This window comes from Clostridium sp. AF32-7AC, from assembly GCF_003477925.1.
Classification (GTDB): Bacteria; Bacillota; Clostridia; order Lachnospirales; family Lachnospiraceae; genus Otoolea; species Otoolea fessa.
The window spans coordinates 1-57,671 of sequence record NZ_QUEG01000005.1; the positions used below are offsets into that span (position 1 = coordinate 1).

General features: G+C 49.9%; 45 protein-coding genes. 8 read left to right on the forward strand and 37 right to left on the reverse strand.

Going from position 1 to position 57,671, the window contains the following annotated elements; all coding sequences use genetic code 11:
- Window positions 1-663: 663 nt before the first annotated feature.
- The 7 genes from codY to DWZ45_RS08665 all read right to left on the reverse strand — a co-directional run bounded on the left by codY (window position 664) and on the right by DWZ45_RS08665 (window position 10,977).
- A complete protein-coding gene (gene codY / locus DWZ45_RS08635) occupies window positions 664-1,464 on the reverse strand; it encodes a GTP-sensing pleiotropic transcriptional regulator CodY (RefSeq protein ID WP_117795465.1) in 801 nt (266 codons plus the stop codon).
- Window positions 1,465-1,607: 143 nt separating this feature from the next.
- Window positions 1,608-3,677, reverse strand: a complete 2,070-nt coding sequence (gene topA / locus DWZ45_RS08640; protein WP_106999929.1) for a type I DNA topoisomerase — start codon at window positions 3,675-3,677, stop codon at window positions 1,608-1,610.
- Window positions 3,678-3,686: 9 nt separating this feature from the next.
- Window positions 3,687-4,919, reverse strand: coding sequence for a DNA-processing protein DprA (gene dprA / locus DWZ45_RS08645; RefSeq protein WP_227589739.1), 1,233 nt, complete (start codon window positions 4,917-4,919; stop codon window positions 3,687-3,689).
- A gap of 278 nt (window positions 4,920-5,197) precedes the next feature.
- Window positions 5,198-6,841, reverse strand: coding sequence for a YifB family Mg chelatase-like AAA ATPase (locus DWZ45_RS08650; protein ID WP_118468602.1), 1,644 nt, complete (start codon window positions 6,839-6,841; stop codon window positions 5,198-5,200).
- 427 nt (window positions 6,842-7,268) lie between these two features.
- Window positions 7,269-9,581, reverse strand: a complete 2,313-nt coding sequence (locus DWZ45_RS08655; RefSeq protein WP_118468604.1) for a molybdopterin cofactor-binding domain-containing protein — start codon at window positions 9,579-9,581, stop codon at window positions 7,269-7,271.
- On the reverse strand, window positions 9,578-10,054 hold the full coding sequence (locus tag DWZ45_RS08660) for a (2Fe-2S)-binding protein (RefSeq protein WP_107000403.1): 477 nt from the start codon (window positions 10,052-10,054) through the stop codon (window positions 9,578-9,580). Before DWZ45_RS08660 ends, DWZ45_RS08655 begins: the two co-directional genes overlap by 4 nt.
- Before the next feature lie 59 nt (window positions 10,055-10,113).
- A complete protein-coding gene (locus DWZ45_RS08665) occupies window positions 10,114-10,977 on the reverse strand; it encodes an FAD binding domain-containing protein (RefSeq protein WP_118468606.1) in 864 nt (287 codons plus the stop codon).
- Window positions 10,978-11,125: 148 nt separating this feature from the next.
- Between DWZ45_RS08665 and DWZ45_RS14505 the strand changes: the two genes are divergently transcribed.
- Window positions 11,126-12,250 carry an NTP transferase domain-containing protein gene (locus DWZ45_RS14505; protein ID WP_182426651.1) on the forward strand — a complete coding sequence of 375 codons (1,125 nt, stop codon included), beginning with the start codon at window positions 11,126-11,128 and terminating at the stop codon, window positions 12,248-12,250.
- Between the two features lie 146 nt (window positions 12,251-12,396).
- On the opposite strand, the gene DWZ45_RS08675 is transcribed toward DWZ45_RS14505, so the two are convergent.
- The 4 genes from DWZ45_RS08675 to DWZ45_RS08690 form a co-directional block, all read right to left on the reverse strand.
- Complete coding sequence (locus DWZ45_RS08675; RefSeq protein WP_106999933.1) at window positions 12,397-13,794, reverse strand: nucleobase:cation symporter-2 family protein; 1,398 nt, start codon at window positions 13,792-13,794, stop codon at window positions 12,397-12,399.
- Window positions 13,795-13,938: 144 nt separating this feature from the next.
- A complete protein-coding gene (locus DWZ45_RS08680; RefSeq protein WP_118468608.1) occupies window positions 13,939-14,862 on the reverse strand; it encodes an alpha/beta hydrolase in 924 nt (307 codons plus the stop codon).
- A gap of 287 nt (window positions 14,863-15,149) precedes the next feature.
- Window positions 15,150-18,686 carry a pyruvate:ferredoxin (flavodoxin) oxidoreductase gene (gene nifJ, locus DWZ45_RS08685; protein WP_118468610.1) on the reverse strand — a complete coding sequence of 1,179 codons (3,537 nt, stop codon included), beginning with the start codon at window positions 18,684-18,686 and terminating at the stop codon, window positions 15,150-15,152.
- 346 nt (window positions 18,687-19,032) lie between these two features.
- Window positions 19,033-20,835: a VanW family protein gene (locus DWZ45_RS08690; RefSeq protein WP_181357145.1), complete on the reverse strand. Its 1,803-nt coding sequence runs from the start codon at window positions 20,833-20,835 to the stop codon at window positions 19,033-19,035.
- Window positions 20,836-21,166: 331 nt separating this feature from the next.
- Between DWZ45_RS08690 and DWZ45_RS08695 the strand changes: the two genes are divergently transcribed.
- Window positions 21,167-22,021: a PHP domain-containing protein gene (locus tag DWZ45_RS08695; RefSeq protein WP_117795479.1), complete on the forward strand. Its 855-nt coding sequence runs from the start codon at window positions 21,167-21,169 to the stop codon at window positions 22,019-22,021.
- Between the two features lie 108 nt (window positions 22,022-22,129).
- Here DWZ45_RS08695 and hemC read toward each other — a convergent pair whose 3' ends face one another.
- Window positions 22,130-24,556 carry a hydroxymethylbilane synthase gene (gene hemC, locus DWZ45_RS08700; protein WP_227589740.1) on the reverse strand — a complete coding sequence of 809 codons (2,427 nt, stop codon included), beginning with the start codon at window positions 24,554-24,556 and terminating at the stop codon, window positions 22,130-22,132.
- 25 nt (window positions 24,557-24,581) lie between these two features.
- Window positions 24,582-25,064, reverse strand: coding sequence for a bifunctional precorrin-2 dehydrogenase/sirohydrochlorin ferrochelatase (locus DWZ45_RS08705; RefSeq protein ID WP_117795481.1), 483 nt, complete (start codon window positions 25,062-25,064; stop codon window positions 24,582-24,584).
- A gap of 494 nt (window positions 25,065-25,558) precedes the next feature.
- On the opposite strand from DWZ45_RS08705, the gene DWZ45_RS08710 reads away from it, so the two are divergent.
- The gene (locus DWZ45_RS08710; protein WP_022359554.1) at window positions 25,559-25,816 is read left to right on the forward strand and encodes a hypothetical protein; all 258 of its coding nucleotides are present in this window, start codon (window positions 25,559-25,561) and stop codon (window positions 25,814-25,816) included.
- Between the two features lie 185 nt (window positions 25,817-26,001).
- Window positions 26,002-26,238, forward strand: coding sequence for a hypothetical protein (locus DWZ45_RS08715; RefSeq protein WP_022359553.1), 237 nt, complete (start codon window positions 26,002-26,004; stop codon window positions 26,236-26,238).
- Window positions 26,239-26,440: 202 nt separating this feature from the next.
- Here the strand turns inward: DWZ45_RS08715 and DWZ45_RS08720 are convergent, their stop codons facing one another.
- On the reverse strand, window positions 26,441-27,607 hold the full coding sequence (locus DWZ45_RS08720; protein ID WP_118468612.1) for an alanyl-tRNA editing protein: 1,167 nt from the start codon (window positions 27,605-27,607) through the stop codon (window positions 26,441-26,443).
- A gap of 207 nt (window positions 27,608-27,814) precedes the next feature.
- Between DWZ45_RS08720 and DWZ45_RS08725 the strand changes: the two genes are divergently transcribed.
- Complete coding sequence (locus tag DWZ45_RS08725) at window positions 27,815-28,066, forward strand: hypothetical protein (RefSeq protein ID WP_022359551.1); 252 nt, start codon at window positions 27,815-27,817, stop codon at window positions 28,064-28,066.
- An 82-nt stretch (window positions 28,067-28,148) separates the two neighbouring features.
- Here the strand turns inward: DWZ45_RS08725 and DWZ45_RS08730 are convergent, their stop codons facing one another.
- From DWZ45_RS08730 to DWZ45_RS08785, 12 genes are all read right to left on the reverse strand, one after another.
- Window positions 28,149-28,784 (reverse strand): precorrin-8X methylmutase, encoded by a 636-nt coding sequence (locus DWZ45_RS08730; RefSeq protein ID WP_107000405.1) that lies wholly within the window; start codon window positions 28,782-28,784, stop codon window positions 28,149-28,151.
- A 16-nt stretch (window positions 28,785-28,800) separates the two neighbouring features.
- Window positions 28,801-30,414 (reverse strand): cobyric acid synthase, encoded by a 1,614-nt coding sequence (locus DWZ45_RS08735; RefSeq protein ID WP_106999939.1) that lies wholly within the window; start codon window positions 30,412-30,414, stop codon window positions 28,801-28,803.
- 290 nt (window positions 30,415-30,704) lie between these two features.
- On the reverse strand, window positions 30,705-31,892 hold the full coding sequence (locus DWZ45_RS08740; RefSeq protein WP_118468614.1) for an aminotransferase class I/II-fold pyridoxal phosphate-dependent enzyme: 1,188 nt from the start codon (window positions 31,890-31,892) through the stop codon (window positions 30,705-30,707).
- A gap of 156 nt (window positions 31,893-32,048) precedes the next feature.
- Entirely contained in the window at window positions 32,049-33,065 is a 1,017-nt protein-coding gene (cbiB, locus tag DWZ45_RS08745; RefSeq protein ID WP_227589774.1) for an adenosylcobinamide-phosphate synthase CbiB, read from the reverse strand.
- A 23-nt stretch (window positions 33,066-33,088) separates the two neighbouring features.
- Window positions 33,089-33,547 carry a bifunctional adenosylcobinamide kinase/adenosylcobinamide-phosphate guanylyltransferase gene (locus tag DWZ45_RS08750; protein WP_118468618.1) on the reverse strand — a complete coding sequence of 153 codons (459 nt, stop codon included), beginning with the start codon at window positions 33,545-33,547 and terminating at the stop codon, window positions 33,089-33,091.
- 15 nt (window positions 33,548-33,562) lie between these two features.
- A complete protein-coding gene (locus DWZ45_RS08755) occupies window positions 33,563-34,348 on the reverse strand; it encodes an adenosylcobinamide-GDP ribazoletransferase (protein WP_118468620.1) in 786 nt (261 codons plus the stop codon).
- 61 nt (window positions 34,349-34,409) lie between these two features.
- A complete protein-coding gene (locus DWZ45_RS08760) occupies window positions 34,410-35,027 on the reverse strand; it encodes a bifunctional adenosylcobinamide kinase/adenosylcobinamide-phosphate guanylyltransferase (RefSeq protein WP_118468622.1) in 618 nt (205 codons plus the stop codon).
- Between the two features lie 87 nt (window positions 35,028-35,114).
- On the reverse strand, window positions 35,115-36,257 hold the full coding sequence (gene cobT / locus DWZ45_RS08765) for a nicotinate-nucleotide--dimethylbenzimidazole phosphoribosyltransferase (RefSeq protein ID WP_118468624.1): 1,143 nt from the start codon (window positions 36,255-36,257) through the stop codon (window positions 35,115-35,117).
- Window positions 36,258-36,521: 264 nt separating this feature from the next.
- Entirely contained in the window at window positions 36,522-37,898 is a 1,377-nt protein-coding gene (locus tag DWZ45_RS08770; protein WP_118468626.1) for a TolC family protein, read from the reverse strand.
- A 14-nt stretch (window positions 37,899-37,912) separates the two neighbouring features.
- On the reverse strand, window positions 37,913-39,103 hold the full coding sequence (locus DWZ45_RS08775; protein WP_118468628.1) for a TolC family protein: 1,191 nt from the start codon (window positions 39,101-39,103) through the stop codon (window positions 37,913-37,915).
- Window positions 39,104-39,160: 57 nt separating this feature from the next.
- Window positions 39,161-42,169, reverse strand: a complete 3,009-nt coding sequence (locus DWZ45_RS08780) for an efflux RND transporter permease subunit (RefSeq protein ID WP_118468630.1) — start codon at window positions 42,167-42,169, stop codon at window positions 39,161-39,163.
- A gap of 19 nt (window positions 42,170-42,188) precedes the next feature.
- Window positions 42,189-43,481: an efflux RND transporter periplasmic adaptor subunit gene (locus DWZ45_RS08785; RefSeq protein ID WP_227589772.1), complete on the reverse strand. Its 1,293-nt coding sequence runs from the start codon at window positions 43,479-43,481 to the stop codon at window positions 42,189-42,191.
- A 207-nt stretch (window positions 43,482-43,688) separates the two neighbouring features.
- Between DWZ45_RS08785 and DWZ45_RS08790 the strand changes: the two genes are divergently transcribed.
- On the forward strand, window positions 43,689-44,366 hold the full coding sequence (locus DWZ45_RS08790; protein ID WP_118468631.1) for a response regulator transcription factor: 678 nt from the start codon (window positions 43,689-43,691) through the stop codon (window positions 44,364-44,366).
- Window positions 44,363-45,430: a HAMP domain-containing sensor histidine kinase gene (locus DWZ45_RS08795; protein WP_118468633.1), complete on the forward strand. Its 1,068-nt coding sequence runs from the start codon at window positions 44,363-44,365 to the stop codon at window positions 45,428-45,430. Before DWZ45_RS08790 ends, DWZ45_RS08795 begins: the two co-directional genes overlap by 4 nt.
- 268 nt (window positions 45,431-45,698) lie before the next feature.
- Here the strand turns inward: DWZ45_RS08795 and DWZ45_RS08800 are convergent, their stop codons facing one another.
- The 9 genes from DWZ45_RS08800 to DWZ45_RS08840 form a co-directional block, all read right to left on the reverse strand.
- Window positions 45,699-46,103: a GerW family sporulation protein gene (locus tag DWZ45_RS08800; RefSeq protein ID WP_022360264.1), complete on the reverse strand. Its 405-nt coding sequence runs from the start codon at window positions 46,101-46,103 to the stop codon at window positions 45,699-45,701.
- A 1-nt stretch (window position 46,104) separates the two neighbouring features.
- Window positions 46,105-47,202, reverse strand: coding sequence for a hypothetical protein (locus DWZ45_RS08805; RefSeq protein WP_118468635.1), 1,098 nt, complete (start codon window positions 47,200-47,202; stop codon window positions 46,105-46,107).
- A gap of 122 nt (window positions 47,203-47,324) precedes the next feature.
- Complete coding sequence (locus DWZ45_RS08810) at window positions 47,325-47,663, reverse strand: hypothetical protein (RefSeq protein WP_118468637.1); 339 nt, start codon at window positions 47,661-47,663, stop codon at window positions 47,325-47,327.
- A gap of 103 nt (window positions 47,664-47,766) precedes the next feature.
- Window positions 47,767-49,020: a competence/damage-inducible protein A gene (locus DWZ45_RS08815; protein ID WP_106999954.1), complete on the reverse strand. Its 1,254-nt coding sequence runs from the start codon at window positions 49,018-49,020 to the stop codon at window positions 47,767-47,769.
- Window position 49,021: 1 nt separating this feature from the next.
- The gene (pgsA, locus tag DWZ45_RS08820) at window positions 49,022-49,564 is read right to left on the reverse strand and encodes a CDP-diacylglycerol--glycerol-3-phosphate 3-phosphatidyltransferase (RefSeq protein WP_106999955.1); all 543 of its coding nucleotides are present in this window, start codon (window positions 49,562-49,564) and stop codon (window positions 49,022-49,024) included.
- On the reverse strand, window positions 49,548-50,891 hold the full coding sequence (gene rimO, locus DWZ45_RS08825) for a 30S ribosomal protein S12 methylthiotransferase RimO (protein ID WP_118468639.1): 1,344 nt from the start codon (window positions 50,889-50,891) through the stop codon (window positions 49,548-49,550). Before rimO ends, pgsA begins: the two co-directional genes overlap by 17 nt.
- Window positions 50,892-51,165: 274 nt before the next feature.
- Entirely contained in the window at window positions 51,166-51,420 is a 255-nt protein-coding gene (gene rpoZ / locus DWZ45_RS08830; protein WP_022360270.1) for a DNA-directed RNA polymerase subunit omega, read from the reverse strand.
- Window positions 51,421-51,437: 17 nt separating this feature from the next.
- Window positions 51,438-52,058, reverse strand: coding sequence for a guanylate kinase (gene gmk, locus DWZ45_RS08835; RefSeq protein ID WP_022360271.1), 621 nt, complete (start codon window positions 52,056-52,058; stop codon window positions 51,438-51,440).
- A 108-nt stretch (window positions 52,059-52,166) separates the two neighbouring features.
- Window positions 52,167-53,045, reverse strand: coding sequence for a YicC/YloC family endoribonuclease (locus tag DWZ45_RS08840; RefSeq protein ID WP_118468641.1), 879 nt, complete (start codon window positions 53,043-53,045; stop codon window positions 52,167-52,169).
- A gap of 144 nt (window positions 53,046-53,189) precedes the next feature.
- Between DWZ45_RS08840 and DWZ45_RS08845 the strand changes: the two genes are divergently transcribed.
- Complete coding sequence (locus DWZ45_RS08845; protein WP_118468643.1) at window positions 53,190-54,932, forward strand: NFACT RNA binding domain-containing protein; 1,743 nt, start codon at window positions 53,190-53,192, stop codon at window positions 54,930-54,932.
- A gap of 110 nt (window positions 54,933-55,042) precedes the next feature.
- Here DWZ45_RS08845 and serS read toward each other — a convergent pair whose 3' ends face one another.
- Both serS and DWZ45_RS08855 read right to left on the reverse strand, forming a co-directional pair.
- Window positions 55,043-56,320: a serine--tRNA ligase gene (gene serS / locus DWZ45_RS08850; RefSeq protein ID WP_118468645.1), complete on the reverse strand. Its 1,278-nt coding sequence runs from the start codon at window positions 56,318-56,320 to the stop codon at window positions 55,043-55,045.
- A 279-nt stretch (window positions 56,321-56,599) separates the two neighbouring features.
- Complete coding sequence (locus DWZ45_RS08855; RefSeq protein ID WP_118468647.1) at window positions 56,600-57,436, reverse strand: pyridoxamine kinase; 837 nt, start codon at window positions 57,434-57,436, stop codon at window positions 56,600-56,602.
- Window positions 57,437-57,671 lie beyond the last annotated feature (235 nt).

The following is a 57,671-nucleotide window of genomic DNA, read 5'->3' on the forward strand; positions in this document are numbered from 1 at the left end:
TAATATAAGGCTTTATTGATATTTATTATACTATTTACCTTATATTCGCATAGAGTCCTTTTTTATCCCTCACACTTTTTCACGTTTTGTCAAAACTTTTGTTTTTGTTTAAAATGTCTTATATGTTTTTATACATTGGATGACGGACGGTTGTTCTTCATCCCGTCCTGCGAAAAACAGCAAAAACGTGCGAAAAAATCGCCCTAGAGTAAAGTACAATGAAAAATACTAAAACAACAGGCATTATATATAGAAGAAACAGCTTTATTTTCGTTTTTCTGGTTTCTTCTTTTCTTTTTTTTCTCCTCCCCTTTCTTTTTTCATGTTTTCGTTTTTCTGTTTTCCTATTTTTCCTTAAAAATTCCGTTCTATATTTCGGATTTTCTTTCCTTTTTTCTTTTTCAAAAGTGGAAAAATAGTTCGTTTTCGATTTTTTTCTCGATTTTTTTGATTTAAATCCTGATTTTCGGCTATATATTCGAGTTTTTTATCAAAAATCGTGAAGATGTGATTTTGAATATAAAAAAAAGAAGAACCCTTTTTTCAGAGTTCTTCTTTCTTCCCTCACACCTTAGTTGAGTTTCCTCAACTGCGTTTTGTCTATTTTCCTTGCCAAGTTTTGGTTCTTTTTTTCTGCCCTTTTGGGCGATTTTTTTGCACGTTTTAGCTATTTTGAAGAGTACGTGCTGAGTTCTGCGCTTTTAACGCTTTCAACTCGTCAAATACAACATCGTTCAGAACCTTAATGTAGGTTCCCTTCATACCGGACGAACGGGACTCAATAACGCCTGCACTCTCAAACTTGCGAAGTGCATTGACGATAACGGAACGGGTAATGCCGACTCTGTCTGCAATCTTGCTGGCTACCAGAATGCCCTCGTTGCCTTCCAGCTCATCGAAGATGTGGGTAATTGCTTCCAGTTCGGAGAAGGACAAGGTGCTGATCGCTGATTTAACGATCTGGATCTTTCTTGTCTCCTCTGCATTCTCCTCGTTGACAGAACGCATCATCTCAAGTCCGACAACAGTGGTTCCGTACTCACTCAGGATGATATCGTCGATGTCGTACTGTGCATCTGATTTGTAGATGAACAGAGTACCCAGTCTCTCACCGGATATATCAATAGGCGTGATGATCGCCTGATACTTCTTCACGTTCTCCTCGGCGAATCCCAATGTGGCAAGGTTGACATTTTCCTTCGTTGACAAAACGCTTAAAAGGCGTTCATTCAACATACGGTCAACAAAACCGCCGACCTGATCCTTGATCAACTCTTCGATCTCATCCACACCCTCATGAATCGCAACTCCGAGTACTTTACCTTTCTTGCTGATTACGAGAATATTGGATTCCAGTATGTCACTGAGGACTTCACAAATGTCATTGAACACAACCTTATGAGAATGGTTGTTGTGCAATAACTTATTAATTTTTCTAGTTTTGTCCAGTAATTGAACGCTCATTTTACCAGTTACCTCCTTTGCCTTTATCGTAAATTAGAATTCGATCCTAACCTGTAAGAATTGTAACACGATTTTCGTATAATAGCAAGAGTTTTTCTGTATTTTTCATTTTTTTTAATAATTAATATCTATTTCAAGAGTTTTTATGAGTTTTTTACAAAACCGCAGGCTTCGTTAGAACAAAGAAGCTTATTTCCCTTTTCGAGCATAATATGTCCACATTTCGGACACATTTCTTTTGACGGTTTCTGCCAGGTCATAAAATCGCAGTCCGGGTTATTTTCGCAGCCGTAATATCTTCTGCCCTTTTTCGATTTACGGATGACAATCTCACCACCGCATTTCGGGCACTTCACGCCGATCTTTTCCAGGTACGGCTTCGTGTTTTTACAGTCTGGGAATCCCGGGCAGGCAAGGAATTTGCCGTGCGGACCATACTTAATTACCATGTTGCGCCCGCACTGGTCACAGATCACATCCGTCACCTCGTCTGCAATCTTGACGCTCTCAAGCGTCTTCTCCGCTTCTTTAACCGCCTTGTCAAGATCCGGATAAAAGTTTTCGATAACGGTCTTCCAGCCGATCGTGCCGTCCCCGATGCTGTCGAGCAGGTACTCCATATTTGCCGTAAACTGCAAATCGACGATGGATGGGAACGCCTTCTTCATCATCCGATTGACTACCTCGCCAAGCTCCGTCACATAGAGGTTCTTATTTTCCTTCGCTACATAGCGGCGCGCGATGATTGTCGTGATGGTCGGTGCATAGGTACTTGGCCGTCCGATGCCCTGCTCTTCCAGCGCCTTGACGAGCGACGCCTCTGTATAATGTGCCGGTGGCTGTGTAAAATGCTGTGCCGGTTCTAACTGGTTTAAATCCAGCTTCATGCCTGCTTCCAGCGACTCATTCAGAACGCCGTCGGTCTCTTTATCCTCGTCCTGTGAATAGACGGACATGAAGCCGTCAAATTTGATTTTGGACGCCGACAGGGTGAAAAGCTCCTCTCCGGCTGCTACCTTGACGGAGGTTGTCTCGTAAACCGCCGGGCGCATCCGGCTCGCCGTGAAGCGCTTCCAGATAAGCTGGTACAGACGGAACTGGTCTCTGGAAAGCTGTTCTTTTACCTGTACCGGCGTCAGTGTAATGTCGGTCGGACGGATCGCCTCGTGTGCGTCCTGGATCTTGGCATCTGATTTTGCCGCCGCCGGCGCCTCGGACACGTAACTTGCCCCAAACTGGTCGCCGATATAGCTTCTCGCCGCCGCATCTGCCTCTGCCGCGATGCGGGTGGAATCGGTACGCAGGTAGGTGATCAGACCGATTGTGCCGCGTCCCTTGATATCCACGCCCTCATAGAGCTGCTGGGCAAGGCGCATCGTCTTCTGCGTTGAGAAATTCAGCGTCTTGGATGCCTCCTGCTGCAGCGTACTGGTCGTAAACGGGATCGGCGCCTTCTTCACGCGCTCGCCCAGCTTCACATCTCGCACTTCGTACTCACAGCCCTCCAGACGCTTCATAAGCGCCTCCACTTCCTCTTTGCTGTGAATTGCCTTCCTGCCGTCCTTATCGCCGTAATAATGGGCGGTCAGCTTCTTTCTGGAGCCATGTACGTGGAGCTGTGCATCCAGCGTCCAGTATTCTTCCGGTATAAACGCATTGATCTCTTCCTCACGGTCGCAGATCATACGCAGCGCGACCGACTGCACACGACCGGCGCTGAGTCCTCTCTTGACCTTCGCCCAGAGAAGCGGGCTGATGAGGTAACCCACCATACGGTCGAGCATACGTCTCGCCTGCTGTGCATCCACCAGATTTTCATCGATGGCACGCGGCTCTTTTAAAGATGCCTTGACGGCGTTTTTTGTAATCTCATTGAAACTGATACGGTAAACCTTTTTATCTTTCTGTTCATCCAGCTTTAATGCTTTCATCAGGTGCCAGGAGATCGCCTCTCCCTCGCGGTCCGGGTCAGTTGCGAGATAAATCTTATCTGCTTTTTTAACCTCTTTCCGCAGACGCGCCAACACATCGCCCTTTCCCCGGATGGTGATATACTTCGGCTCATATCCATGCTCTACGTCCACTCCCAGCGTACTCTTAGGGAGGTCGCGCACATGACCGCCGGAGGCGTCCACCTCATAGTTGGAACCCAAAAATTTTTTAATTGTCTTGACTTTCGCCGGAGACTCTACAATAACCAGATTTTTTGCCATAACAGACCTCTATACAATCTTCCTAACGTAATATTGATTCATTGGCTGCAGGATCAATCCCTGCATTTCCAGATTTAAAAGCGCAGTCATGCATTCCCCTGCTGTCACCCCACAGCTTTTCATGACCGCTTCCAGATGTTTCGGTTGTGAATCTAGGCAACTATACACCATTTTTTCCGACTTGGCAAGTGCATTTACTGATTTTATTGTTTTTTTACAAGAATTTTTACATTTTATATGGAAGAAATCCAACACATCCTCCGGTTTCGTCACGATCCCCGCTCCCTGTGCAATCAGCCGGTTGCAGCCCTCACTGAGCGGATCGATGCGCCGTCCCGGCAGCGCAAATACCTCTTTTCCCTGCTCCAGCGCCAGATCCGCCGTAATCAGGGAGCCGCTTCTTTTTCGTGCTTCCACGACCAGCACCAGGTCGGAAAGTCCGCTGATGATCCGGTTCCGGATTGGAAAATGGGATGCCGTCGGCGGTACACCCGGTCCATATTCTGACAATATGCCGCCTTGTTCACGGATGCGCGCATGCAGTCGGATGCCGGATGGCGGATAACAGGTGTCAATCCCACAGCCCATCACGGCATACGTCAGTCCGCCGCCATCCATCGCCCCCTTATGCCCCGCCTGATCGATCCCCAGCGCCATGCCGCTCACTACCTGCACGCCGTTTTCTGCCAGAATCCGGCCGAAATACTCTGCCTCCTGTCGTCCATACGGCGTACAGCTGCGCGCCCCGATGACTGCCGCGGATGGTTTCGCATCTTCTGGAAGCATTCCACGCACAAACAGCCACATCGGTTTATCATAGATATGCATCAGGCGCTTCGGATATGCCGCCTCTCCGCACAGAATGAAACGTACCCCCTGTTCCTCCAGCCTATCGTATTCTTCCACGCGCTGTTTGAAGAGCGGAACCGCTTCCCCCAGCCCCTTTTTCATAGCCTTTCCGAGAAAGGAACATATAAACGGATCCAGTTTCTTCCTATTATATAAAACCCGCTCATAGATTCCCTCAAAACTGCCGCACGATTCATATAATTTAGCCGCCGTCACCGCGCCGATTCCATCCACTCTCGATAACCAGTAGGCATGGATGCGCTCACGGTCGGAATACTGCATATTTTCTGTCAGAAGCACTTTTTTATGCGGCGGTTCCTGTGTTTTTCCATATAGTTCCTGCATAGAAAGCTGAGCATTCTGTACATTGCTCTCTTCTTTTCCTATTTCCATATCTTTCCCCCTATATATGTCAGATCGGCTGCCTTTTACCTTCAAGAATGCCTCGGCATTCTTGCTGCGAGATGCGCGTCATGCAAAGCATGACATACTTCTTTTGCGCATCTTAAGCAATCCTGCCGGAGGCTATATCAGATGGGGGATTGGCTCCCACCACTGATACTAATTTGCTTCTCGCCACCTGAAGAGGTGGGAGTCATCTCACATCTGATATAACAATTACAACCCTTGTTAAACTTTTTATTCTTTCGATCTTTTAGACATGCTTCTTTTCAGAGACTCCCCCAATATTTTTTTTCAAAACTCCGGAATCCAATCGCCTCCGCCAACTGCGTCCGCCCGATCTCCGCCTGTCCATCCAGATCGGCAAGTGTGCGCGCTACTTTTAAAATCTTTCCGTGTCCCCTGGCACTGATTCCCTGCTGCCGTTCGACCTTCTCCAGAAATACCGCATCTTCCCCGGATAGACGGCAATGCTCTTCGATCTGGCGGCGGGTCATCTGACTGTTGTAGGAGATAGATTCGTCTGCAAACCTCTTTTCCTGTCGATCGCGCGCCTCCATGACGCGGGCGCGCATGACAGCGGAGGAATTTCTCTGCTCTGTCTGTGGAAAACTCCCCTCATCTATACTTTTCTCTGCAGCCATCATCCCCAAATCCTGCCGCGGTACTTCCACCCCAATATCGATCCGATCTAAAAATGGTCCCGAAACGCGGTTCAGATACCGGCGGATCTGGGTTGGAGTACAACGGCATTTTCCCAAATCTGGGAAAAAACCGCATTTGCAGGGATTCATCGCCGCCGCAATCATCGTTTTTGCCGGAAATACAACCGTCTGGTTGAGACGGGAAACCGTGATGCTTCCTTCCTCCATCGGCTGACGCAGCAGATCCAAAATTTTCGGCTGAAACTCCGTTAACTCATCTAAAAAGAGGGTTCCATAACTGGCGAGTGAGATCTCCCCGGGCTTCGGATTTCGTCCTCCGCCTGCCATCGCCTGCGCAGTCGTGCTGTGATGCGGACTGCGGAACGGACGCTGCAAAACCAGCGGGGTGTCCGGCTTCAGGAGACCGCAGATACTGTATATCTTCGAGACTTCAATACTTTCCTCCAGCGTAAGCGGCGGCAAAATCGTCGGAATACGGCGCGCTGCCATCGTTTTTCCCGTTCCAGCCGGTCCGATATAGAGAATGTTGTGACGACCCGCTGCTGCCGCCTCGGTTGCCTGCCGCACCAGCGGAAGTCCGACGATCTCATCAAAATCGACGTCAAATTCTTCCTGTCCCGCCTGAAACAGATCTGGTGTGAACCATTGTCCGTGAATCTGTTCCGGATGCTGCAGGCAACCCGTCAGCGCTTTCACATCCCGGACTCCGACGATCTCGATTCCATCCACAGCCCGTCCCTCCTGTACATTCTCTTCGGATAGAAAAACCCGTTTCATTCCGCAGCGGCGCGCTTCATAGACCATCGAGAGAACACCGGTCAACGGCTTGATGCTGCCGTCCAAACCCAGTTCACCAATAAACGCCCATTGGTCCCAATCCGGTGCAGAATTGTTCTCCTCATCTTCCATCCCATCCATTTCCGGGCAGGTTTCATCCGTCTTTCTTATTTTTGCCTTTTCACCCTGTTCCCACAAGCACCTCAAAATTCCTGCCGCGATCGCCAGATCACACCCCGTTCCCTCTTTCCGCACCCCGGCTGGCGATAAATTGACCGTGATCCGCTTCGGCGGCAGGCAAAACCCCGCATTCCGAAGTGCGGTCCGAACGCGCTCCTGCGCCTCCCGCACCTCCTCTGCCAGGTAGCCCACCATGACAAAACTCGGTAATCCGTTGCTCACATCAACTTCCACCGTGATCCGGTAGCCATCGATGCCGCGGGTGCTGAAACTGTTTATTTTACTGAACATATATCTCCCCCTATTATTGATTTTTTACCTTGCCTTGTATTTTTCATATCATACAGGCTTAAAATTTGGATACTTTTAATGATATTTTGAATTTTTAGAATTAAAAATATATTATAACAATCTTATCTTCTCTGAAATTGATATCACCCAAAAGAGGTGGGGTCTTATCAACTGAGATAAAAGAGATTCTACTTGAATTTGATTTGAAATTAAAATAAATAGATTTGAATCATGAAATCAGATTTACCAGACCTAAAATAGATATTCACTCTTTCATTATATATAGACCTGCGGCAGAATGCAAGCCAAAACAGCTTAGAACTATGACACTAATTAATTGACATTGTGCGCACACAAAAACAAAAAGCTGCCGCAAAATGCTAACATATAACATTCTGCTGCAGCTTTTTGTTTTTAATCTATCTCTTTAAATAAAATCTTCTCCCAGCTTCTCTGCCGCCGCGCGTGCAATCTGCTCCGGCGTGATCGGAAGCTCATAGAATCGTTTTCCGACTGCATTGTACACCGCATCAGCAATCGCCGGAAGCGGCGTGTTGATAACAATCTCGCCGATCGACTTTGCTCCGAACGGACCAGATGGCTCATAACTGCTCTCAAATTCAACGTTTAAATGTCCATAGTCAATCCGGGTCGGAATCTTATACTGCATCAGGGAATTTTCACGCACACCCCCCTGTGCATTGCGGGTAATATTTTCCGTCAGCGCCATGCCGATTCCCTGCATCAGACCGCCCTCAACCTGCAGGCGGGACAGATTCGGATTGATCGGTGTACCGCAGTCTACCGCTGCCGCATAATTAATAACGCTGGTTTCGCCTGTCTCCATATCAATCTCAAGCTCAACCGCACCTGCCATAAACGGAGGCGGGGAAATGTGGGCGGTTCTCGACTCGGTTACCTCCAGCGGAATTTCATGCCCGTACATGGATGCCGTTGCGATATCAGCCAGAGCGATCTTCTTCGTCTCATCCCCGGCTTTTTCGGTTGTGAATACCTCTTTTCCGTCAAATTCCACTGCATCCGCCGGGACGCCCAGAAGCTCTGCACCCAGTTTACAGATCTGCTCACGCAGGCGCAGCGCACACCGTTCGGTCGCTTTTCCGGTCAGATAGGTCGTACTCGATGCATAAGAACCTGAGTCATACGGGGATGAATCCGTGTCCGCGCCCAGCACCGTGATCGCGTCGATTGGGCATTCCAGCACTTCCGCCGCAATCTGCGCCAGAATCGTGTCACAGCCGGTTCCCATATCTGCCGCTCCGAGCGACAATGTATAGAACCCTTCGTCGTTGACTTTGAGACGGGCACTTCCGACATCCATCGCCGTGATTGCCGATCCCTGCATCGCCATACCCATGCCGACGCTGCGGACCTTGCCATTGCCCATGTCACGCACCGGATATTTGTCTTCCCAGCCGATCATCTCACGCACTTTTTTTACACAACGGTCGAGTGCGCAGCTTGTATTAACCTGATTATAATATGCTGGCATCAGATCACCCTCTTTAACCATGTTTTTCAGGCGGATCTCAAAGCGGTCCATCTGAATCTGATCTGCCAGCTCATTGACCGCCGACTCGATCGCGAAAAGTCCCTGTGTCGCACCATAGCCACGGTACGCGCCTGCCGACATGATATTCGTATAGACAACATCGCTGATAAAGCGGAATGCTTCAACACTTCCATACAACGGGATCGATTTGTGTCCTGACAGTCCAACGGTTGTCGGTCCATGCTCGCCGTAAGCACCGGTATTGGACAATGTGTAAAGATCGATGCCGCGGATCGTGCCGTCCTTCATCGCGCCCAGACGCACATGCATCTCCATCTCATGGCGCGGCGAAGACGCCGTCTGTGCCTCCATCCGGCTATAAATCAGCTTCGACGGTTTTTTCGTCATCCAGGTAACGAATGCCGGATAGACTTCACAGACCGCCGTCTGCTTCGCACCAAACCCCCCGCCGATTCTCGGCTTGCTCACGCGCACCATCGACTTCGGGATATGAAGCGCATTTGCCACGATTCTGCGGCAGTGGAACACGATCTGCGTGGAACTTAAAATATTTAATCTTCCGTAGGTATCGATCGAACAATAGGTACGGAATGTCTCCATCATCGTCTGCTGGCACGGCTTTGTGTGATATACATGGTCAATCACGATGTCGCAGTCCTTTAAAACCGCCTCGACATCCCCGTTGCCGCACTCATCGTGCGCGCAGAGGTTGCGCTTGTTGTCTGCGCCGACCGGAGCAAGACTCTCCCAGTTGTCCTCTGGGTGAACCAGGATCGGGTTGTCCTTTGACGTATGGAAATCCAAAACCGGCTCTAAGACTTCATACTGTACCTTGATCAGGCGGAGTGCTTTATCGACACATTTTTCATCTTTTCCTGCTACAATCGCCACAATATCGCCCTGAAAACGGACATGGCGGTCGATCAGGAGACGGTCATACGGGCTCGCCTCCGGGTATGTCTGCCCCGCCTGTGTGTAGCGCTTTGCATCCTGCGGCACATCCTCCCAGGTATAAATTGCCTCGATGCCCGGAACTTTCATTGCGATCGCGGTGTTGATCGTTTTTACCATCGCATTCGCATACGGGGAACGCAGAAGTTTGACGATCAGGCAGTCCTGCGGCGCCAGATCATCCACGTAAACCGGCTGTCCGGTTACCAGCTGCATCGCATCTTTTTTTCGTACAGAAGTATTGACTACTCTCATTCTGCCGCCTCCTTCTGTTTTTCTCTCTTCCAGTCTAAAAATGCCAGAATGCCGCGAAGCTGTCCTTCATAACCGGAACAGCGGCACAGGTTTCCTGCCAGATATTCGCGGATTTCATCCTCCTCCGGGAACTCTTTTTCCCGGAACAGCGCCAGCGCATTCATGATAAAGCCTGGATTACAGAAGCCGCACTGTTCGGCTCCCTGATCGGCAATGAATGCGCCAAATTCTTTTGCCTCCTCCTGGAGTCCTTCCAGCGTCGTCACGCTGTGACCGTCCGCCCGCGCCGCCAGCACGGAACAGGAAAGCACTGGTTTTTCATCCAGAAATACGGTACAGAGTCCGCAGTTTGCCGTCTCGCAGCCGCGCTTGACACTGTAACAGCCCTGACTGCGTACCAGATCAATCAGAAGCGTATCCGGTTCAATCTCCGGGGAAATCTTCGTTCCATTTAGAGTAATCGTTATCTGCATCATATGTGAATCTCCTAATATTCATACTGTTATACGATCATTTTATTGTCCTATTTCGTTTAGCACTCTTCCAGCACACGCACCGCCCGCTTTATCAGAACACCGGTTAAATGTTTCCGGTATTCAGCGCTGCCGCGCATATTTGAAGATGTCCGAACCTGATCACAGATCCACTTTGCAAGACAGGCTGCTTTCTTCCCGGTCTGCGTCTTGTCCTGCTTTTCTCTGGTATCGGCATCCGCATCTGCTTTTGTTTCAGCCTTTTGCTTTTCCTCTATAAGCGCCTGTATTGTCTCCGCTGATGCCTCGAACAACACAGCACGCCCCGGACGCGCACCGATGCTAAAACGATATGCTCCATCCGCCCGTTTCGCCGCCGCACAGGTCAGCACTGGAAAATCAGTCTGCGTATTCCGCACAGACTGGTAGTGATATACGGCTTTGTCTTTATGGACAATTAATTTGACTAAAATGTCCCGGCCGCCGATCTGTTTTGCAAATTCCACCAACGGCATCCGTCCAGCTTTGTAAAGTTCCACTTCGGTGTCCATCGCCAGGAACATCGTCAGGACATCTGAAAATCCAAATCTGCCATAGATACTGCCTCCGACTGTCGCCAGGTTCCGAAGCTGCACGCCGACGATATGGCGCACCGACTCGCGCATGGCACCGTCTGTGTATGCCGCCAATCCCGGATGTTCTTCCAGCTGGCGCAGGGTAACCATCGCGCCAATCTCAAACGCATCCTCTGTCTCCTCTATCTGATCCAGCCCCAGCCCTGAAATATCAATCGCGGTTCCTACATTGCCCCGGCTCATCTTCAGCCAGATCATACCGCCTATCACCCGGTTCGCTTTTTTCTGATTCAGCTCCCAGGCTTCCTCCAGGCTTTCTACCCGTTTATATTCTCGAATCGTCATCATAGGTTTTTCCTCTTTTTCATCTATTTCTTAAATAACAAAATTATCCATCTTTTATTATAGCATAAAACATGGTATAATTCCGTTGTTATTTTTAAAATACAACGAGGCCCCTTTTTCCAGAAAAGATTAGGAGGATTTGATAAAAACTATGAAACCATTCATCCGTACCTACCTCTGCAACGACGAAAACCAGCGTTTCTTTGGCGAAGGTCCTTGTCAGCTTCTTCATGCCATCGAAGAAACCGGCTCGCTCCGCTCCGCCGCCCTGTCCATGAATATGGCGTATACAAAGGCACTTCGGATTATCCGCGATGCCGAAACCACACTTGGATTTCCGCTGACCGTCCGCACCACCGGCGGAAAAGGCGGCGGTGGCAGCCAGATGACGGCGGAGGCAAGGGAGTTTCTAGCTAAGTATGAGGCATATCGGGATGCATGTACGGAGAGTGGGCAACAATTATATGAAGAATTTTTTTGCAGGCGGAAATCTGTTTTTTTCTCTTCTGGAACACAAACGCCCTCTTTCACTTGTTTGCAAAATTCAAACGAGGTCCGGATCGCCTGCATCATCATGGCCTCTGGTCTTGGAAAACGTTTCGGCTCAAACAAGCTCATGGCTTCGTTCCACGGTGTTCCGCTCATCCACTCGGTTCTGGATGTGACCGGTTCTGTTCCGCTCTTTGCCGATCGTCTCGTTGTGACGCGCTCCCGGGAGGTTCACGATTACTGTCAGTCCCTGGGAATTCCGGTGCTGATTCATACACTTCCCAATCGGAACGAGGCGCTCTGCCTGGGACTTACACACATGTTAAAAAGGCACCCGGATTTATCAGGCTGTCTCTTTGCACTCGGCGATCAGCCGCTTCTGCGTCCACGGACACTGGAACGGATATGCCGGCGCTATCTCGAATGCAAAATATCACCAGGTCACTCTGAATCTGTTTTCCCAGATTCTGATTTTTCCATTTTGAAATCAAAATTGCCTCAGAATTCAGGAATTGCAGAAAAATCACCGATCGTACAGCTCTGCAGCGTCCAAATGACGGCTTCTCCCGAACCTTCCGTCTCAACCACCGTCGGAAGCCCGATTCTCTTCGACCGGGCATATTTTGACGAACTGCTCCATCTGCCGGAAAAAGCTGGCGGAAGCCATGTTCTCCGCCAGCATCCGGACGTTGTCCAGTATGTGACTGCCGAAGTGCCGGAGGAATTGATGGATGTAGACACGCCGGAGGAGCTCAAACGCCTGGAGAATCTGGTAACAATCGAATAAAACTATAAGGACTGACATCACACATGCAGCATGATGCCAGTCCCTTTTTATCCATCTACGTATCACTTTCAGCCATACATTCCATATTTTATAGATGGATCTTATATTTTTATGTACCTATGACCTTTTTCTAATCTTCCTATTTCTTACGCCTCATCCTTCGGCAGCAGCACATTCAGGATAATCGCCATGAAAGCTGCCGGAACGATACCAGATCCGCCGAATACAAGCTGAATTGCTTCCGGCATCTTGGAAAGGATGGTTGCATGTGCACCCATGCCGTAACCAACACCCAGTGCAACAGAGACGATGGTCAGGTTGCGTGAAGTCATCTTCTCTTTCGTGATAAGCTGAATACCGCTAACTACGATCGAAGAGAACATCATAACCGCTGCGCCTCCCAGTACCGACTGCGGCATGATCGAAACGATCGCACCCAGCTTCGGAATCAGACCGCACAGAATCAGGAATACCGCGCCGGTTGCAAGTGCCATGCGGTTGACTACCTTTGTCATTGTAACCAGACCTACGTTCTGGCTGAACGAAGTGTTCGGAAGAACACCGAACAGCGCCGCAATACTGGAACCAAGTCCATCGCAGATAACGCCGCCGGAAAGCTCTTTATCGGTCGCCTCACGGTCCATACCGCCCTCAACGACACCGGAAATATCTCCGACCGTCTCAACAGCGGTTACAATAAACATGATAAGAACCGGCAAAATTGCGCGCATATCAAAGACAATTTTAACCGGGACGATCGGCGGAATGCTGATCCAGCTCGCCTGTGCTACCTTATCCCAGTTTAATACCCATGCTTTGGTATATTCGGTTCCGTCCGCTGCAATGCCCGTGTGCGGAAGCACCAGACCCATGATGAATGCTACAGCATAACCGGCAATAATTCCGACCAGAATCGAGGAAGAACTTAAATATCCCTTCGTTCCGTGCTTCACTGCCAGAATCACAATCAGGACAAAAATAGCAAGCAGCATATTTTCCATGGAACCAAAGTCCTGCGCCGAGCTGCCGCCGCCGAAGGAATTGACGCCGACCCCGATCAATGACAGACCAATCGAAAGAACGACCGTACCTGTTACGACCGATGGGAAAAATCGGCGAAGCGGCTTTAAGAAGCATCCAAGCACACTCTCGAACAGACCGCCGATGATCGAAGCACCCATAATGGCGCCGTACGCTAAAATACCGCCGCCCATCGTAGCCGCCACGCTGTTGAATACACCGATGAAACCAGAGCTGGTTCCCATGATAATCGGAACCTTGCCGCCGACCGGACCAACCGAAAATAACTGCAGCAGCGTGATCAGTCCCGCCACCAGCATCGCATTCTGCAGAAGCTCGATCTGCAGCTGTGCCAGATCGTTTCCGCCCGTGATACCACAGGCGCCTGTGATGATCAGAAGTGGTGTCAAGTTACCGACAAACATCGCAAGCACGTGCTGCAGTCCCAGCGGAATCGCCTGTTTTAACGGCATCTTCGCCTCAAACTCATAGGCAGGTCCCGTAAATTTCTTTTCATTTTCCATAGATTTTCTCTCCCTGTACCCAATTTAAAACTACCTTTTTACACAGTTTCCAAAACATTCTCAATTATAAAAAAAAGCATATGAACTGTAAAGATTGTTTTTTCATTTGTATATTATTTTTCATTAAGTAAATATAAGTATTACTTATAATTTACTTACCCAGTCCACAATATCACCAAATACCTCTTCCCGGTTGATCTCATGAAACAGTTCATGCCTTGCCCCCGGATAAAGTTGCATCGCCACATTGGTACATCCGGTTTCTTGCAGATCTTCCATCGCGCGCCGCACACCGCGTCCGCCTTCTCCGACCGGGTCCTCCTCTCCCGATATCAGCAGAATCGGCAGATTTTTCGGAATCCCATCAAAGCCTCTCTTCCGCTTCAAATCCAGCATGACCTGAAAAAAATCGACGAATGCCCCATCGGTAAATAAAAACTGGCAGTATGGATCCGCCTCGTATTTTTCATCCTCCTCCGTCACGCGCGACAGCCATTGATGTTCCGTTTTTCCTTTTTCAAAATAGTGGTTATAGCTTCCAAGAACCAGCTGGTGCAGCCGCTCATTTCGTCCATTTCTTCCTTCCAGCCACGCTGCCGCTGCCACGACGGTTCCGCCCAGCCACAAAAGTGGTTCCGGCTGGCTTCCGGTTCCCATAAAAATTGCGCCGTCCAGCCATTCTCCATAATGCGTGATAAAACGGCGTCCAAAAAACGAACCCATGCTGTGCCCCAGAAGAATATGCGGAATGCCCTGAAACTTGTGTTTCGCAAAACGTGCCACCTGCGCCATCGCACCGTTCACGCGGCGGACACCATTTTTCTCCGCGAACTCGCCCAATTCCCCTGGTTTTGCTGTCCGTCCATGTCCCGGATGATCGTGCCCGATGACCGCAATCCCCGCCCGGTTCATCGCCTGTGCAAATTCTTCGTATCTGCCAATGTGCTCGATCATACCGTGCGCCACCTGAATGACCGCCCACGGTGTTTCCTCCGGCTCCCAGCAGATGCCATGGATTCTGCCGCTCCCATCCTGAAATGGAATATAAAAATCTTTGCCCTGTGCCATCCTGATTTCCCCGCTTTCTAAATGCTATACCGAATTAGCTCTCTCAACATTGCCTGAAATATTTTTTATTTTCCTGTTTTATTGAAGCATATAATTTTCAGATCCTTTTCATATACAGGATACCACAAAAACACTCTATTATACAATTTTCCCCCCTAAAAAAGAATGTGCCTTGTTGTGTAATAGGGAATTCCCTATTACACAACAAAAGCTCCATCTTTCGACGGAGCTTCTGCAGTCATACGTTTTATATATCGTATATCATATATTCATGAATCAGTGATTCATTAGTTGTTTGTATACAGAGTAACGAGCTTGTTCAGGTACTGGTATCTAGCCTTTGCCTCTTCCTCATTCTTTGCATCCAGCGCGCCGGCTCTATCCGGATTCTTCAGAGCCAGAGATGCGTAACGAACCTCACCCTTTAAGAATGCCTGGTAGTCACCTGTCGGTGCCTTGCTGTCCAGAGTGAACTTCTTGTCCTCTGCAGCCGGATTGTAACGGAAGTTGTGCCAGTAACCGCACTCTACCGCCAGTTTCTCCTCGGTCTGAGCCTTGTCCATACCTTTCTTGATACCGTGGTTGATACACGGAGCATATGCAATGACTAAGGACGGACCCGGATATGCCTCTGCCTCAGCGATTGCCTTAACAGTCTGAGCATAATCAGCACCCATGGAGATCTGGGCAACGTATACATAGCCGTAGCTCATAGCGATGGAAGCAAGATCTTTCTTCTTCACATCTTTACCACCTGCTGCGAACTGTGCAACTGCACCGGTCGGAGTTGCCTTAGAGGACTGTCCGCCTGTGTTGGAGTAAACCTCGGTATCATATACCATGATGTTGATATCCTTGCCGGAAGCAAGTACGTGGTCAACACCGCCGAAACCGATATCGTAAGCCCAACCGTCGCCACCGAATACCCACTGGGATTTCTTAGCGAGGAAGTCTTTGTTCTTCACAATATCCTTGCAGTTCGGGCAGTCGATGCCGTCCAGAGTCTCTACCAGCTTGTCGGTAGCTGCGCCGTTCAATGCACCGATTCCGTAAGTATCCAGCCACTCTTTGCAAGCTGCTTTCACTTCATCGGTCGCCTGTTCTGCCGCCATCACAGCCTCAACCTTACCCTTTAAGCCGTCACGGATTGCGTTCTGAGCCAGAAGCATACCATAACCGAACTCTGCGTTGTCCTCGAACAGGGAGTTATCCCAAGCCGGACCCTTGCCAGCCTTGTTCATGGTGTAAGGTGTGGACGGTGAAGAGTTGCCCCAGATAGAGGAGCATCCGGTTGCGTTGGCAATGTACATACGATCGCCGAACAGCTGAGTAATCAGTTTTGCGTACGGAGTCTCGCCGCATCCTGCACAAGCGCCGGAGAACTCAAGTAACGGCTGTTTGAACTGGCTTCCCTTAACGGTTGTCTCTTTATATTTATCAATGACATCCTGTTTGATCGGAAGTGTCTGACCGTAGTCATAACCCTTCTGAGCCTCCAGATTCTTGTCAAGACTTACCATCGTAAGTGCTTTCTCACCCTTCTTGCCCGGGCAGACATTTGCACAGGAACCACATCCGGTACAATCCAGGGAAGAAATAGTCATCACGAACTTGTACTGCGGCATACCTGTAAGCGGCAGTGTCTTTGTTCCTTCCGGAGCGGCAGCAGCCTCTTCCTCGGTCATCGCGATCGGGCGGATAACTGCGTGCGGGCACACATAAGAACAGAAGTTACACTGGATACAGTTGTCCGGATTCCAAACCGGTACATTGACTGCGATACCACGTTTCTCGTATGCAGCGGAACCAGACGGAGTTGTACCATCTACATAATCGGTAAATGCAGATACCGGCAGGTTGTTACCCTCCTGAGCATTGACAGCAGCCTGAACGGTGTTGACAAACTTAACAACATCTGCTCTTCCCTCGGTTGCGTGAGTCATCTCAAGTCCCTCGTCCTCGCCGTTCTTCCAGCTTTCCGGAACCTGAATCTCTACAACGTTCTGAGCGCCTGCATCGATAGCAGCCCAGTTTTTCTTAACAACATCTTCGCCCTTACGACCGTAGGTTGCCTTTGCAGCAGCCTTCATCAGTTCGATCGCTCTCTCCTCCGGAATAATATTTGCCAGCTTGAAGAATGCGGACTGAAGGATGGTATTGATACGGGTCGGGCCCATACCGGTCTCGATACCCAGTTTAACACCGTCGATGGTGTAGAATTTAATCTTGTGGTCAGCGATGAACTTCTTAACCTGTCCCGGTAAGTGCTGCTCCAGCTCTTCCATGTTCCACGGGCAGTTTAACAGGAATGTACCGCCGTCAACCAGTTCCTGAACCATGTTGTACTTACGGATGTAAGCTGGATTGTGACAGGCAACAAAGTTTGCCTTGTGGATCAGGTAGGTGGATTTGATCGGTTTATGACCGAAACGAAGGTGGGACATTGTAACACCACCGGATTTCTTGGAGTCATAATCGAAGTAAGCCTGTGCGTACATATCGGTGTTATCGCCGATGATCTTGATGGAGTTCTTGTTTGCACCTACAGTACCGTCGGCACCAAGACCCCAGAATTTACAGTTTACAGTTCCTTCCGGAGTGGTAACAAGCGGTGCGCCAAGCTCCAGGGAGAGATTGGTAACATCATCTACGATACCGATGGTGAACTGTTTCTTGGTTGTATTCTCATATACAGCTACGATCTGAGCCGGTGTAGTATCCTTGGAACCAAGTCCGTAACGACCTGTGAAGATCGGAGTCTGATCGAATTTTGTACCCTTTAATGCTGCTACTACATCAAGGTAAAGCGGCTCGCCAAGGGAACCTGGCTCTTTGGTGCGGTCTAATACGGAAATCTGCTTAACTGTATCCGGAATAGCGTCTACCAGTGCGCTGGCTACGAACGGACGGTACAGGCGAACCTTTACAACGCCGACTTTCTTTCCAGCTGCTACGAGGTAATCGATCGTCTCCTCGATGGTATCGTTGACAGAACCCATTGCGATGATAACGTGCTCTGCATCCGGAGCGCCATAGTAGTTGAACAGCTTGTAGTCTGTGCCAATCTTCTCATTGACCTTGTCCATGTATTCCTGAACAATCGCCGGAAGTGCATCGTAGTACGGGTTGCAAGCCTCTCTTACCTGGAAGAAGATATCCGGGTTCTGAGCAGAACCGCGCTGACACGGGTGGTTCGGGTTCAGTGCATTCTTACGGAATGCATCGATTGCATCCATATCTGCCATATCTTTCAGATCTTCATAATCCCAGGTCTCGATCTTCTGAATCTCATGGGATGTACGGAAACCATCAAAGAAGTTAATGAATGGAATCTTGCCCTTGATGGATGCCAGATGTGCAACCGGGGTTAAATCCATAACTTCCTGTACGCTGGATTCACACAGCATCGCGCAGCCTGTCTGACGGCACGCATAAATATCAGAATGGTCACCAAAGATGGATAACGCATGGCTGGCCAGTGCACGAGCAGAAACATTAAATACGCCCGGGAGCTGCTCACCTGCAATTTTGTATAAGTTCGGGATCATCAGAAGCAGACCCTGGGAAGCGGTGTACGTGGTTGTCAGCGCACCTGCTGCCAGAGATCCGTGTACTGCACCTGCTGCACCTGCCTCAGACTGCATCTCTGTAATCTGAACTGTGTGGCCGAAAATATTGGTTCTTCCGTCTGTTGCCCATTCATCGGTAGCCTCAGCCATCGGAGAAGAAGGGGTAATCGGATAGATAGCTGCCACGTCGGTGTATGCGTAAGAAGCATGCGCTGCTGCGTGGTTTCCATCCATGGTTTTCATCTTTCTTGCCATAATGAATATTCCTCCTATTGATAGTGAATGTATTCAGTAATAAATCTCCCCAAATAGATTGTCCTGGAAATTTACCTGATAATATTATAACAAATTCTCGTCAAAATGCAAATAAATTTGATTTATATCCGGTATTATTTTTCGAACAATTACAAAAAAGCTGTCTACTGTTTTTTCAGATAGTCGATAAAACCATAAAATATGAAAAAAAGCGCCGCCAGATGAAGAAAGACTCTCCATCCAGCGGTGCTTTTCATTCAAATGCCGCTTGAATGCCCTTTTATCATTCATTTTTGCAATCTATCTTACAGCACTTTCTATATTTCACCTTAGTTTTGCCTTGGTTTTAATTGCTTCCAGGTCCATTTGCTTCCACAACCGGGTTCGTTTCCTCTGGCTCTGGAGTTGTCTCCTGTGGTCCTTCGTTGGATGCCGCCGCTGTCGTGGTCGGAGCTTTTGTCTCGCCGTCAGGGCTGGACGGTGCCGCTGTGGTTGTCTCATGTGCCGCTGTGCTCTCATTAGCTGCATTTGTCTCAGCTGCGGTGCTCTCTGCTGCCGCCGTTGTCTCCGTTGCGTTGGTCGCTACAGTAGCGGAACTGTTACGTTTGATTTGCGCTGCCTTTCCACGATAGCTGCTATTGTGAAAAAATTCACGACTCACTTCTTTATCATTCTCATAGGTAACCAGATCCGTGGACCAGCGGCTGCCCGGAGTCGCTGCCTTTGTCTGCACTTCCTGACCCGGCTGCAGGGAACCATCCTCGGTATAAACCGCAGACGGCGGATCAATCTCGCCTGTCTTCTCAGAAGACATACGAATCTTGACACCCTCTTTCAGAATCGGAACTCCATACAGTGCGATCGTCAGTTTTCGATCAGATGCGCTGAAGCTTGCCTTGATAGCCAGCGGATATTCCGAGTTGTTGACGAACTTGAAGTCCGGTCCGCCGTAGCTGACTGCCGCATCCTCGCCCGGTGTAACGTAGGACGGCTCGTAGCTGTGTGCGTGGCGCTCCGTACTTTTAAGCCCCGCAAATACAACCGCGTTATATAAGGTCGAAGATACCTGGCAGACGCCGCCGCCTGGCTCCTGGACAACCTCGCCATTTAAGTATGCGGTTGCCGGCTTGTAGCCTTTTTCTTCGGTTCTCGCACCGGTCGTATTGTTAAAGGAAAATTCCTGTCCTGGTTTGACAATCGTTCCGTTTAACGCTGCGACCGCCAGACGGATATTCTCGTTTCGGTTGCTGTTGGAGGTCGTCGTGGTTGTGTAGGTGGACATTGTCTTGTACTTATCCTGTACCGACGAATCCGCTGCGACTTCCTTCGTCTCTGCGGTCAGAACGGCATCAAACTCTTTCTTGTCAATCGCATCGACCATCGCCTGTGCCAGCTTGTCCTGATCGATGACAAGTCCCTTGGTGCCCTCGCTGAACTCAAACTTGCCCGTTTCCTTATTGTAACCAGAGATACCGCCGCTCTTGGCTGCCATGTTCCAGTTTCCGGCAATCAGTGCTGCCTCTGCCTTGGCATCCTCGATCATATTTTCCGTGTTGACTTCATATGTCTCACCCGGTTTCAGATCACTTGCATAGATCTCCTCGAGAAGCTGATCAACTTTATCCGCCATCAGATTGGTGACGTCGGCCTCTTTGTCCTCGTATTTGACCTTCATCTTCCAGTCAAATGAATCAAGGATCGCCTTGCGCGCCTCCTCCTGCGTCATTCCATAAATATTGACGCCGTTGACGGTCACCGCTCCATCTGCCACGGTACTCTCCTGTACGGCATCCGATTCGGTCGCCCCGCCTGCCGCGCTGCCCCCACCGCACCCGCGGGAGGCAATCGCCGCTATCAGGATAACCGCCAGGACACCGATCACGATCAAAAGGATCTGTGTAATATCCAGACGGTTTCTTCTCTTCTTTTTATAACGCCCGGAAGTATGCCCACTCCGACCGGCTGCCGCCCGGTTCATCGCAGTATCCCGGCGTCCCGTGCTTGTGTGCGCAGCTGTACTTTTTGTATGGCTGGATGTTCCGGACGACGAACGATGCCCGGTACTGCTGTACGAACTCAGCGTTCCGCCCTCCAATCCTCTATGTTCAAAATTCCTTCCTCCTGAAGAATTTCTGTTGTACTCACTCATTTTCCATCACCTGTCCGTCTTTTCCATGAAATTTTATTATATGTGTTTATTTGAAAATATCCCTGCTACAGTATAGCACAATTCCAGGAAAAGAAAATAACATTATTCTTAAAATAACTTATAAATTTTTTTGATCCCCACAACCGTTTCCTGGTACAAATTTCCACAGGCGCTCTGTTTTTTGTATAGCGCTTCTTCTTTCAAATATATCTGATGTAAACAATCATTTTTGTTCCCGTTTACACACTGGCAAACTGCAGCGGGTATCTGCCGCATACTTGACTTTTCCATCTAATGCGGGTAGTCTTACAGCAGAAGGAGGTCTGCATCTATGCAGTTAATTGATTTACACGTTCATTCTACTGCTTCGGACGGCACACTCACGCCCACCGAAGTGACAAAGCTGGCGCTCCAATGCGGTCTGACCGCCTATGCGCTGACGGATCATGATACAGTTGACGGCGTTGCGGAAGCCATGCAGGCAGCCGAGAACACCTCCCTGACTGTCATTCCCGGTGCCGAATTTTCCAGTCCTTATGAAGGAAAAGAAATCCATATTCTGGGGCTCTACCTGAACCCGCACTGCCCGGAACTTTTATCTGCACTGCGGCAGGTCCGCGAGATCCGCAACCGGCGCAATGAAGAGCTTCTCGCTTTATTTCAGGCAGATGGATTTCCCATTAAATATGAAGATTTAATTCACGGAAATGAACACACTGTCATCACCCGTGCTCATTTTGCACGCGCACTGCTTGAAAAAGGCTGTGTCACTTCGGTCAGCCAGGCATTTGATAAATACCTCGGGGACGGCAAAAAATATTACCGCCCGAAGCAGATGATTGAGCCGGAGGAAGCGATCCGCCTGATCCGTGTAGCTGGCGGTTTACCAGCGCTCGCACATCCTCTCCAGTATAAACTTGGCTGGAAAAAGACCGAGCAGCTTCTCTCCTATTTAAAAGAAGCCGGAATGATGGGCATCGAGGTTTATTATTCCTCACACTCTCAATCCGACAGTCTTCATTTACGTGAAATAGCTTCCCGTCTCGGTCTGGTCTCCACCGGCGGTTCCGATTTTCACGGTGCCAACAAACCAGATATCCATCTTGGAAGCGGCTACGGCGGTCTGCGGGTTTCTGCACTGCTGCTGGACAACATAAAAGCCCGGTTACAGCAGAAAAACAGCTAAAATGCTGATTTACCCGCTCACGCTTCTATCGGTTCCGTATGTTCAGGCATTTACAATCTATATGAAAACTTCTTCATGAACCTGCTGAACAGACGTCTGTTTATGTGTTTACATATGATAGAGCGCCTGCTCAATCCCTTCTTCCGAGACGGACTCCGCCAGTACGGCTTTCATTCCCGCCGCGCTGGCGGTTTTTTCTGTCTTTTCTCCGATACAGACGGCTGTAAATCCGTTCAATGTCTCCTTATCCGGCTGTAAAATATCCAGGAATCCCTGTACCGTCGATCCGCTCGTAAACGTGGCCGCATCGATCGCGCCCTCTTTTAGGAGTTCACGGATGCGCTCTGCAAGCGGCGATTCCTCCGGCGTGATCGTATCGTAAAGTGTCACATCCATATAGGATATTCCGGCAGCTTCAAATGCCTGCGTCAGTTCCGGCGAACCATGTCTGGCGCGCAGGATGCATACGCGTTCGTTCTGCTTCACCCATTTTGCCAGCCCTTTTCCGAGATCTGCCGCATAAAAGCGCTCCGGAATATAATCTGGGTAAATACCGTGTTCCCGGCAGACGGACGCGGTTCCCTCGCCGATCACAGCAAAACGCAGATGGGAAAGGCTCCTGAAATCTTTCTGCATCCGGTTCAAAAGCTCAAAGAAATATTGCGCCCCTGCCGGACTCGTGAGCACCAGCCAGTGATACGATTCCAGATTCCGAACCAGTTCATACAGTTTTTCTTTATCCGCTGTGCCAGCATCCGCTTTTTCTGATTTTTTCCAGACCGGTTTTAACTCAATCGTCGGAAATTCCAGCACCTCCGCTCCGGCATCGCGCAGATGTTCCGCCAGCTTCTGGCTGCGCTCCTTCGGGCGGGTAATCACGATCCGTTTTCCTGCCAACGGCTTTTCTTCTCTCCATGCACACGTATCAGCAAGCGCACAGACCTCCCCGATCACAAGGATGGCAGGCGCCTTGACGCCCTGACGCACACCCTCTTCCGGAAGTGTCTGCAGGGTTGCGCGGATCATTCTCTGGGACGCAAGGGTTCCGTTCATCAGAAATGCCGCCGGCGTCTCCGGTTTCATTCCCGCATTCAGAAGCCCCTCACAGATCCTCGGCGCATTCGCAACACTCATCAGAAAAATTAAGGTGCCGCCGACCCGAGCAAGTGCCTCAAAATCCAGAGCCGGCATGCCCTCCATACGATGTCCGGTAATCACATGAAACGATCCCGCCAATCCTCGGTGCGTCACCGGGATGCCAAAATATGCCGGAACTGCCAGGCTGGAGCTGATACCCGGAACCACCTCAAACGGGATCTGATGTTTCTTTAAAAATTCAGCTTCTTCGCCGCCGCGTCCAAAGACGAACGGATCCCCGCCCTTGAGGCGCACGATCGTTCCGCCCTTTTTCGCTTCCTCTAATAAAATTTCTAAGATTTCTTCCTGCTTCTTCGAATGGCGTCCACTCCGTTTACCAACGTCAATTTTCCGCGTATGCTCCGGAATCCAGCCCAGTACCGCGTCGCCTGCCAAAGCGTCGTAGACGACGGCATCCGCCTGCTCCAGAAGTTCTCTGCCGCGCAGGGTAAAAAGCCCTGCATCGCCAGGGCCCGAGCCGATAAGGTAGACTTTCCCCAGCGGAGACAGTGCAGGCTTTCCCGATAACTGTTCCGCCAATTTTCTTCCAAGCTCCGCTGCTTTCTCTGCGTCGCCCTCAATGGAACCAATACGGACTTCTCCCGTTTCTTCCTTATAATAAAGACCTCGCAGCTTGATTTTTCCATTTTCAAGCACCGCCGAAGCTGCCGTCGGCGACGAACATCCGCCTCCAAGCGTGGCGACAAAGCCCTGTTCTGCCCTGGTTAAAACCGCAGACTCCTCAGAGTGAACCATTTTCACAAAAGGAATCTCCCGGTCACGCCGTCCCTGGATTGCCAGAATGCCCTGTCCTGCTGACGGGATCATTTCCTCCACAGAAAAATAACGGCTGATGCGATCTGCAAATCCCAGACGAATCAGCCCCGCCGCTGCCAGAATCAGCGCATCATATTCGCCAGAATCGAGCTTTCGCAAACGCGTGTTCAGGTTGCCTCGGATCCCCTTAAATTCTGCATCCGGGAATAATCTCTGCCCCTGTAGGACGCGGCGGCGGCTGGAAGTTCCAATTACCGGGTGTGCCGGAAGCTCGGATAAGCCTTCACGCAGAACCAGCACATCGCGGCAATCTTCGCGCTCTAAAAGCGCCAGCACCGGCAGCTCCTCCGGCGGACAGAGCGGCATATCTTTTAAGGAATGAACTGTCAGCTCGCACCGCCCTTCATAAAGCGCCTGATCCAGCTCTTTTACAAACAATCCCCTGCCGCCAACCGCATCGAGTGGACGGTCAAGCACCTTGTCTCCCGTCGTTTTCATCGTGATCAATTCAAATCCTGTCTCCGGACAGACATTCTGCATCGCTGCGATCGCCATCTTTGACTGAACAACTGCCAGCGCACTGTCGCGGCTGCCTACGCGGATCCTATTTTTATCTGTCAATTTTTAATCTCCTCTATAAAATATATTAAGTATCTTCTACCTCTGCCTCCGCCAGTACGCGGCGTACTTCTTTTGCCACACGATGCGTCAATCCCGGATCCGCTCCGCCAGAAATCAATCCGGCTGTCAGTTCTCTGCCCTGGGCGATCGCCGGGAAATAAAACTCTGACTGACTTTTATCGGAAGCCATATTAAACCAGACGGAATGGCTCGACGCATCCTCCTTGATCCGTGCGTCCGTCCCCGTCTGCCCGGTCGCTGCCAGCGCCATAAAAAAGTTTTTTTCCTGCCAGATCGTATCACGAACTTCCTCATAGGTTTGTTCAATCAGACGGATTTTCCGTGAATCCGCCAGCTTCCGTATCTCTTCCGAAGTGTTCGGTGCAATCACCGTGATCGCTGCGCCAAATTTTTCCAGCACGCCGACCCGCCTCGATGCCACACTTCCAGCTCCCACAACCAGCACCTGCCGATCTGTCATATCTATAAAAATCGGAAAATAGGACATTTCTCTTCTCCCACTATTTTCGTTTGGTAACTGTTCAGTGCCTTCACAGTCACGCGCAATAAATCCGCAGACCTACTGAACAGTTACTTCGTTTGTTTCTATGCCACCGGAATTGAGTTCATCTCTTCAAAACCGTATTTCCGTATTATTATAAGGTTTCACGTTTTATAAATCAAGCATGAGGCAGACCTATTTTTCATTTTAAAACCTCTTTTGTTTCTGTTCACGGGTAGGCACTTTTGGAACCGAAAGTGCCGTAAGAAAACGTGGTGGCAGCAGGAATTTGCCGTATTTAAATGCGAAGCCACGGCAAATTCCGTTACTTTTTACGTATGCGTGTACAGTAACCCTCTTTTATTAATACCCGCATACGTAAAAAGTAATCCTTGTTTTGTCTTGCCAGAACGGTGCAGATTTTGTATACTTATAACACATTTAAATTCAATACAATGAGTATAAAAAGATTGACTAATACCAATAAAGGAGTTACAACGATGGAAGAATTTTACAAAGCAATCGAAGACAAGATCAAAGCTTCCGGCTATCCGGGCGAGGTAAACGGCGAGGATATCTACAACGACATCTGCGATCAGATGGAGGAAAAAGAAAATGGAACCTATCTGTTTCTCTCCAAAAAAGACAATGGCGTCGTATTTGAATACAAGGTAGACATTCTGGATGAGTCCTTCAATCTCTCCTATGTTCATATTACCGCAAATAACGACACGTTTCATATTGATTTTGACAATTAATAGACAATCTTTTCTTGGACATCCCTGTATTTTTGACATACAGGGATATTTTTTTAAGGATTTTTTTGGAAAATGTGAGCATTGCGCCCTTTATAGAGGTCTGTTATAATTATCATTGTTAAAAGATTGACGAAATTATAAACTGCACACAGGGTTGTGTGCCAATCCATGAAGGAGGGCTAAATATGAAAATCCAGAATATTTCCGATGTAAACACATTTTTTAAAGTAATTGATTCCTGCAAAGGAACCGTCGAGCTGGTTTCCCCGGAGGGCGACCGCATTAACCTGAAATCCAAGCTGTCCCAGTATCTGTCGATGGCAAATATTTTTTCCAATGGCTATATCAAAGAGCTGGAGCTGGTTGCTTATGAGAAAGAGGACTTAGACCGACTGATTAAATTTATGTATCAGGGGGAGTAAGCTCTCTTCTGAGGTGTACACGGTATGTACCTTGCCGTTGTATAAAAAAATGTTTGAATGATACGATAGAAACTGTATAAAAAAGCTTCCTGGCTGCATGGCAGATTGGCTCTGCTGCACAGGAAGCTTTTTTCCGTTTTATGAATCTAAGTCAAACCGTTTCTCATACTTCACGCAGTAAACACGCAAACCTTCTAAACAGCTACGCTTCTATCCGCGCCAGCTCTTGAAAGACTTTTTCAATTTCTTCCCGCGACGCCCGGAATGTTCCCTGCACCATCTGGGTGCTCCCGCCGCCGCGTCCCTGCAGACGGGCGTTTAATTCTTTTCCGAATGCACGCATATCACGACCGAGGCTTCCGGCTGTGTAGTTATAACCTGACGCATCATCGCCAGAGCACACCAGCACGGTCTCTCCTTTTTCCTGTTCCAATAGCAGATTTGCAAACTGACGCACCAGAACTGGCGTCATGCCCTGCTCAAATACAGTCAGCGCTTTCTGCCCCTGCGGATAGACGTCTGCCTGCATGGTGAGAATGCGCTGCCAGAGGCGATTGATCTTACCGTCCTTACGCCCGCTCTCCTCTTTCAGATGGCTGACCGCCTCCGCCGCCTTCTCCGGTTTTGCAGAAAGCAGGTTAGAGATCGTCTGCATCTGCTCCGTCTTCGCCTCAAAATTCTCCAGCGCACGGTCACCACAGAGCATGGAGAAACGCACACCGCCCTTGTAATTCATCAGGGAAAGCACCTTGATCACGCCGATCTCTCCCGTGTAATCCACGTGTGTGCCGCAGCAGGCACAGATATCCGCCCCCGGAATCTCTACGATGCGGACCTGACCAGTCAGCTCTTTCTTGCTGCGGTAATCGATGGTTTTCAATTCCTCCTCACCCGGATATGTCACCTGTACCGGAAGATTCGCCCAGACAACCGCATTTGCCTTCTTCTCGATTTCCTTTAACTGTTCCCAGTTAAGCGGACCATTCAGATCGACCGTCACTTCATCGTGTCCCATATGAAATCCGACATTATCATATCCGTATGCGGCATGAATCAGCCCCGATATGATATGTTCTCCCGTATGTTGCTGCATGTTGGAAAAACGCTGTTCCCAGTCGATGGCCGCGTGAACGGTGCTTCCCACCTCCAGCGGCGCGTCCGTCTCATGAACAACCACGCCATGTTTCTCCTCCACATGTGTCACATGCACTTCCCCGATCCGTCCGGTGTCCGACGGCTGTCCGCCGCCCTCCGGGTAAAATCCGGTCTGGGAAAGTTCCACCTCAAATCCGTGCTTTGCCGGACGGCAGGCAGTGACGATGGCATCAAATTCTTTTACATACGGTGTCTGATAATATAACGGTTCCATTTTCATTCCTCTTTTCATTTCGTTGTACAATGTTCTGTGACAAATCGTTATGGATAAACATCCATGTCGATCCGCCCGGTTATCTAGATTATTTCAACAAAAAATTTATAGTAAAATATTTCCGTCCTAATTTTCCTGATTTATGGAAACTGTGGCAAGCTGCCCCTCATATGATGAAGTGTATAGAAAATCTCGGAGGACATAACCATGAGTGATTTAGCGGCTACCAACTGCGGTTGCGGATGTGATAACAACGGAGGAAGCTGCGGCTGTAATTGTGGCTGTGGATGCGGCGGTTTCGGCAACAACAACTGTCTCTTTCTGATTCTGATTCTGCTGTGCTGCGGCGGATGTGGCGGCGGATGCTTTGATCACGGATGCGGCGGCAACAACTGCGACTGCCTGATCTGGATCCTGCTTCTGTGCTGCTGCTGTGGCGGCGGTGGCTTTGGCTGCTGATAAACATCCGCCCATATCCAGCATATCTTTTGAGAATGCATCCATGTACATTTTAATACCGCAGATTTAACACCATCACATCTTATTTGCGCGTCAACTGATAAATCAATGCATTGCAGATCGCGGCGGCTACATTGCTGCCGCCTTTTCTGCCTCTTGCCACAATATAAGGAGTGTCCGGCAAGGATATAATCAATTCCTTGGACGGCACGACATTGACAAAGCCGACCGGCACGCCGATGATGAGCTTCGGGTGGATTTTTCCCTCCTGAATCAACTCGTACAGACGCACTAGCGCGGTCGGTGCATTCCCAACTGCAAAAATACAGTCTTTTCCCATTTCTGCCGCCTTGTCCATGCTGGCAACCGCACGGGTGGTCCCGGACGCTGCCGCTTTCTTCGCGACATCCTCGTCCGCCATAAAACAGTAGACCTCGCCGCCCAGCGACGCAAGCGCGCGCTTGTTGATGCCGGATTTTCCCATATTCGTATCAGTCACGATGCACGCCCCATTTTTCAGGGCTTCCAACGCCTTATCGACTGCGCCCGGTGAAAATACAAGCGAATCTGCGTACTCAAAGTCGGCTGTCGTGTGAATCACGCGTTTCACAATTGGTGCTTCTTTCTCCGGAAATGTCCGTTCCCCCAGCTCCTCGGTGATAATCTCAAAACTTCTCGCCTCGATCTCCGACGGCAATACCTGACTGAGTTCTTTCATTTTCTCATCCATCTATCTACACTCCCTCTTCCAGAATCCGGTAAATTGCTTCCATATCCAAGTACTTCCGCATCGTGTCTGCCAGCCGGTTGTACTGCTCTTCCCGGTATTTCTCATAATCAAACGATAATCCGCCGACTTCCGGCTCCATTCCTTTTTCTTTCATCAGCGCACAGACAATCGTCTCCGCCACCTCTGCCTTGTCAAAAATGCCGTGGACGTAAGTGCCGTAAAGGTTGTCCCGGCAGCAGCCATCCTGTTTTTCAGTGTGGTTTCCCGCCTGTTCTTCCCTGAGTTTCAATAAACTATGATTTACGGCTTTTTCCTGCTCCTTGATCACGTTCTTAACAATATCACCGCCGACAGATGATGTCTCTCCCATATGTATTTCATATCCTTCCGCCTCCATCCCCGAAAGCCCGGAAAAGATACCGCTGACCGTCCCGAAACATCCCTTGACCTGCGTCCTGGTCTTTTCTTCCTGAAACTGTGTCTGTAACGGCAGAAGTCCCATACCGGAGATCGTACGCCCAGGCACACCCGCCTCGGTTCCTTCCTGATCTGACAGCGTCTGTCCCATCATCTGATAGCCGCCGCAGATGCCCCAGATCGGCGTTCCTCCGGCTGCTTTCTTTAAAACTGCCGCTTCCAGACCATTCTGCCGCATCCAGAGCAGATCCTCGATCGTATTCTTCGTTCCCGGAAGAACAATCAGATCCGGTCGCCCCAGCTCAGACAGGCGGCTCACATAACGCACCGAAACGCCGGGGATCGGGTCAAAGACGTTCAGGTCAGTGAAATTGGATAAACGCGGAAAGCGGATGGCTGCAATGTCGATCCATGCCTCTACATGTTTTTCAGATGACTCGTTTTCCTGTTTAAGGGTATTATTCCGCCCTGTGGATGAAAGGCGGCTGCTTAAACTATCCTCGTCCTCGATATCCACATCCATGTACGGAACGACGCCGACCACCGGAATCTTGCATAATTTCTCGATCATCTCAACACCTGGATCCAGGATCGTCTTATCGCCGCGGAATTTGTTGATGATAAGCCCCTTTACCATCGCCTGTTCATCCGGTTCCAGAAGCGCTACCGTTCCATAGAGCTGTGCAAACACACCGCCCCGGTCGATGTCCCCGGCAAGCAGCACTGGCGCACCCGCCATGCGCGCCATTCCCATGTTCACGATATCATCCGATTTTAAGTTGATCTCCGCCGGGCTGCCGGCGCCCTCGATCACGATGATATCGTACTGTTCGGACAAGTGCTGAAACGCTTTCTTGATTTCCGGGATTAGCTGCTTTTTATACTTGAAATATTCCTTCGCGGGCATTGTGCCGATCGGAACACCGCGCACGATCACCTGAGAACCGACATCGCTGGATGGCTTTAAGAGAATCGGATTCATGTCCACCGATGGCTCACAGCCCGCCGCCTGCGCCTGCACTACCTGTGCGCGCCCCATTTCCAATCCCTCGCTGGTAATATAGGAGTTCAGCGCCATATTCTGCGATTTAAACGGCGCCACGCGGTAGCCGTCCTGCTTGAAAATCCGGCAGAGTCCCGCCGCCAGCAGGCTTTTTCCCGCATTGGACATCGTTCCCTGTATCATGATTGCTTTTGCCACGGTGAAATCCTCCTTATTTTTGAGTGTCTTACCAAATAATGGTTGCTCAAAGCTATTTAATTTAGAAGCTATTTTGTGCTTAACCGAAATTATTTTTCTGCCATTTGTCCTTTCAAATGACAGAGGCTATTTTATGGGTTCGTGTAACTGTTCAGTACCTTCACAGTCACGCGCAAAAATCCATTAAAAATTGCCTACGGCAATGGGATTTTTGCCTGCTGGCCCATGTTTTCGTACGGTCAGCGCAGTAAATGCGCAGACCTACTGAACAGTTACGGGTTCGTTTTTTATTACAAATTCACATTGTGTTTTTCTTCAGATTGTACCTCTTTCAAAATATTTATCAACCTTTCATTTTCTCCCCGGTTCCGCACCGCCACCCGGTAATAATGACGGTTCAGCCCCTCAAAATTCTCACAGGCGCGAATCAAAATGCCATGCTCTAAACAACCCTGTTTGTAATCGCGCGAATCCTCATCCGGCGAACGGAACAACAGATAATTTGTCTGGGACGGATAAACGATAAATCCCAGTTCTTCCAGTTTTTCCGCCAGCCGCGGACGTTCCGTCTGCAAAGATTTAACCGTCCATTCCAGCAGATTTCCTTCTGAATGATCCGCCAGTACCGCAAATGCCGCCACCCCGCCCGCCTGTGCCGGAGCCGAGACACTCCACGGCTGGCGGAACTTCTCGAGGCGTTCCCGGAGTCCGGCATTGGAGATGATGCCATAGCCCAGGCGAAGGCCTGCCATTGAGCAGATTTTGGTCAAGGCATTTAAGAGGATAACGTGATCTCCAACACCATTTAACAAATTTCCAACAAACGAACATTCTCTCCGTGTATCCAAAAACCACTGAAAACACTCGTCCAGCATAAGCCAGGTATGTGTTTCCCGGCAGACCTGTGCCAACCTTTCCAGCTCGGTGGCTGAAATGGCACGCCCTGTCGGGTTATTGGGATTTCCGAGAATCAAAATTTTTTCCCAGACGTTTTCACGTTTAGAGGATAAAGTTGGGACCGAATCTATCTTCGATGCATCCCCGGAGCCATCGCAAAGCATGGCATACAATTCTTCCCTCGCACTCTCCAGGGAAAATCCATTTTCATCCTTTAAATGAAGCCACCGGATCTCGCAGCCGCACATCCGAAGCGCCTGCTCATACTCCGAAAATCCCGGTGCCAGCAAAATCGCCTGTTTGGGCCGAATCGCTGAGACAACTGCATATAAAATATCCGAAGCACCGTTTCCAAACACGAGCCAGTCCTCCGGAATCGGCGTGCCGTCTGCCTCATAAAAAGCAGCCGCTGCACGCCGCAGCTTCCGGCATAAAGCATCCGGATATTGTTCCCAAGCAGCCGCCGATGCCATCACAGCATCACGGACAGCCTGCGGCATTCCAAGACGATTTGTATTGACTGAAAAATCTAACTCTACGGCTGCATCACCGTAAATATCGCCGCCGTGCGTGTATGGCATAGATGCTTCCTCCCTGTTGTTCCCTCTTTTTTGTGTATTCTTTATCTGGTTACTCTTTCCTTCGTTCGTTCTGTTTTTGATATTTTTATCTGTTTGATTGCTTCATTATTTGGATTTTTTGACTTTTTTATATTCTTCTTTGTTAAAATTCCCTTATCAAAACAAAATCACGGCCCGCATCACCAGTGCCAGAAGTCCCATGATTCCCGCTGCTCCATACATCAGGCGGTTGACACGGCGGATGTCCTGCGGTTCAATCGGGTGTATCTCATCACCGATATATGGCTTCGGAACTAACTTGCCGAAATACCAGGCATCGCCCGCCAGTCGCAAGCCCAGCGCGCCGGCGCATGCCGACTCGGTCTGCGCGGAATTGGGACTTTTGTGGTTCCGGCGATCACGCCGCCAGATACGGTAAGCATTCTTTCCGTCATATCGTAAAAGGTATGCAGATACTATCAATAAAAGCGCTGCCAGACGCGACGGAATCAGGTTTACCAGATCGTCCAGTTTTGCTGCCGCGCGTCCAAAATGCAGATACCTGTCATTTTTATATCCGACCATCGAATCCATCGTGTTGACTGCCTTGTACAGCCAACCAAGAAGCGGACCTCCAATCGCCAGATAAAACAAAGGCGCAATCACTCCATCCGACGCATTTTCCGCTACCGTCTCAACTGCCGCCCGTGCGATCCCCGCCTCTGAAAGAGGTTTCGTATCGCGCCCGACAATCATCGACACTGCATAGCGGGCTCCCTCGATCTCTCCCGCCTCCAGCTTCCGGCAGACCGCCATGCTCTCATCCCGCAGGGAGCGCGCCGCCAGCAGATAGTAAGTCATGACCGCCTCGACTACTGTCTGAATCCAGATGCCGCCCAGACGGGAAATCCAGAGGATTGCGCCTGCCACACTGCCTGTCACAAGCAGCACCAGACACACAAAAAGAACGCCCGCGCGGCGTTCCCCCCGTTCCGTTGCATGCTTTTTTCCAGCTGGACGCAAATATTTTTCCAGCCACACAATCAGATTTCCGATCGCCCGGACCGGATGCGGCATCGAATGCGGATCACCCAGGCACAGATCCAGAAGATAACCTGCCAGAATCGCAGCTAAGTGATATCCGACCATTCTACCTTCTATCATTCCTGTCAATACTTTACTGATTGCTGTCATTTTGTCTACTCCCAACTATTCTTTTATTTGATCCGCATTCCCAGACCGCAGATAACCCGGTGCACTTCCTCCGAATATGCGGCAATCCGCTGGCAAATGCGCCCGTCTGTCTCCCGATAATCGCGCTCAAATGCTTCCATCGGCACAATGCCGCAGCCGATTTCATCCGCCGTCACGAATGCATCCGGATTTTCCTGCATCAGGCGTTCTGCAAACACGTATGGATCGCGCCCGGCTTCCATCTCACGCCTCACAAACAGTTCAAAATGCGTGATCAGATCCGCCTGCATGACCATCTGCTCGTCCGTTTCCAATCTCCCGTCCGCGATGCGCGCTGTAACTCTATACGCTTCCGGATTTTTCGATAGATTCAGAACGGTGGATAAGTCTTTTGTTTTTCTTCGTTCCAAAGTGCGTTTTTTCCACAATTCCATCGCATACGCTGTCTTTCCCTGTTCCCTACCGCCAATTATAAAAATCATTCTGTTTTTCCTCGCTCAAAAATTCAAAAACCGCAGCCATGTACCTGCCAGCCGCATCGCCGCCAGCACCAGCACCACATTCCGCTCGCAGCTCTGTAAGAAATGCCCTGCCAGATCGCCGTTGATTCCGCCAAATTCCCGCATGGAAAAACGATAATAGCAAACAAAGGTTGCAAGCGCCGTCAACGCGGCCAGAGCACCGCGCAGATGCCCCCAGTAAATCATCCAGGAGATCGCAAGCACGGCAAGCACCGTCATACTCACGCGGACGGTCTTTGTCTCAGCACTTCTGGAAAATTCAGCAGCAAGCCCGTCCTTTTTCGCCTTTGGAAATGCCACCACCGAATAGCCGCTGCACGCGCGTTCCAGCATAAGCGCCCCCGGCAGCAGCCACACATCCGCCCCCACAAGCTCAGAAACTGCCCCCGCATAGAGAAGCAGGTACAGCCCCAGACCGATGATCGCAAACGCCCCCGTATGGGGATCTTTTAAAATCGCCAGCTTTTTTTCCCGCTCGCCGTAGGAATGGCGCGCATCCGTCACATCGAGATACCCGTCCATATGGATTCCACCAGTAATCAATAGTGGAACCGCCGTCAACAGGCAGGTCCGGAACAGAACTCCAGCACCCAAAATTTCACAGAGCGCAAACGTGGCTATCTCTACCGCTCCGATCACCGCCCCGATCAGCGGAAAAAAACAAAGCGCATAGCGCATCCGCTCTTCCGTCCAGTCCATGCGCGGCATCGGAATGCGTGAATACATGGAAAATGCAATGACAAAACTTCCTATCAGATTCAATCTTCGATCCCCCTGACTCTACTCTGTCTCGATCACCATATACTAACATTTTGTTCTTTTCTCAGTTTTCGACGACAAACGCAGATACCGCAAGCGGAATCCCATACACCACTTCCGTCACTGAATCCGCCATCTGCCCAAGTTCCCGGTTGATCCGCCCCAGAAGCTCTATATACCGCTCTGATTCCGGTTCATACGTCACACCGTCCGAAAAGATCTCATTCGTTACAATGATAAGATCCCCGCACTGTTTTTGCAAGTGTTTTATTCCCTGCAGGATCCGCTCTTCTGCGCCATTTTCCTGATCGTAAAATTCATTGAGGACAAGGTTGGACATACACTCAAGGAGAAGGACTTGTTTTTGTGCCACTCGGCGGGACTCCCAGTACTTCAAACTATCTGTTTCCTGTTCAGCATCCAAACCAGCCGGATTTAATTCTTCGAATGTCTCTCTTAATTCTAATGTTTCCAGCCCTGTATACCTCTCAATCGTCTCAAATCCTTTTGCCGCGCGCATCCGCCGGTGTCGTTCCACCCGTTTTCTGCCTTCATCGTCCCAAATCCGCATCGTTGCCAGATACCAGAGTGTTCCGCCGGTCCTGTTCCGGCACTGCACGGCAGTCTGTTCGGCATATTCAGACTTGCCGCTGCCACTGCCGCCTGTAACTATATATAACATCGTTCATTTATCCTCTTTTTCACCGAATTGCAGCAGTTTCCATGCTTTAAAAACATACGCAAAAAATGTTTTAATCCGTATATCTCATCACACCAGCGGCTTATATTCCTCTATTTCCATCTCCGCAAACGTATCCATATCCCGATAAATGGACAGTGCCATATCCAGCAGTGGAAACAGTGCCAGCGCACCCGTGCCTTCCCCCAGCCGAAGCCCCGCCCGGATAGCCGGTGTCACCCCTATCAAATCAAGCAGCCAGATAGATGCCGGTTCCGCCGACACGTGAGCTGCCAGCATATAGTCCGTCGCTGCCGGTGCAATTCTTCCAGCCGCTGCCGCCGCTGCCGCCGCTATAACCCCGTCAATCACAACCGGAACATGATAGATAGCTCCGCCTAAAAAGGCACCTGCCATCGCCGCCAGATCAAACCCGCCTACTTTTTGCAATACCTCCATGCCATCCATGGGATCCGGCTGATGCAGATCGATTCCACGCCGGATTGCCTTCGTTTTCCGTTTCAGTCCAGCCGAATCTAAACCTGCCCCACATCCTGTGACAAGTTCTGGTTCTTTTCGCAGCAGGACCGATGCGACCGCACTGCTGGTCGTCGTATTGCCGATTCCCATTTCACCCACTGTAAACAGGCGGTACTCCCGATCCTTCAGAACACGCACTGCGTCGATTCCCGTCAAAACGGCTGTCAGCACCTCCTGGCGCGTCATCGCTGCTTCTTTCGTAAAATTGGAAGTCCCGCGCCGGATTTTCCGTTCTGTCAGGGGATGAAGCTTCCCCTGATGTTCCACCTCACAGGCGATTCCTATATCGATCGGAAACACGTCCGTTTCTGCCTTTTCTGCCATCAGGCAGGAGCAGCTTCTCCCGCGTGTCATATTCGAAACAACTGCCGCTGTAACCTCCTGCCCGGTCTGTGATACCCCTTCTTCAACCACCCCATTATCCGCGCAAAAAATCAACAGTGCACGCTTGGAGAAATCAGGCACTTTCCCGCCCTGTGCTGCCGCCGCCCGCACAATATCCTCCTCCAGGACTCCCAGGCTTCCAAGTGGTTTTGCCACCCGCCCCCAATGTTTTTCTGCCTGCTCCCGGATTGTTTCATCTGCTGGCACAATCCGTTTCTTAAGCTGAGCAAATCGTATTTCCAGCTCTTTTTCCGAAAAATGCCGAAAATCTTCCAGCGATTCCAATGTCTCCATATTCTCCTGCTGCATCTATATGTTCCTCCCGTTTTCGTTTCCGCCCTTTTCCATGGGTTCGTGAACGGGCGTACCCTTTCAGTCTATCGTTTACCGGTTCAAAATTCCGCCTATGATTGTACCATCGACCGGAACAATACGCAAATACAAATTTGTTCTCACACCGAAAACGACACCACCCACCCGGGCAGTGCCGTCTTTTTTAAACCCATCTTATAAAATTCTATTTCACATATCCATACAAAACATATAATCTCAGGAAGCGCAATCACTTGATCCTCACGCAACTCCTTTCAACATCCACTCATACGCATCATATGCCGTCCGCAGGGAAATCTCGGCAGTCTCTAGTTCTGCTTTTTTCTGCAGATAAGACGCCTCACCCTGTAAATACGTTGCTTTATTAATCGCACCGGACTGATACTTAATCTGGGTGGCGCCGTATGTTTTTTCAGCGGACTGGCAGGCTGCCTGCGCTGCGTCGCGTTCTAGGCTTAATGCCGCTATCTCAGCGTACTGCTCATCCGCTGAGGCGCTTGCAGCGCTCTCGGCTTCCTCGATTTGCTGGTGGCGCAGCTTGCGCGCCGCATCTCCGGTTGCGGAGGATCGTCTGGCTGATTTGACACTGGAACTTGCAACGACAGCTGCCGCGCGGTCCGCATCCAAATTCATGGACGCTAATTCTGCTGCCGATACGATAGGAATCTCTCCCAGTGTGAGAGATTCTCCGCTCCTTCCAAGAAGAATGGCAAGCTGGCGCAGCGCCTTATTTGCCTGATCGGTCGTGGATTGTAATGCTGTCTGGGCGCTTAACAGGTTTTTCTGAGCCTGCAGCAGATCCGTCTCCGTGCAAAGCCCCGCTGCCAGTTCCCGCTCTTTGCGATCTGCCTGCGCCTGATAGTTCTCTGCCGTCTTGGCAGCCGCCTCCACCTCGTCCTGAAGCTGCCGGCAGGTGCCCCACTGCATCTGTGCGGTCTTTACGACCTGCCAGACCGTCCGGTTTCTGGACGCACGGCTTGACGCCGAATTTAAGGAAGTGAGCGACTTTTTATACTGCTTCGCTGCCATCGACAGCGTTTGTGCATTTCGCTCATAGGTGCCGATCAGTGCCTCATCTCCGCCCGCATCTTCGAGCTCATCTGCTTTATAGTTCATATCCCGGGCACCGGAAATCATCGCATCGTAGGCTTCCTGGTAGACGGCAAGGCTGTCCTGATAACTGTAATCGGCGCTGACAGCCGTTCCATTGCCGCGCCGCACCAGCGCCTCCAGTTCCCCGTACTCTATCACAGAATCCGAGAGCTGTTCCTCCGTATAGGAGCCGGACTGGCTGGCGATCGTGTTGTCTGCGCTGTTTTCGGTTATGGTGCCATCTTCCAGCGCCGGACCATCTGCCTCGCTGTCTGAATCACTTTCAGTGCCGGAAATCAAAGGCGTTTTCGCCGCCTGCGCCGGGCTCGATACAAGAATACAAGCCGCCAGGGCAATTCCGATCGAACGACTCAATCTGCTTTTTCCGATTCGTTTCACATTATGACCGTCCAGATGCACATCCAAAGCACTTGCACCGCTTCGGTCTCTTTCTTGCCCCTTGCGCATCTTTTGCTCTGTCCCAGCTTCCGCGTTCATCCATTTTCCTTTCAGATTTCGCATCATCCGCCTACCCCTTTCTACTGCGTGGACGCCAGACCGTCAACCGCCCACTGGTAGGCGAGCTGCGCCTGAAGAAGCGACATGGCTGCTGTCTCTCTTGCCACGGATGCCGATTCATAGGAATAGGTCGCGCTCTGGTATGCATTCTGGCTGATGAGTCCGGCTGCCAGTTTGCGGTCGTTGGTGTGTTTAGTCTTTTCTTCTAATTCAAAGCTGCGTTTTGCCTGTTCATACTGTGCCTCAGACAGCTTCAGATTTTGATAAGCCGACTGGACATTCGACTTGACTGCCTCCTTCCCGCTGGTCAGAGTCGTCTGATACTGCTCTTTGAGAGTACTCGTCATCGCATTGCTGACCTGACGCGCCAGAATCTTTAACTGATAGTTATTCTCCTGCGCTTTCGCAATGTCCTCTTCGAGGTTGATCGATGCACTCATCTGTTCCTGCGGATCCGGCAATGCACAGATTTCTACTGATGCGCCGTATTTCCATCCAAGCATCTGACACAGGGATTCCTTCGTCGATGCAATACTGCTTTCCGCCGTGGTGATAGACGCCTGCGCCTTTAAAAGAGTCTCCTTGGCATCCAGCACATCCGTCTGTGTCCCATTTCCGGATGAGAGCTTTAAGTTCGCTGTCTCATAGTCTTTTTCTGCCTTGGACACCTGATTCTGCACGCTCTTTAAATTTTTCTGTGCATTCCAGTACTGGATCATCAGGTTCTGTGCCTGCTGTACCAGTGATTTTTCGGTCTGCGAGTACCCCCACGCCTTGACATTCGCATCATCGACATTATTGTCGCCCTGCTCGCGCATCTGGGTCGCGGAAGTCTCGCTTCTCTGTGCTGCTGCCAGTGCGGAACCATAATTCGCATCATCTGAATCCGGGTACTCGATGCTGCTCTCGATCTCATCTGCCGCGTCATAATATTCCTGCGCGATCTCATTGCTGTCTTTGCCCTGATAATCCTTGTACTCGATCCGGTTCTTCTCCACTGTGCTGTTGTACTCATGGATCCGATCAGCAATCTCGTCAAATTCGAGCTTATCATCCTGCAGCGAAGCCCATTTTTCTGTGGAATATGCAAATTGCGGGCTGGCTGCCAACACCTGGATCGGCGCATCTGCCGCCAGAAAAAGCCCCAGTGAGCAGGCTGCTGCACCGGCCGCAATCCGATGCTTCAGACATATTTTTTTATTTCGATTCATGTATGTCACTCCATTCCGATATATCTGATTTTAACAATTATCCTATTCTGTTTCCAATTAATCTATGTCCGGTATCTCTTCCTTCGGTTTCCGGCTCAGCAGTGCGTAATATACTGGAACCATGAAGAGCGCGACAATCACACCTGCGCTCAGACCGCCGATATCTACGATCGCCAGACCCTGTGTTGTGGAACCGCTGCTTCCGATTGCCAGTGCCATCGGGATCATCGCGAGGATGGTTGTCATACTTGTCATCAGAATCGGTCGGATACGGGTCGCACCTGCCTCGATGAGCGCTGTCCGCAGATCCATCGTGGAGCGATACTGGTTGACCGTATCCACGTAGAGAATACCGTTATTTACAACAGTTCCGACCAGAATCAGGAAGCCAAGCAGGGACGTCATACTGATGCTGACGCCGGTCAGCTTCAGTAATCCGAAGGAACCAACCAAACTGAACGGGATGGTCGTCATAACCATGATGGAAAACTTCACAGACTCAAACTGTGCCGCCATGACAACGAATACCAGGAAGACTGCAATCGCAATCGCGCGGTACAGGGAGCTGAACTCACTCTTCATCATACGGTCACGGCTGCTCTGCCCAATGCTGATTGTACCGCTTAAGTTCGGAGTAATTACCTCACTGTTGATTTGCTGCTGTACATTATCACCGGTGTAATCGGCAGAGATTGTGATCTCATATGCACCGTCGGTTCTGGAAATCGAAGCCGGACTGTCCTCAAATACGACATTTGCCACATCGGTCAGTGCCACCTTCTGTCCGTTTGTTCCCGTCAAAATAATATCTTTTATGTTATCAACTGTCTCGTACTCGCCCTCCGGATACTCAACCGTTACCGTAATGTCCTCGCCGTCAATTTTAAGTGTCGTCGCGTCGATACCGCTCAACATCTGGTTGATCGTCGTTCCGATACTGGAAGCCGTGAGTCCATACGCCTTTGCCATAACTGGATCAATCTTCAGGGTAATGATCGGTGCATTATTCTCAATACTGGAATGGATGTTGATGACATCCGTTCTTGCTGTCATTTCCTTGACAATCTTATCACTAACTTCTTTTAATTCATCATACTGCGTGCCGTGAAGAATCACTTCATAGCCGCGCTGTCTTCCCATGAAGCTCATGGAAGTCGATGCCGATACGTCGATCGTACAGTTTGCAATGTTATCCATCTCTTTCTGCCACTGATCGGCTACATCGTCTGTTTTCATGGTACGGTCATCTTTCAGATAGGCACTGATCTCGCCGCTGTCTCCGTTGTAACGCAGCATGTACGAATCAACCTGGTCGCTCGCGGAAACAATCGCCTCCGCTTCTGCCAGCGCCTCCTCGATCTTTTCCTGTTTCAGACCCGGACGCGTCTCAATGCTGACACTGACCGTACCGGTATCATCCGATGTCATCAGCTCCGTCTGCATTCCGCTCGCCAGAATTACCGTCAGTACAAGTACCAGAACCGAAAATCCCATAACCATCGCTTTATGGTTTAACAGGCGGTCCATGATGCCGCGGTACCATTTCTGTAAACGTTCAATCGGACGTCCCATCAGGGCGCGCTTCGCCTCGCTCGGTTTGTAGAACAGATAACACAGCGGAACCACCGTCATCGCAGAAAGCAGGGACGCCGACATACAGAACACGATCGTGAATCCCAGCGGTTTGAACATCTGTCCGGTCATACCGTTTAAGAATGCCAGCGGCAGGAATACGACACAGGTCGTGATCGTCGAACCGATGATCGAGTTGATGACAATGCCGGTTCCGTGAAGCGCTGCTGAAAAATAGCCAAGCGCCCCCTTGTCTTCCTGCTCCGCCGTTGCACGGAAACAGCTCTCCAGTACAACGATCGAGTTATCGACCATCATGCCGACGCCGAGTACCAGCGCACTCATCGTGATAACGTTCAACGAAAATCCTGCCATCGTGATCGCAATCAAGGACATCAAAATCGAAGTCGGAATCGAGCTTCCGACGATCAGGGACGCCTTATAATCGCCAAAGAACAGGAAAATGATGAACATGGAGATGATAACCGCCAGAACCATTGTCTCTGCTACGTCTTTTAAGGAATCAAGAATCGTGTCAGATGTATCATTTGCAACCGTGATCGTCAGATCCGAATCATCTGCCATCAATTCTTCAATTTTCTCTTTTACAGCCGAGGACACTTCCATATCTGTGCTGTCCTGCTGCTTCTGAATCGAAACGGAGATCGTCTCCTGACCGTTGTAACGGGAAATGCCGCCCCGGTCTTTCGTTGCCTCATACACATTTGCCACATCCGACAGAGAAATAATCTTTCCTGCCGGCGTCTTGATTGGAATATCCTGCAGCTCATTTACCTGTTCTGTTTTTAAGGAGGTAGTAACGGAAAGCTCCAGGTTTCCGGCATCTGCCTCACCCGACGGGGATGCCACGTTCGCATCGCTGATCGCACTCGCAACATCCTGCATGGTCAGATTGTATTGATCCATTTTTTCAGACTGTAATTCAATGCTGACGTACTTAGAAGAACCGCCTCGCGTCTCAATGTTTGCAATTGAAGAAATTCGCTCTAATTCAGGTACTATCTTCTGATCCACATAATCGTAGAGGTTTGTCTGCGTCTTATGTGCAATCGAAAGCATCATGCTGTCTCCTTGATTGGAGTTCATCGACATAACGCTCGGTTCCACATCATCCGGCAGCGCCCGCTGGATATTGTCCAGTTTCTGCTTTAAGTTGTCATACGCCTCATCCATATCGGTGCCGTAGTCATACTGAAGCATGATCATCGAACGTCCATCGCTGGATTCGGAGGTAATCGTGTCCACACCTTCCAGTGTACCGATCGCATCCTCGATCGGTTCGGTTACCAGCTCGCTGATATCCTCCGGTCCTGCGCCTGAATAATTTGCCATGATAATCAGCATCGGTGTCTCCATCTCCGGCATCTGCTCCAGCTTTGCCGAAAAGGCCGATGAAATACCGAATACAACCAGACACAACAGAGCCATGACAGTAGTAACCGGATGTTTCAGGATATATTTCGTTACTCCCATGTCTTACATTCCTCCTGTCCTACTGTTTCTGTCCATTTTTTGCATCTTTCGGGGTGCCTGCATCACCCGCAGGCTGATCCTTTCCACCATCTGCCGGAGCGCCCGCTTTCTGTCCATTTTCAGAGCCTGCCAGGGCATCAGCTTTCTGGTTTCCAGCTTCATCCGCTGCTGCCGCATCTGTTTCTTCACCCTTTAAGTTAACGGTTGAACCCTCATAAAGCTGGGAACTCCATGTACTGATGACGAGATCATCTGCCGTCAGCCCCGACTTGATCTCCGCCAGCTCTGTATTATAAAGCCCCACTTCGACTTCCACTTTATGTACCGTTCCGTCCTGGTAAACATAGACATTTCCAACGCCGTTATCATAGTAGATCGCATCTACCGGCACAGTCATGACATTCTCTGCACGCTCAGAAGTTACTGTTACCTTGACAGTACTTCCCGTTGAAAGGCTGTTCGCCTCCGGCAGCTCTGCCTTTATCTTAAACAGACCGTTGCTCTCGTCCGCCATGCTGCTGACATCGGTAATCACACCATCATAAGTCGTTCCATCTTTTACAATCGTCATCGCGTCGCCCTGGTTTAAGTTGCTCATAACACGCTCGGATACGTAGAACGATACCCTTTTATCTCCCTCACCGGAGATAACGCAGAGCTGCGCCTGCTGGTTGACATGATCATATACATCAATATCCATCGTCTCAATCTTGCCGGAGATCGGTGCGGTCACGGAACTGTATTCCACCTGACGGTCGTAGTTTAATTTTGCCGATTCATAATTTAACTGTGCCGTCTTCGCCTGGTTCTGGTACTGCTCCCATTCCTGATCAGAAATATCTCCTCCCTGATAAAGAAGCTGCATACGGCTTAAATTGCTCTGTGCCTCGGTCAGGTTAACAGAGGCGGAGTCCATCGCATTTTTCGCCGTCTCAACCTGTTCGGTATTGATCGTACAGAGAAGCTGACCCGCTGCTACCATATCACCGACGCTGACGTTGACGCCCGTCACATCGCCGGATGCCTTCGCATAGACATAGACAACGTCCGATGCCTCTACGGTACCGGATGTGCTGGTTGTCCGCTCGATCGTTCCGATCTTTGGATTCTCAGCCGCAACCGTCGCCACATTGTCCATCTGCGTGTCCTGCATACCGCCTGGACCGCCCGGACCGCCGCCTGGACCTCCTTTGCTGCCACCCTTGAAACGCATAAAAAGTGCCGCAAGTACGAGCACCACCACCACCGCGATGATGGCTGTTTTCTTTTTATTCTGCTTTGCCGCTTCCATCAGAGAAGATAGTTTACTCATTTCGCATATTCCTTTCTGGTTTTTCCTAATTGTCCCTAGTATAACATCCCATTTTTAAACGAGTTTCAACTACATATAAACTGAATGTAAACGAACCGTGAAAAAAATGTGTTGCACCGTTCACAATCAGTTTAAACTCATGTGGTATACTATGAGTACTTATGATATTACATCTTTTTAATTGAATTATAGGGAGGTTTTACGGATATGTTTCACATTCTCGTGGTAGAAGATGATGCGAAGCTGCGTTCCCTGTTCTGCACGGTACTCACCAACAGTGGTTATCTGGCGCTTCCGGCAGAAAGCGGCGAAAAAGCATTATCTCTTTTAGATTCTGAATATGTAGATCTCATTATTTCGGATATTATGATGCCCGGAATGGACGGATATGAACTGATTGATCACCTGCGGACGAGTGGATTTACAATGCCGATCCTGATTATCACCGCCAAAGAGCGCTTCGAAGACAAGCAGCGCGGCTTTCAGGCAGGCACGGATGACTATATGGTGAAGCCGATCGATGTCAATGAGATGGTTCTGCGGGTTGGCGCCCTGCTCAAACGCGCCAAGATCGCGACGGAGCATCGGATTGTCTGCCAAAATACGATTCTCGACTACGATGCACTGACGGTCACGGTCAACGGGCAGGAGACACTTCTGCCGCAGAAAGAATTTTATCTTCTATATAAATTACTTTCTTATCCAAATAAGATTTTCACGAGGCAGCAGCTCATGGACGAAATCTGGGGGCTTGACTCGACAACCGACGAACGGACGGTCGATGTGCATGTCAACCGGCTGCGCGAACGGTTTAAAAACTGCGATGATTTTATCATCATGACCGTGCGGGGTCTCGGCTATAAGGCGGTGAAAACAGAAGCATGATCAACAAGAACTTTACCAAATATTTCCAGATTCCACTCTACTGGCTGACCCTCCTGGTCTTTTTCTTCCTGGTGTCCTCGTTGATACCGATGCTGACCGGATATTTTGTCTCGATGCTCACAAGCGGAACAGATAAACACGAAGTTTTTCGGATTTTCGGTCCGAATTTTCCGCGTCTGATGTCATTTTTGAGCAGCCTTGCGTTCAGTATCGCGCTGTCGCTGTTCCTCTGGTCGAAAATCCTCCGCCCGATCGGTTCCATCAGCCTTGCCGCTAAGCAGGTAGCAGACGGAGACTTTTCCGTTCATGTGCCAAATTCGAAGTCTTTGCAGGCGATCTGTGAACTAACCGACAATTTTAACCGTATGGTGCAGGAGTTAAACAGCATCGAATCGCTGCGAAATGATTTCGTGACCACGGTTTCCCATGAGTTCAAGACACCGCTCGCCGCCATCGAGGGCTATGCGACATTGCTGCAGGATCCATCTCTCTCAGAGGCGGACCGGAATGAATACACGCGCATCATCATCGACAGCACGCGCCAGCTCACCACAATGACCGGCAACATTCTTCTGCTTTCCCGCCTGGAAAAGCAGGAGATCGTGACTGGCCGCACGACGTTCAGCCTCGACGAACAAATCCGTCAGGCGATTCTTCTGCTGGAACCGCTCTGGGAGAAAAAGCATCTGAATCTCGACATTGATCTGACGGCGTGCAAATTTTACGGCAACTGTGAGATGCTGCAGCAGGTCTGGATCAATCTCCTGCAAAATGCCATCAAATTCACCCCGGCTGGCGGTATGCTTTCTGCCAAACTCGTCATCACAGGAGATAAGGTGCGCATCTCCATCCGCGATACCGGCGTCGGCATGGATGACGCCACGATGAAACGGATCTTTGAAAAATTTTACAGCAGGAACTCTGATCCCAATGAAAAGGGCAACGGGCTGGGACTTTCCATCACGAAACGGATCATCGACCTGATGCACGGTACCATCGAGGTATCCAGCCAGGTGGACGAGGGTAGCTGCTTTACAGTGATTCTGCCGCTTGAAAAAGCATAGAATCTCATCGGCAAAACATATTGTACCCGACAATCATCAGAGAAATGGCGATGCTGACCCATAGAAAATTCTTTGGGAAAATGAGCACCAGGGTCATGCCAAATCCCATTGAAAAAAGAACTAAACCAAATAAACGCTTCATAGAATGATACCTCTCTGAAATGTCTGTTTTCAAAAGAAGTTAAATAGCAGGCGATCATTGCCAGAGACATCTGACATTCGGTCGTGTGCTATGATCATTCTATGAAGCGTTTTGATTTTAATTTCTTTATTTCTTCTCTTCCATCTCGCCCGCCATCTTCTCAGCTGTCTGCATCGTCTCCGCATCGATCGGTCCGGTGCTTCCGCCGACAAATTTATTGACGAGATCCGGTGCCATGTCGAGAACCTTGGTCAATGCATCCTGATGCTTGATATTGACCACCTTCGTCATGCCATTCTGAATGACCAGCACCGCGCTCGGCGTCATCTTGGCGCTCATGCCGCCCGCATTCTTCTCTTTCGCCGACTGACCAAACGCGCCCGCCGCCATGCCGCAGGTTACATCCACGAGTGGAAGTATAATCGCATCGCCAACTGTCACCGGCTCTCCCACGACTGTCTTCGTCGTGACGAACTCATCCATACCCTGAAATAATGCACCGATTGTCGATGCAAACTGATTGTCTGCCATATTATCTTCCTCCTCGGTTTCTATATTTATAAACCTGTGTCCGTACATTCTTATCCATCCAGATCCGAAGCGCCATCAATGCCAGCACGCCAATCTGGACTCTGCCCCGGAACGAAAGCTCCCCGTCCAGCGCATTTGCATCCATGACCGGAGTCAAATCAATCTTCTTTCCGTAAACTGGATACAAAAAAGCCGCCACACTCAAAATTTGTCCCATCAAATAAGGATCCTCCACGCCAAACGTAACCTGCCCGGACAGCTTTCTGGGAAATATATGCCGCAGAACTCGCATGAGCTGGCGTTTGATCAGGCGAAATGACTTCTGATTTTCTTCATTTTCTATAAATGCAAGGACGGATTGGCGTTTGTGCTCCAGGTTGTTGATTCGGGTAAGCAGCTTTGAGAGGGATTGCCGCAGGGCGCTCCATTTTTGTTTGAACCAGCTAATGATTCTATGAAGGAACGATTCACGCTTTTCCTGGCTGGGATTTGATTTTAATTCATTCTTTGCCCGATGCGTTTCTCCTTCTGCCTCGGACACTCCCGCCTCCTTCACATCTGGAAATGCATCTGCATTCTTCACAGCTTGAGACATTTCCGCCTCCCTCTGCGCACTCCGTCTCTTCACCGCCTCCTCCAGCAGCCTGGCAGTTTCCTCCGCTTTCTCGATCGCGGCGTCTGTCTTCTCCGATGCTGCTTCCGCCCGCAAAATCAGTTCACCGGTGTCTAAATCATCATCCTCTGTTTTCTCCTGCGCATTTACAAATTCCAGCTCATCCGAATCCGCTGCCTGCGTGCCTTCCCGCACACGCCCAGATTCCGTATCTTTCTCTTCACTCTCACTCCCGAAAATCCGGAATCCAAACAACTTAACCGCATATCGAAGCCCATTTTCATAAGCAATCCGCAGCGACACCGCATGAAGCAGCCAATGGATATGCAGATGCACGCCAAAATCCTTGATACTGTGGTAGCTTCCGTTCCCCCGGTATCGAATCGGGACAAATAAAACCGCCAACAGGCACAGAAACAACAGTCCCAGAATGACAAGAAGCAGGATTCCGAGTATTTTCAAGATTATGAACAAAATATGCAGCAATCCATCCCCTCCCACTTCTTATTCTTTCATTGACAAATTCATGTATCAGCTCTGTATCATATGATGTTGGGGTCAAAAGACATTTTCAGTCCAAAAAAACTTCATCAAAGGCTGCAAAATACTTACCTCTTTTTCCTCAGCCTGTCTTCCTTCTCTCTCAGATACGTCTTCACATCCAATCCACCCGTCTCGCGGTACGTCTCATCCACAATCCGCCCCACCGTTTCCACGGCATCCTGGTAGCTCGCGCCGACCCCTACGATCAGCAGATCCGCCTGCTCCCGGTAATAATTCTGCCGGAGCACATAGGCAGGCAGGATGTCAAGCAGGTTGTGTCCGCCTGAGGCAGGCGTGATCACGTGAACGCCCGGCTGTACCTTTCCGAGGCGGAGTTTCTGTAGAATCGAAAAACGATGCTTTTTAGCAGTTTCTCCCAGATACAGATATTTATACCAAATCATCGTCCCCGCCTCCTAAAAAAGGAGAGCCTGATCCATGGCGCTCTAAAAACAGCTCGTTTCCGGCTATTTTTCCCCGCCTGTCAGCTCTCCCTCCTTTACATGATCAATCTTTTTTATAATTCTTAATAATCGACCGTCTCAGCAGATCCAGTGCCTGAATCACCGTCTGCTCACGCACCTTCTCGCGGTTTCCGCGGAAATGGTATTCCTCTACTTTGACTTTATCCTTCATATAACATGCGATATAGACGAGTCCCACCGGTTTCTCCTCGGTTCCGCCGTCCGGTCCGGCGATGCCGGTCACAGCGATACAGGCATCCGCATCCGTCGTAAATACACCGCCTGCAGCCATCTCACGCGCCGTCTGTTCGCTGACCGCGCCGTATTTTTTCAGGGTCGCCTTGCTGACGCCCAGGATCTTTTTCTTTGCCTTGTTGGAATACGTCACGTATCCCTCGTTAAAGACCTCTGAAGCCCCCGGCACGTTGACGATGCGTCCGGCGATCAGACCGCCTGTGCAGGACTCTGCGGTTGTCACAGTCAGGTCGTATTTCTTTAAGAGGCGGACAACGACATCCTCCAGATTCTCATGCTCATCCGTCGTGTAAACCGCATTACCGAACCGTTTCTTGATCTCTTTGATAACCGGTTTTAACAGCTGTTTTGCTGCGTCTTCGCTCTCGGCTCTCGCGGTCACGCGCAGATGTACTTCTTTCGTCTTTGCATAGGTCGCAATCGTCGGGTTCGTCTGCTGGTCGATGAGGTCGAGAAGCATCTCCTCCACCTTGCTCTCCCCGTATCCGCAGATTTTGAGCATCTGGGAATAGATCACACAGTCAGATCGTTTCTGAATATAAGCACAAACCTGATCTTCCACCATCGGATACAGTTCGTTCGGCGGTCCCGGAAGAAGAATCGCGGTCTTACCGTTTTTCTCCAGGGCAAGTCCTGGAGCTGTGCCGTTTGTGTTGGAAAATACCACCGCGCCCTCCGGCACCAGCGCCTGACGCCAGTTGCTATCCGGAATATCGGTGCGCTTGCGCTGCCGGTACCAATCCTCCAGATGTGCCCGCACCTCCGGATCCTCGACTAACGGCATTCCCATCAGCTCCGCGCAGACATCCTTCGTGATATCATCCTCCGTCGGTCCCAGACCGCCGCCGATGATAACGAGATCGGCTCTTGAGAGCGCCGTCCGGAAGACTTCTGTCATGCGCTCCCGGTTGTCCCCTACCGTCGTCTGGTAATAGACGTTAAGCCCCAGCTTTGCACACGTTTCCGATAAATACTGCGCATTGGTATTGACGATATTGCCAAGCAGCAGCTCTGTTCCTACCGAGATCAGTTCGACTATCATATCAGATACTCCCTTCTGTCAGTATTTTATGATTCTTGTAAATATAATCAACAAGTGACACAATCGTCAGCAGCAGCGCGATCCAGACACAGATCGTCGTGACAAACGCAAGCGCCGGAATATCCAGAATCAATAACACCACTGATACCATCTGAAACGTCGTCTTAAATTTGCCCCAATAGCTGGCGGCGATGACAACTCCGTTGTCCGAGGCGATCAGACGGAATCCGCTGATGATAAACTCCCGGCTGATGATGACGATAACCATCCAGGCTGGAAGCGCGTTCAGCTCGATCAGACAGATGAGCGCCGAGCACACTAAGAGCTTGTCCGCGAGCGGATCCATAAATTTTCCAAAGTTCGTAACCAGATTGTACTTTCTGGCAATCTTTCCATCCAGAAGATCGGTCAGGCTGGCTATGATAAACAGTGCCAGTGCAATCATACGGAAGGTACGGTTTTCACCATTCTGCCAGAGAAGAAAAAACACAAAAAACGGAATCATGATGACGCGAAGCGTCGTAAGCTTATTCGGTAAATTCATCAGCCAACTCTCCTATCAAATCATATTCGAGTGCTCCCGTTACGCGGACACGGCAGAAATCGCCGGACATCAGCGGAACATCCGCATTGACAAAAATCAAACCATCTACGTTCGGCGCGTCCTTATAGGTACGTCCCACGAAAGCATTCTCGTCTGCCACTTTTCCCTCGATCATAACCTCAAGCACACGGTCTTTCATATCCTCGGCTTTCTCAAAGGCAATCTCCTGCTGCAGCTCCATGATCTCGTCGCGGCGGTCTTCCTTGACCTCCTGCGGTACCTGATCCGGATATCCGGCTGCCGGTGTGTCCTCTTCTTCAGAGTATGCAAACACGCCCAGGCGGTCAAATTCCATCTCATCGACGAACCGCATCAGTTCCTCATGATCCTCCTGTGTCTCACCCGGGAAACCGGAAATTAAGGTCGTGCGGAGTGCAATATCTGGGATCTCTTCCCGCAGATGCGCGATCCGCTCCCGAAGCTCCGCCTGATTCGTGCGGCGCCCCATCCGCTTGAGAACGGCATCGCTCGCGTGCTGGATCGGAATATCCAGGTAGTGACAGACTTTTTCCTCCGTCTTGATCGCCTGAATCAACTCCTCGGTGATCTCCTCCGGATAACAGTACTGGATACGGATCCATTCGATTCCATCGATCTGTGCCAGTTCATGTAAAAGTTTCGGCAGGGTCTTCTCTCCATACAAATCCACGCCGTAAAGCGTCGTCTCCTGTGCGACAAGAATCAGTTCCTTCACACCCTGATCCGCGAGCTCCTTTGCCTCTGTGAGAAGCTGCTCCATCGGCACACTGCGGTACGGTCCACGCAGGGACGGGATAATACAATAGGTACACCGTTTGTTACAGCCCTCGGAAATCTTTAAAAAAGCATAATGTCCGCCGGTCGTCACCAGACGTTTGCTCCGCATCTTCGTCTCCGGAAGTTCGGACAAATCGTGGAAATCAGATACCCGCTCGCCCTTCAGCGCCTCCGCCAGCACCTTGCTGACCTCATCATAGCTGGTCGTACCGAGAATACCGTCCACCTCCGGCACCTCCTGCAGGATCTCTTCCTTGTAACGCTGTGCCATACAGCCGCTGACTAAGAGCGCCTTGCAGGTTCCGCTCTTTTTGTACTCTGCCATCTCTAAGATAGTGTTGACACTCTCCTCCTTGGCATCGTTGATAAAGCAGCAGGTATTGACCAGAATGACATCTGCCTCCTGCTCGTCATCGGTAAACGTGTACCCATCCTGGCTCAGCGAACCCAGCATACGCTCTGCATCAACCAGGTTTTTATCGCAGCCAAGGGATATACAAAGTAATTTCATTCAATTCTCTCCTAATACCATATTTAAAAAATTTCTGTAACCATAATCGATTTGAACCGTCACAAAAATTCTATATCGTAACTGTTCAGTACCTTCACAGTCACGCGCAAAAATCCATTAAAAATTGCCTACGGCAATGGGATTTTTGCCTGCTGGCCCATGTTTTCGTACGGTCAGCGCAGTAAATGCGCAGACCTACTGAACAGTTACTCTATATCTAAGAAAAGACCATCTCCATGTACATAATGAACACGGGACGGTCTTCTGTCACCTTTTAGACCTCTTCCTCCGGGGAATCGTTCTCTGCTACAATTTTAACCTTAGAATGGTACAGCTCGTCGATCGCGATCGAAAGCGGTTTTCTTCCATTCTCAATGACCAGTGCCTCATCACCGGCGATCAGCTGTCTTGCACGCTTTGCAGTCGCAATTACGATGGAGTAACGGCTCTGAATCAGCGGTTCTTTCCCCGGCTCAGCCTCTTTGTTTACAACATTAATTAAGTCAAGATATGACGGACGCAGCATCATAATACATCTTTCTCCTTTCAGAATTGCTTCATCTCTTCTTTTATTTTTTCAATCAAAGTCTTGTGATTTTCTGTTCTGGCATGCATCGCCTGAATCAGTGCGTGCATTTCTTCTACACAGCGGTCTACCTCATCATTCACCAGAATGAAATCGTAGTCATCCATCTGCTTGGACTCCTCCGCTGCTCTCGAAAGCCGTGCGGCAATCTTCTCAGGTGTCTCGGTTCCACGACCTGCCAGCCGGTTTCTAAGCTCCCCGGCACTCGGCGGCGTGACAAAAATGAGAACTGCCTCCGGGAATTTCTTCTTGATTTTCAGGGCACCCTGAATCTCAATCTCCAAAAGGACATCCTTGCCCGCTTTCAGGTTGGAAAACACATACTCCTTCGGTGTGCCGTAATAGTTACCGACATACTGGGCGTATTCGACCAGCTCATCGTGTTCGATCATCTGTTCGAACTCTTCCCGGGTCTTAAAGAAATACTCTCTTCCATCAACCTCGCCCTCGCGCGGTGCGCGGGTGGTCGCGGAGATGGAAAGGGCATAATTGTCATACCGCTCCAGCAATGCACGCATCAATGTTCCCTTGCCTGCCCCTGAAAATCCGGATATAACTGCCAGTACTCCCTGATTATCCATATATTTCGCCTGCTTTCTAAATTCTATCTATTATTACAATATTTCATATTCTCCGTATTTTCACCGCCAACGGCAACTTTCCGTGAATACCTCTTCCAGCATGATCGGCTATTCAATATTCTGAATCTGCTCTCTGACTTTCTCGATCTCTGTCTTGAGTGCAATCGCACAATCGGAAACCTCCAGATCGTTTGCCTTGGAAAGGATCGTATTCGCCTCGCGGTTCATCTCCTGTGCAATGAAATCCAGCTTACGTCCGACGCTTCCGCCCGCCGTCAGCTCCTTGCGGGTCGCCTCGATGTGGCTTCTCAGGCGGACCGTCTCCTCATCGGTGCAGATCTTATCTGCAAAAATCACAACCTCTGCCGCAATCCGACCTTCATCGACGCTGCTTCCTTCCAGAAGTTCTTTCACCTTATCTTCCAGTTTCGCCCGGTATTCTTCCACGATCTTCGGGGAACGTTCTTCAATCTGATCGACCAGCGTTACCATATAGTCCAGCTTGCCAAGCAGATCCTGCTTCAGATTCTCACCCTCGCGTGTGCGTGTCTCGACAAATTTCTCTGCCGCCTCGCCGATCGCCTTTTCGAGAATCTGCCACATATGCTCCTCGTCCTCCGGCGCCTGCTCCATCGTAAAGACCTCCGGACACCGTGCAAGACGCATCACCGTCGCGTCATTCGGAATTCCAAGCTCGTCCGCCATCTGACGGAAATAATCCATATACTCGCCGGCCAGGGAACGATTGTACTTTAAGGACATCTTCTCATCCGTATAATCTTCATAGGAAATAAAGACATCTACCTTTCCCCGCTGAATGTATTTCTTGAGCTGCGCGCGAATCGCCGCCTCAAAGTAATTAAATTTCTTCGGCATCTTAATGCTGAGATCCAGGTAACGGTGGTTTACCGCCTTCATCTCCACAGAAATCTTATATTCATCCGTTGCCATCTCGCATCGGCCAAATCCAGTCATACTTTTAAGCATAGTGACGCCTCTCTCTTTCATCCATAGATAATGGTATTATAATGCAAATCGCCGCAAGCGTCAACCGAATTTAAAAGTGATTGTTTTTCGTGTCTTCTTTCATTATAATAGTAGATACTACACAAATAAAGGAGCACCAAAACCATGGCATTTGACGGAATTGTAATCGCAAACCTGGTTAAGGAGTTTAGTGACGCGCTTACCGGCGGCAAGATCGCAAAGATCACGCAGACCGAGCGCGATGAACTTCTTTTTACCATAAAGAACTTCCGGGAGACGAAACGACTTCTTCTCTCGGTCAACGCAAGTCTTCCGCTGGCATATCTAACGGATACCAACAAGCAGGGACCGATGACTGCCCCGAATTTCTGCATGCTGCTTCGCAAGCACATCGGAAGCGGACGCATCGTGTCGGTCAGCCAGCCGAGTCTGGAACGCTGTATTCATTTTGAGATCGAACATCTGGACGAGATGGGTGACCTCTGCCGCAAGCTGCTTATCGTCGAACTGATGGGAAAATACAGCAATATCATTTTCTGCAGCCCTGACGGCACGATCCTCGACAGTATCAAACATATCTCCGTGCAGGTCAGCTCCGTGCGCGAGGTTCTGCCGGGACGGCAATATTTCCTCCCGCAGACGGTCGCAAAGCAGGATCCGCTGACTGCATCTGCCGATGATTTCGCCGCCATTCTGGCACAGTCACCGGCACCGGCAGGAAAAGCCATTTACACGAATTTCACCGGTATCAGCCCGGTCATGGCAGAAGAATTCTGCTATGAGGCATCGATCGATGCCGACCGCCCCGCATCGGAACTGAATGAGCTGGAGCGCACGCACCTCGGGCACACGCTGGAACTGGTAATGGAATCCATCAAAAATGGACAGTTCTCGCCTTGCATCGTATACCGTGAAGATGAGCCAATGGAATTTGCTGCTCTCCCATTGACCTCGTTCCCGCCGGAATATCAGGTCGAACACTTTGATTCGATCAGTAAAGTGCTGGAGACCTACTATGCGTCCAAGAACGTCATCACACGAATCCGCCAGAAATCCTCGGATCTGCGCCGGATCGTCCAGACTGCCCTGGAGCGCAATTATAAAAAATACGATTTGCAGCAGAAACAGTTAAAGGACACCGAAAAACGGGATAAATACAAGCTCTACGGCGAGCTGTTAAACACCTACGGTTATGAGCTGACCGGCGGCGAAAAAGAACTTGTCTGCACGAACTACTACACAGGAAAAGAGGTCAAGATCCCACTTGACCCGCAGCTGACCGCCCGCGAAAATTCTCAGAAGTATTTTGACAAATATGGAAAACTCAAACGTACTTTCGAGGCTCAGAGCCAGCTCATTGAGGAGACGAAGCAGGAGATCGAGCACCTCGAATCCATCAGTACCTCCCTCGATATTGCCTTAAAGGAGGAAGATCTGACCCAGATCAAGCAGGAGCTGACGGAATATGGCTTCATCAAAAAGCACGGTCCGGCTGGAAAGAAAGTGAAAATCACAAGCCGCCCATTCCACTACCTTTCCTCAAACGGATTCCATATCTACGTCGGCAAAAACAACTACCAGAATGAGGAGCTGACCTTCAAGATCGCGACTGGAAATGACTGGTGGTTCCACGCAAAAGGAATTCCGGGTTCCCATGTCATTGTGAAATCCGAAGGAAAAGAGCTTCCGGACCGCACCTTCGAGGAAGCTGCCGGGCTGGCTGCCTACTATTCCAAGGGACGGGAAAATGAAAAAGTTGAGATCGATTATGTACAGAAAAAGCAGGTCAAAAAAGTAGCGGGCGCTGCTCCGGGATTTGTGATTTATCATACGAATTATTCGATGATGGCGACGCCGTCGAATCAGCTGGAAGAACTGCCATCATAATGCCGCCTGAAAGAAGACAATATCTATATTTCTGCAATTCACAATGAGTCCAGTAAAAAAAACGCCACAGGCACACAGCCCATGGCGTTTTTTACTGGACACAAATGAACTTAGCGAATCTCGCTCTTACCACCCATATATGGACGCAGAACCTCCGGAATGCGGACAGAACCGTCTGCCTGAAGATTGTTCTCTAAGAATGCGATCAGCATACGCGGCGGAGCTACTACAGTGTTGTTCAGGGTGTGTGCAAAGTATTTACCGTCTTTGCCGTTGACACGGATCTTCAGACGTCTTGCCTGTGCATCGCCTAAGTTGGAGCAGCTTCCAACCTCGAAATATTTTTTCTGACGCGGGGACCATGCCTCTACATCAACGGATTTGACTTTCAGATCAGCCAGATCTCCGGAACAGCACTCCAGAGTACGAACCGGAATATCCATGGAACGGAACAGGTCTACGGTGTTCTTCCACAGTTTGTCATACCACATCTTGCTATCTTCCGGTTTGCAGACTACGATCATTTCCTGTTTCTCAAACTGGTGGATGCGGTATACGCCTCTCTCCTCGATGCCGTGAGCGCCCTTCTCCTTACGGAAACACGGAGAATAGCTGGTCAGTGTCTTCGGAAGCTCTTCCTCCGGAACTACGGTATCAATGAATTTACCGATCATGGAGTGCTCGCTGGTACCGATCAGGTAGAGATCCTCGCCCTCGATCTTGTACATCATCGCATCCATCTCATCAAAACTCATAACGCCGGTTACAACATTGCTGCGGATCATGAACGGCGGGATACAGTAGGTAAATCCACGGTCAATCATGAAATCTCTTGCATATGCGATAACAGCAGAATGAAGTCTTGCGATATCGCCCATCAGGTAATAGAAACCATTTCCAGCTACCTTTCTGGCGCTGTCCAGATCGATGCCGTTGAATTTCTCCATAATCTCGGTGTGGTAAGGAATCTCGAAATCCGGTACCACCGGCTCGCCGAAGCGCTCAATCTCTACGTTCTCGCTGTCGTCTTTACCGATCGGAACACTCGGATCAATGATGTTCGGGATGGTCATCATAATCTTTAAGATGCGCTCGCCCAGATCCTTCTCCTGCTCTTCCAGCTCAGACAGGCGGGCGGACTGCTCTGCTACCTGTTTTTTCAGCTCTTCTGCTTCCTCTTTCTTTCCCTGCCCCATCAGAGCACCGATCTGTTTTGCAATCTTGTTCTTGTTCGCACGCAGATCGTCTGCTTCCTTCTTCGCTGTACGATTCTTGGCATCCAGCTCAATTACCTCATCTACCAGCGGAAGTTTCTTGTCCTGGAACTTATTTTTAATATTCTGCTTTACAATGTCAGGATTTTCTCTGACGAATTTAAGATCTAACATATCTTCCTCCTACTGTTATGCAATTAACTGCACGAAAATTAATTATAATTATACTACAACTTTGTACGAATGAAAAGCCCTGTTTCAAGAGTTCCTCTGTTCGTTACTGTTCACGCATACGTGAACAGTAACGGAATTTGCCGTGGCTTCGCATTTAAATACGGCAAATTCCTGCTGCCACCACGTTTTCTTACGGCACTTTCGGTTCCAAAAGTGCCTACCCGTGAACTGTAACCTCTGTTCTTCTTGATACAAAACAGGATAGACTGCCCATTATATTTAACTCAACTTCGTCAAATAGGACAGACACGCCTCCAGGCACAGTCCGTCCTGCTCCGGGGCACCAAGTTCTTCTGTCTTTTCCACACATTTTTTTGTAAAAGCTGCCGCCCGTCTGACGGCTTCCTCCATCGGCACACCTCGCACCATGCTGGCACCGATGACTGCTGCAAAGACATCCCCGGTTCCGTGGTAATTGCCCGCCACAAATTTAGTTGCATGAAAGACCGGATCCTTGCCGCGCTCATGGATCACGTTGAGGATCTGTTTGCCCTTGACCACGCCTGTCAAAATGACTGACCGCGCGCCCAAAAGGTGAAGCTTCCAGGTCAGATCTGAGAGCTTGCGCTTACTCCATCCATTTTCCTGATACAGCGTGTCCGTCAGGGCACAGGCCTCAGTCAGATTTGGCGTGACAACGTCCGCATACTGCATCAGCTCCCGCATCGCCTCGATCAGCTCCTCGTCACAGACGCTGTAGAGATGTCCGTGGTCGCCCATCGTCGGATCTACCAAAACCTGCGTATTTTCCCGTTTGAAATCCCGGATAAAATCTGCCACGATCGACGCCTGTCTGGCAGAACCTAAGAATCCAGTCATGATTCCGTCCATCTCAAATCCCATCTTCCGCCACGGCTCCAGGTATGCCTCCATCCGATCGGTATAATCATCCATATAGCATTCCGGATATCCCGCGTGATTGGACAGCACCGCCGTTACCACCGGACAGCACTGTACCTTGAGGGCGCTGATAACCGGCATCGCCGCCGTCAGCGAACAGCGCCCGTAGCCTGACAGGTCATTTAAAACTGCTATTTTCTTCTGCATTCCTTCCATGTATACTTTTTCCTCATTTTCTTAATTTTAAGATACCAGGGTCAAAAGGTCAAAAGTTCGACGCAAGCTTGCTTGCAGGAGAATTTTTGACCTTGGGACCCGCCAAAAACATGAGTAAGTAGCCATTTTTCAAAGAAAAATGAGCGAATTACGAATGTTTTCGAAGATTGCGGGAGCATATAGTGCGGAGCAATCTGGTATCAGAGGGGTCAAAACGTCTTTTGACCCCAACATC

Excerpts from the sequence above, each read along its gene's own strand:
- codY (WP_117795465.1), bottom strand. The coding sequence starts at position 1,464 with ATGAGCGTTCAATTACTGGACAAAACTAGAAAAATTAATAAGTTATTG.
- topA (WP_106999929.1), bottom strand. The coding sequence starts at position 3,677 with ATGGCAAAAAATCTGGTTATTGTAGAGTCTCCGGCGAAAGTCAAGACA.
- dprA (WP_227589739.1), bottom strand. The coding sequence starts at position 4,919 with ATGGAAATAGGAAAAGAAGAGAGCAATGTACAGAATGCTCAGCTTTCT.
- DWZ45_RS08650 (WP_118468602.1), bottom strand. The coding sequence starts at position 6,841 with ATGTTCAGTAAAATAAACAGTTTCAGCACCCGCGGCATCGATGGCTAC.
- DWZ45_RS08655 (WP_118468604.1), bottom strand. The coding sequence starts at position 9,581 with ATGAGAGTAGTCAATACTTCTGTACGAAAAAAAGATGCGATGCAGCTG.
- DWZ45_RS08660 (WP_107000403.1), bottom strand. The coding sequence starts at position 10,054 with ATGCAGATAACGATTACTCTAAATGGAACGAAGATTTCCCCGGAGATT.
- DWZ45_RS08665 (WP_118468606.1), bottom strand. The coding sequence starts at position 10,977 with ATGATGACGATTCGAGAATATAAACGGGTAGAAAGCCTGGAGGAAGCC.
- DWZ45_RS14505 (WP_182426651.1), top strand. The coding sequence starts at position 11,126 with ATGAAACCATTCATCCGTACCTACCTCTGCAACGACGAAAACCAGCGT.
- DWZ45_RS08675 (WP_106999933.1), bottom strand. The coding sequence starts at position 13,794 with ATGGAAAATGAAAAGAAATTTACGGGACCTGCCTATGAGTTTGAGGCG.
- DWZ45_RS08680 (WP_118468608.1), bottom strand. The coding sequence starts at position 14,862 with ATGGCACAGGGCAAAGATTTTTATATTCCATTTCAGGATGGGAGCGGC.
- nifJ (WP_118468610.1), bottom strand. The coding sequence starts at position 18,686 with ATGGCAAGAAAGATGAAAACCATGGATGGAAACCACGCAGCAGCGCAT.
- DWZ45_RS08690 (WP_181357145.1), bottom strand. The coding sequence starts at position 20,835 with ATGAGTGAGTACAACAGAAATTCTTCAGGAGGAAGGAATTTTGAACAT.
- DWZ45_RS08695 (WP_117795479.1), top strand. The coding sequence starts at position 21,167 with ATGCAGTTAATTGATTTACACGTTCATTCTACTGCTTCGGACGGCACA.
- DWZ45_RS08705 (WP_117795481.1), bottom strand. The coding sequence starts at position 25,064 with ATGTCCTATTTTCCGATTTTTATAGATATGACAGATCGGCAGGTGCTG.
- DWZ45_RS08710 (WP_022359554.1), top strand. The coding sequence starts at position 25,559 with ATGGAAGAATTTTACAAAGCAATCGAAGACAAGATCAAAGCTTCCGGC.
- DWZ45_RS08715 (WP_022359553.1), top strand. The coding sequence starts at position 26,002 with ATGAAAATCCAGAATATTTCCGATGTAAACACATTTTTTAAAGTAATT.
- DWZ45_RS08720 (WP_118468612.1), bottom strand. The coding sequence starts at position 27,607 with ATGGAACCGTTATATTATCAGACACCGTATGTAAAAGAATTTGATGCC.
- DWZ45_RS08725 (WP_022359551.1), top strand. The coding sequence starts at position 27,815 with ATGAGTGATTTAGCGGCTACCAACTGCGGTTGCGGATGTGATAACAAC.
- DWZ45_RS08730 (WP_107000405.1), bottom strand. The coding sequence starts at position 28,784 with ATGAAAGAACTCAGTCAGGTATTGCCGTCGGAGATCGAGGCGAGAAGT.
- DWZ45_RS08740 (WP_118468614.1), bottom strand. The coding sequence starts at position 31,892 with ATGCCATACACGCACGGCGGCGATATTTACGGTGATGCAGCCGTAGAG.
- cbiB (WP_227589774.1), bottom strand. The coding sequence starts at position 33,065 with ATGACAGCAATCAGTAAAGTATTGACAGGAATGATAGAAGGTAGAATG.
- DWZ45_RS08750 (WP_118468618.1), bottom strand. The coding sequence starts at position 33,547 with ATGATTTTTATAATTGGCGGTAGGGAACAGGGAAAGACAGCGTATGCG.
- DWZ45_RS08760 (WP_118468622.1), bottom strand. The coding sequence starts at position 35,027 with ATGTTATATATAGTTACAGGCGGCAGTGGCAGCGGCAAGTCTGAATAT.
- cobT (WP_118468624.1), bottom strand. The coding sequence starts at position 36,257 with ATGCAGCAGGAGAATATGGAGACATTGGAATCGCTGGAAGATTTTCGG.
- DWZ45_RS08770 (WP_118468626.1), bottom strand. The coding sequence starts at position 37,898 with ATGATGCGAAATCTGAAAGGAAAATGGATGAACGCGGAAGCTGGGACA.
- DWZ45_RS08775 (WP_118468628.1), bottom strand. The coding sequence starts at position 39,103 with ATGAATCGAAATAAAAAAATATGTCTGAAGCATCGGATTGCGGCCGGT.
- DWZ45_RS08780 (WP_118468630.1), bottom strand. The coding sequence starts at position 42,169 with ATGGGAGTAACGAAATATATCCTGAAACATCCGGTTACTACTGTCATG.
- DWZ45_RS08785 (WP_227589772.1), bottom strand. The coding sequence starts at position 43,481 with ATGAGTAAACTATCTTCTCTGATGGAAGCGGCAAAGCAGAATAAAAAG.
- DWZ45_RS08790 (WP_118468631.1), top strand. The coding sequence starts at position 43,689 with ATGTTTCACATTCTCGTGGTAGAAGATGATGCGAAGCTGCGTTCCCTG.
- DWZ45_RS08795 (WP_118468633.1), top strand. The coding sequence starts at position 44,363 with ATGATCAACAAGAACTTTACCAAATATTTCCAGATTCCACTCTACTGG.
- DWZ45_RS08800 (WP_022360264.1), bottom strand. The coding sequence starts at position 46,103 with ATGGCAGACAATCAGTTTGCATCGACAATCGGTGCATTATTTCAGGGT.
- DWZ45_RS08810 (WP_118468637.1), bottom strand. The coding sequence starts at position 47,663 with ATGATTTGGTATAAATATCTGTATCTGGGAGAAACTGCTAAAAAGCAT.
- DWZ45_RS08815 (WP_106999954.1), bottom strand. The coding sequence starts at position 49,020 with ATGATAGTCGAACTGATCTCGGTAGGAACAGAGCTGCTGCTTGGCAAT.
- pgsA (WP_106999955.1), bottom strand. The coding sequence starts at position 49,564 with ATGAATTTACCGAATAAGCTTACGACGCTTCGCGTCATCATGATTCCG.
- rimO (WP_118468639.1), bottom strand. The coding sequence starts at position 50,891 with ATGAAATTACTTTGTATATCCCTTGGCTGCGATAAAAACCTGGTTGAT.
- rpoZ (WP_022360270.1), bottom strand. The coding sequence starts at position 51,420 with ATGATGCTGCGTCCGTCATATCTTGACTTAATTAATGTTGTAAACAAA.
- gmk (WP_022360271.1), bottom strand. The coding sequence starts at position 52,058 with ATGGATAATCAGGGAGTACTGGCAGTTATATCCGGATTTTCAGGGGCA.
- DWZ45_RS08840 (WP_118468641.1), bottom strand. The coding sequence starts at position 53,045 with ATGCTTAAAAGTATGACTGGATTTGGCCGATGCGAGATGGCAACGGAT.
- DWZ45_RS08845 (WP_118468643.1), top strand. The coding sequence starts at position 53,190 with ATGGCATTTGACGGAATTGTAATCGCAAACCTGGTTAAGGAGTTTAGT.
- serS (WP_118468645.1), bottom strand. The coding sequence starts at position 56,320 with ATGTTAGATCTTAAATTCGTCAGAGAAAATCCTGACATTGTAAAGCAG.
- DWZ45_RS08855 (WP_118468647.1), bottom strand. The coding sequence starts at position 57,436 with ATGGAAGGAATGCAGAAGAAAATAGCAGTTTTAAATGACCTGTCAGGC.